This is a genomic window from Massilia sp. Root351, assembly GCF_001425045.1.
GTDB lineage: Bacteria > Pseudomonadota > Gammaproteobacteria > Burkholderiales > Burkholderiaceae_D > Rugamonas.
On sequence record NZ_LMDJ01000001.1, the window covers coordinates 1,021,270 to 1,078,940 of the forward strand.

The following is a 57,671-nucleotide window of genomic DNA, read 5'->3' on the forward strand; positions in this document are numbered from 1 at the left end:
CGCCGTACAGGGCGGCCGAATTCAGGCCGGCGTTCTCGCCGATGCGCCAGTAGCTGCCGGCCGGCAGCGCGGCGTAGGCGGCACTGCGGGCGCGCGCGGCAGCCACATTGGCCGCGCTCGGGTCGAGCAGGGCGAAGGCCACGTCGCGCTGCAGGTAGCCGGTGCGGGTGTTGCCCACCTCGTTTTGCGAGAACAGCCAGGCCGCGTCGATGTCCCACTGCTGCCAGCTGCCCTTGGCGCCGGCCACGAAGCGGGTGAAGTCGGACTTCACATGGCTCACGCGCGGGCCGGCGTCGGCGGCCAGGTAGCGCAGCCGCGCAGCGCGGCCGAAGTAGGGATTGTCCGGATGGCCTGCGCCCAGCTGCACGGCGGCGTTGCTGACCGGGCCGCCGGGGTAGCCGACCGAGGCGCTCACGGTGGACGGCGTGGTGGCGGCGGTGGAGGTGCTGTGATAGAAGTTCAGCTCGCTGTACGCGACCCAGGCCGGGCTGATCTGGTAGCTCAGGCGTGCAAAGGCGTTGGCGGTTTCCTGTTCCGGCTGGATCTCGCTGTAGCGCTGCTGGGCGTCGATCAGGCAGCCGCCGCCGGGATCGCCCTGCGGGTGGCTGGTGAAGTTGGCGCAGGCGGCGCCGGGGAAGAAGCGCGTGAAGCCGGCGCCGGCCGGGTTGCCGCGATTGTAGTAGTCGAGCGTGTCGGGGTTGCGCACGTTGCCGTTGATGGCGCTGCCGGCGTTGTTGTTGCTCAGGATGGCGCCGGTGCCGCCCAGCGTTTCCTGGGCCGAGAAGCCGTAGTCGCGCAAATCGCTGCGGCCGATGTAGCGCCGGCCGGCGCGCGCACTGTTGCCGATGGCGCCCTTGCGGCCGTACTCCAGGCTGCCCATGAAGTTGTAGCGCTCGGTGTCCAGGTTGCCGACGCCGTGCGTGATGGCCACGCGCGTGTCGTGGCCGTCATGCTCGTCGGAAATGCCCTGGCTGGCGCGCACCGTGGTGCCCTGGAAGTCGCGCCGCAGGATCACGTTGACGACGCCGGCGATGGCGTCCGAACCGTAGATGGCCGAGGCGCCGTCCTTCAGGATTTCGACCCGCTCGATGGCTTCGGACGGGATCACGTTCAGGTCGGCAAACACCTTCTGGCCGTCGTCGGCCAGGCCGTAGGGCGCCACGCGGCGGCCGTTGATCAGCACCAGGGTGGAGGCGGCGCCCAGGCCGCGCAGCGAAATGCCGGAGGCGCCGGAGGCAAAGCCGCCGCCGAAGGTCATCGGCACCGAGCCCTGGTTGTCCACCGCCAGCGTCTGCATCAGTTCGGCGACCGTGGTCTTGCCCGATTTCTCGATGTCGGCGCGGTTCAGCGTTTGCACCGGCGAGGCGGTTTCGGCCTGCGCGCGGCGGATATTGGAGCCGGTGATTTCCACCCGCTGCATGGGCTGCTGGACGGCTTCCTGCGCATAGGCCTGGCCCAGCACGCTAAGCAGGCCGGGCAAGATCAGTTTCTTCATCATGTCACTCCATTAGGTAAGCAGGATTGTGCAGTCTTGCTTCCTTCGCGTGAGGGGATGCTGATCTGGATCAAGGTGCGGCGCGGATCGTGCCCAATTGTGGTGCGTGCGCCACGCATACGGCTGACGGGCCTGCTTGACAAAGTGCTTGCCAAAACTTGTAACTTGTTGCTATAGTCGTTGCAACCTTTTAGGATTTCTTCCATGCACTTCTGCGTTTTCTTTACCGGCCACTTTTACTTTAGCAATTCCAACCCAAAGGCGGTGGAGTAGCGGCCGGTTCACGTAGCAGCAAAAACGAGATCCCAGCAGACCCAGACAAACCGCCAGCGATGGCGGTTTTTTTTTAGCCCTCGATTTTTCAGCCTTAGACTTCAGGAGATACCATGCAACGCACCGACGACCTGCGCATCCGCGAAATGAAGGAACTGGTCCCGCCCTCCCACCTGATCCGCGAGTACGCCGTCAGCGAGGCTGCCAGCACCACCGCCGCCAACGCGCGCGTGGCGCTGCACCGCATTCTGCACGGCCAGGACGACCGCCTGATGGTGGTGATCGGCCCGTGCTCGATCCACGACCCGAAGGCGGCCATGGAATACGCGCGCCGCCTGGCGCCGCTGCGCGCCAAGCTGGGCGCGGACCTGGAAATCGTGATGCGGGTGTACTTCGAGAAGCCGCGCACCACGGTGGGCTGGAAGGGCATGATCAACGACCCCTACATGGACAACAGCTTCCGCATCAACGACGGCCTGCGCATGGCGCGCGAACTGCTGCGCGACATCAATGAACTGGGCCTGCCGGCCGGCACCGAATACCTGGACGTGATCAGCCCGCAGTACATCGCCGACCTGATCAGCTGGGGCGCGATCGGTGCCCGCACCACCGAGTCGCAGGTGCACCGCGAGCTGGCCTCCGGCCTGTCCTGCCCGGTGGGCTTCAAGAACGGCACCGACGGCAACGTCAAGATCGCCGTGGAAGCCATCAAGGCCGCCTCGCAGCCGCACCATTTCCTGTCGGTGACCAAGGGCGGCCACTCGGCCATCGTGTCAACCAACGGCAATGAGGACTGCCACATCATCCTGCGCGGCGGCAAGGCGCCGAACTACGATGCGGCCAGCGTGGACGAGGCCTGCAAGGCCATCGCCGCGCAAGGCCTGGCGGCGCGCCTGATGATCGACGCCTCGCACGCCAACAGCTCGAAAAAGCCGGAGAACCAGATCCCGGTGTGCGCCGACATCGCCGCCCAGGTGGCCGGCGGCGATGCCCGCATCGTCGGCGTGATGGTGGAATCGCACCTGGTGGCCGGGCGCCAGGACCTGGTGCCGGGCAAGGAACTGACCTACGGCCAGTCCATCACCGACGGCTGCATCGACTGGGACAGCAGCGTGCAGGTGCTGGAAGGCCTGGCGGCCGCCGTGCGCCAGCGCCGCCTGCGCAGCGAGGACTGACAGGGCAGCGGGGGGGGGGGGGGGTGACTTGATTATCGAACGGTCACTCGTTGTGCGCGGCGGCTTCTCAGGGTAAGCTGTCGGCCATGAACAAGACCCCCACTGCAAGCGGCCAGCCCCGGGGCCCGGCCGAGCACGAAGTGCGCAGCCAGATCGTGGCCGCCGCCACCGCGCACTTCCGCCTGTACGGCTATGAAAAGACCACCGTTTCCGACCTGGCCAAGGCCATCGGTTTCTCCAAGGCCTACATCTACAAATTCTTCGAGTCCAAGCAGGCGATCGGCGAGCTGATCTGCGCCAATTGCCTGCGCGAGATCGAGGCCGACGTCCGCGCCGCCGTGGACGGCGCCGGCCGTCCTCCGGAAAAGCTGCGGCGCATGTTCAAGGCCGTCGTCGAATCCAGCCTGCGCCTGTTCTTCGAGGACCGCAAGCTGTACGACATCGCCGCGTCGGCCGCCACCGGACGCTGGGAAGCGGTGCGCGCGTTCGAGGAACGCATCCAGGCCTTGCTGCAGGACATACTGCGGCAGGGCCGCGACAGCGAGGAATTCGAACGCAAGACGCCGCTCGACGAGGCCGCCGCCGCCATCTATCTGGTGATGCGCCCCTATCTCAATCCGCTGCTGCTGCAGCACAGTTTCGACTACACGGAAGACGCGCCGGCCCAGCTGTCGAGCCTGGTGTTGCGCAGCTTGTCGCCGTAACGCGCCGCTGCACAGTCGCTGCCGGCTTCGCGCGCCCGGCTTGTGACTGTTGACAAATTTGGTCACTAGTTCCAAAATGAGTCCCTGTTTAGCTCATTTACGGGATTCCCATGCTCCGCCGCCCCTCCGCTTTCCCCGCCGTCCCGCGCGTGTTGCCGCCCGGACTGCCGCTGCCGCTGTCCCTTTCCCTGTTGCTGGCTTTGGCCGCCTGCGGTGAAACCGCCCCGTCCGACCCGCGCACCGTGGCGCCGCTGGTGCGCGCGGCCACCGTCCAAGGCGCCCAGGCGGCGCCGCGCGCCTTCACCGGCACGGTGGCGGCCCGCGTGCAAAGCGACCTCGGCTTCCGAGTTCCCGGCAAGGTGCTGGAACGGCTGGTCGACGCCGGCCAGGCCGTCAAGCGCGGGCAAGTGCTGCTGCGCATCGACCCGGCCGACCTGAAGCTGGCCGTGCACGCGCAGCAGGAAGCGGTGGCCGCAGCCCGGGCGCGCGCGCAGCAGACCGCGCAGGAACTGGTGCGCTACCAGGGCTTGCGCGGCACCGGCGCGGTTTCGGTGTCGGCCTACGACCAGGCCAAGGCGGCGGCCGACGCCGCCAAGGCCGAGCTCAACGCGGCCGAAGCCCAGGCCGAGCTGGCAGGCAACGCGCGCCGCTACGCTGAACTGGCGGCGGACGCCGATGGCGTGGTGATGGAAACCCTGGCCGAGCCCGGCCAGGTGGTCAGCGCCGGGCAGATCGTGGCGCGGGTGGCCCACGCGGGGCGCCGCGAGGCCGTCATCCAGCTGCCGGAAACCCTGCGCCCCGCCGTGGGCTCGGCGGCCGCGGCCACGCTGTACGGGCGGGAGGCGCTGACCGTGCCTGCCAGGCTCCGGCAGCTGTCGGACGCGGCCGACCGGCAAACCCGCACCTTCGAGGCACGCTACGTGCTCGAGGGCGAACTGGCCGAGGCCGCGCTGGGCGCCACCGTCACGATACGGATACCGCAGGCGCAGCCCGCCGCGCAGGGCGGTGTGCGGGTGCCGATCGGTTCCCTGTTCGACGCCGGCAAAGGCCCCGGCGTGTGGCTGATCGGCGGCCAGCCGGCCAGGGTGTCCTGGCGTGCGGTGGCCGTGCAGGGCCTGGACGATGACGGCGCGCGCGTTTCCGGCCAGCTGCGGCAGGGCGACCGCATCGTCGCGCTGGGCGCCCACCTGTTGCGCGAGGGCGCGCTAGTGAGGGTGGCTGGCCAGCACGCCGAGGCCGCGGCAGGGGGCCAGCCATGAGCGCAGGCCGCTTCAACCTGTCGGCGCTGGCGGTGCGCGAGCGCTCCGTCACCTTGTTCCTGATCTGCCTGATTTCCCTGGCCGGACTGCTGTCCTTCTTCAAGCTGGGGCGCGCCGAAGACCCCGCCTTCACTGTCAAGGTGATGACGGTGGTCAGCGCCTGGCCCGGCGCCACTGCGCAGGAAATGCAGGACCAGGTGGCCGAGAAAATCGAGAAGCGCCTGCAGGAGCTGCGCTGGTACGACCGCGCGGAAACCTATACCCGGCCGGGCCTGGCGTTCACCACCCTGACCTTGCTGGACAGCACGCCGCCGGCCGAAGTGCCGGAGCAGTTCTACCAGGCCCGCAAGAAGGTGGGCGACGAGGCCGCCCAGCTGCCGGCCGGCGTCATCGGGCCCATGGTCAACGACGAGTATTCCGACGTCACCTTCGCGCTGTACGCACTGAAGGCCAGGGGCGAAGCGCAGCGCACGCTGGTGCGCGACGCGGAGGCGCTGCGCCAGCGGCTGCTGCACGTGCCGGGCGTGAAGAAGGTCAACATCGTCGGCGAGCAGTCCGAGCGCATCTTTGTCGAGTTCTCGCACGAGCGCCTGGCCACGCTGGGCGTGAGCCCGCAGGAAGTGTTCGCCGCGCTCAACAGCCAGAATGCGCTCACGCCGGCAGGTTCGGTGGAAACCCGGGGGCCGCAGGTATTCATCCGCCTGGACGGCGCGTTCGATGAATTGCAGAAGATCCGCGACACGCCGGTAGTGGCGCAGGGCCGCAGCCTGAAGCTGGCGGACATCGCCAGCGTCAGGCGCGGCTATGAAGACCCGGCCACTTTTATGATACGCAACGGCGGCGAGCCCGCGCTGCTGCTGGGCGTTGTCATGCGCGAGGGCTGGAACGGGCTGGACCTGGGCCGGGCGCTGGAGCGGGAAGTGGGCGCCATCAACGCCGCCATGCCGCTGGGCATGGGCCTGAGCAAGGTGACGGACCAGGCCGTCAATATCAGTTCGGCGGTCGACGAATTCATGGTCAAGTTTTTTGTCGCGCTGCTGGTGGTCATGCTGGTGAGTTTCCTGAGCATGGGCTGGCGCGTGGGCATTGTGGTGGCGGCGGCCGTGCCGCTGACGCTGGCGGCCGTCTTCGTGGTGATGGCCGCCACCGGCAAGAACTTCGACCGCATCACGCTGGGCTCGCTGATCCTGGGACTGGGCCTGCTGGTCGACGATGCCATCATCGCCATTGAAATGATGGTGGTGAAGATGGAAGAGGGCTACAGCCGCCTGGCCGCGTCGGCCTATGCCTGGAGCCACACGGCCGCGCCCATGCTGTCGGGCACGCTGGTCACGGCGGTCGGCTTCATGCCGAACGGCTTCGCCCGTTCCACGGCCGGGGAGTACACCAGCAATATGTTCTGGATCGTCGGCATCGCGCTGATCGCATCCTGGGTGGTGGCCGTGGTCTTTACGCCCTACCTTGGCGTGCAGCTGCTGCCCGAGCTCAAGCAGGTCGAGGGCGGCCATGACGCGCTGTACAACACGCCGCGCTACAACCGCTTCCGCCGGCTGCTCGCGCGCGTCATCACGCGCAAGTGGCTGGTGGCCGGCGCGGTGGTCGGCCTGTTCGTTGCAGCCGTGCTGGGCATGGCGGCCGTCAAGAAGCAGTTCTTCCCCATCTCGGACCGCCCCGAAGTGCTGGTCGAGGTGCAAATGCCGTACGGCACCGCGATTGCCCAGACCAGCGCGGCAGCCGCCAAGGTGGAGGCCTGGCTGGCCAGGCAGGCCGAAGCGAAGATCGTCACCGCCTACGTGGGCCAGGGCGCGCCGCGCTTTTACATGGCCATGGGGCCGGAACTGCCGGACCCGTCGTTTGCCAAGATCGTGGTCCGCACGGATAACCAGGAGCAACGCGAGGCTTTGAAGATGCGGCTGCGCCAGGCGATTGCCGACGGCCTCGCCAACGAGGCGCGGGTGCGCGTCACCCAACTGGTGTTCGGGCCGTACTCGCCGTTCCCGGTCGCCTACCGGGTCACCGGACCGGATCCGGACCGGCTGCGCGGCATCGCGGCCGAGGTGCAGCAACTGATGGAGGCCAGCCCGATGATGCGGACTGTCAACAGCGACTGGGGCACGCGCACGCCGGCGCTGCACTTCACTTTGCAGCAGGAGCGCCTGCAAGCGGTGGGGCTGACGTCCAGCGCCGTGGCGCAGCAGCTGCAGTTCCTGCTCAGCGGCGTGCCGCTGACCACGGTGCGCGAAGACATCCGCACCGTGCAGGTGGTGGCCCGCTCGGCCGGCGCCAGCCGGCTCGATCCCGCGCGGATGGCGGACTTCACGCTGACCGGTGCCGGCGGGCAGCGCATCCCGCTGTCGCAGGTGGGGACGGTCGAAGTACGCGCGGAGGAGCCGGTCATGCGCCGGCGCGACCGCATGCCGACCATCACCGTGCGCGGCGATATCGCCGACGGCCTGCAGCCGCCGGACGTGTCCAGCGCCATCACGCGACAGCTGCAGCCCATCATGGATAGGCTGCCGGCCGGCTACCGCATCGAGCAGGCCGGCTCCATCGAGGAATCGGGCAAGGCGACCGCCGCCATGCTGCCGCTGTTCCCCATCATGCTGGCGGTCACCCTGCTCATCATCATCTTCCAGGTGCGTTCGATCTCGGCGATGGTGATGGTGTTCCTCACCAGCCCGCTGGGACTGATCGGCGTGGTGCCCACGCTGATCCTGTTCCAGCAGCCGTTCGGCATCAATGCACTGGTGGGCCTGATTGCCCTGTCCGGCATCCTGATGCGCAACACCTTGATCCTGATCGGACAGATCCACCACAACAAGCAGGCCGGGCTGGACCCGTTCCAGGCGGTGGTGGAGGCCACCGTGCAGCGCTCCCGTCCCGTGATCCTGACCGCCCTGGCGGCCATCCTGGCGTTCATCCCGCTGACCCATTCGGTGTTCTGGGGAACGCTGGCCTACACGCTGATCGGCGGCACCTTCGCCGGGACGGTGCTGACGCTGGTGTTCCTGCCGGCCATGTATTCGATCTGGTTCAAGATCCGCCCGGCCCAATAAAAAACCCCGCCGTATCGCTACGGCGGGGTTTTTTTCAGCGGCTACGGATTACTTGAAGGTGTAGCCTGCCGACACGTACACAAAGCGGCCGCGCGGGTCGTATTGGTTGATGTCGTAGCCGGCCTGGAACTGGTTCGACACTGGCACGAACACGCCAGGCTGCTTGTCGAACAGGTTGCGTACGCCTGCGCTCAGCACCAGCGATTTCCAGCCTTTCCACGTCACGTTGGTGTCGTAGGTGGTCATGGCGCCGATGAAGTTGCGCTGGCCGTCGCCTTGGCGGAAGCCGGTTTCATAGCCGGAAGCGAAGTTCTGGGTCAGCGAGATGGCCAGAGGGCCCTGGGTCCAGGTGCCGCTCAGGGCATGACGCCAGCGCAGTACCACGCCGCCGTCCTGCGCGCCCAGTACCGGGTCGCCGTTCTTGTCTACCAGGGTGCCAACTTTGTGCGACAGGGTGCCGCCCGGGCTGGTCTGGTCGAACTTGTCCATGTAGGTACCGTTCAACGTGGTGTCGAAGCGGCCGAACGCGGTGTTCTGGCGGAACTGGGCGAACACGTCGAAGCCTTCGACGGTGGCGTTGCCGGTGTTGGCCAGGGTGGTGTAGATCAGGTCAACATCGTTGCCCTGCAGTTTCACCAGGTTGGCGTAAGCCGAGTCGCCGCGGCGGAAGCCGGACACCACTTCCTGTGCCGACGGGGTGGCCAGGATGTCGGATACCTTGATCTTGAACCAGTCCACGCCGAAGGTGAAGCTGTCGGCTGGCGACAGGACGATACCGATCGAACGCTGCTGCGATTCTTCCGGCTTCAGGTTAGGGTTGCCGCCGGATACGGCGTTAACTTGCAGCTGGGACTGGCCGGTTGCCGGATCGTTGAAGGTCTCCGACGAGCCGGTGGTCTGTGGTTGCCACAGGTCGCTCAGGGTAGGGGCGCGGAAGCCCGAACCTGCCGACGCGCGTACCAGCACCGACTTCAGTGGCTGCCAGCGGCCGTTCACTTTGTAGTTGTTGGTGCTGCCGACGTCGTTGTAGTCGTCGCGGCGCAGGGCGACGCCCAGGTCCAGGGTCTTGGTCAGCGGCAGGTTGCCTTCGGCGAACACCGAGTTGATGGTGCGCGACTTGTTCACAGGAGGTACGCTGCCGCCCAGGCCGGCGATGTCGCCGGTTTCCAGCGCAGGGCTAGGGGTGGTGTGGAACTTGTCCTTGCGCGACTGGATGCCGGCCGCGTATTGCGGGGTCAGGCCCATGAATTGCGGCAGTTCGCCGGCGATCTTGGCGTCGAAGGTGTTGCTGGTCGACTTGCCGGTCAGCGTGTCGCCCGAGTACTGGGCGGTTTTCAGCTTGTCAGCCAGCGCGCCGGTCTGCACCGCGCCTGGCGCCCATGGGTTCCAGTTGTTGGCAGGATCGTTGATGATCTTGGCGTACGCCACTTGCGAGAAGTAGCCGGCCGGCACGGTGCCGTGGATCTTGCTCTCGTTGGTAGCCAACGCCACTTCGTAGTCCTGGCCCCATACGGTGCCTTTCGAACCCAGTACCAGGCGCGACTGCTTGGCTTCGTCGACGCTGGTGCGGTTGCCGAAGTCGAATACGCGGCTGGTGATGGCCAGCGGCTTGCCGATCAGGCTGGTGAAGCCGTATTTGTTCAGGTAAGGCACGGCGATCGACTGGTATACCGGGTTGCTTGGGTACAGCAGCAGCGCTGGGTGCACGCCTTGCTTGGCGAACTCGCCGTCGGTTTCCAGGAAGGAGCGGCGTACCGGGCTGCCCTGGAAGCTCTGGGTCACGGTGGACTCGGAGTACAGTGCGTCGGCGAACAGTTCGTGGTTGGCGTTGATCTTGAACGCGCCGTTGGCGGTCAGGTTTTTCAGTTCGCGCTGAGGAATCAGGCCCACGAAGGCGGCGCTGTCGAAGGCGCAGTATGGCGTGTTCTTCGAGGTGTTGGTCGCGTTCTTGTACATCAGGATGGAATCGCACTTGCCCTGGTCGGCCAGCGGGTTGCCGTAGCCGGTGCCTGGCGCATTGCCGAAACCTGGCAGACGGTCGTTCGGATAGGTGCCCGGTACGATGCCGCCCTCGATGTTGCCCTGGCCGGTTGCGCCGGAAGCGTAATAAGGCAGGTTGTTGCCGGTGGCCGCGTAAGCGCGGTCGGCCGCTTTCAGCAGTTTTTCTTTTTCGTACGAAGCCGACACCACGACGGAGAAGCCGTCGGTGCTCATGTCGCCCAGGCCGCCGGTGATCGACGCCTTGGTGTTCTGGCCGCCGCCGCTTTCGCTAGGCGAACCGTAGCCAGCGGTGACTTCCACGCCTTTGAAGGATTTGGAGAGGATGAAGTTGACCACGCCGGCCACTGCGTCCGAACCGTACACGCCCGATGCGCCGTCTTTCAGCACTTCGACGCGCTCGATGGCTGCCAGCGGAATGACGTTGACGTTGACCGCTGCGCCGCCACCGCCGGCGAAGGCGGCCAGGCGGCGGCCGTTCACCAGTACCAGGGTGCGCTCGTCGCCCAGGCCGCGCAGGGAGATCGAGGACATGCCGTAGGTGGAGCTGCCGGCGCCGGTCGAGTTCTGGGTCGAACCGGACGAGGACAGGGCCGAGATCGAGGTCAGCAGTTCTTGCGTACTGGTGGCGCCGGTGCGGGAGATTTCTGCCTTGGTCATTACCTGCACTGGCAGGGCGGTTTCGGCGTCCACACGCTTTAGCGAGGAACCGGTGATTTCAACGCGCTGGATGGTTTCCGGTGCGGATTGGGCCTGGGCGGCATGCATGCCCAGCACCAGACCACCGGCGCAGATCAGGCGTACCGAACGGGACAAAACAGTTTCCTTCATCATTTAACTACTCCCAAGATGTACTACTTAGTGAAACGGCGTCTACGGCCGAGTTGAAAGATTTCTTATCTTTTCGACAATGCAGGCGGCTCGCCATTGATAAATGGCAAAGGTTAGCCAGTGGCTCATGTAATCATCTAGACAACGTGGTGTCAACGTGAAAAATTTGTGGTTTTTGGTGATTTTCCAGTTTTCCGCACGGTACGATAGTCCACGGCGATCCCGGCGGAACAGCGATGTTGGCGGCAAATATGGCTAAAAATCGCGGAACTTGCTGCCAAGATTGGGAACTATGTAAAAAATGGTAAAGAAGCGGAAAGCCGGTGTTTCATTGTTTACGACGAATAGTAAATAATGTAACCAGGCAAAGAAATGTCACCTTTTTGCTACAAAACGATACGTTGCGCTACAAAGCGATACCGCCGGCGTGAGCCGGCGGTGGAGCAGATGCAACAGATGGAACAGGCTGGGCGGTTAGAAGGTGTAGCTGCCGCGCAGGTAGATGGCGCGGCCGACCGCGTCGGTGTAGCGTGGGTCGTAGCCCTTCTGGAACAGCGTGCCCTGGTTGGAGAACGGCGGGTCTTTGTCGAGCAGGTTTTTCACGCCGGCCGTCAGGACCAGGCCCTTGATGCCGCTGTAGCTGGCGGTCAGGTTCCACAGGCTATAGGACGGCACTTCGTTCCGGAACTGGGGTTCCATGTCCAGGTTCTGGTCGGTGTAGCCGCTCTTGAACGATTGCGCCAGCGTGGCGCTCCACACGCCCATGCGCCAGTTCAGCGACGCGTTGTGCTTCCAGCGGAACACCGGATTGTTGGCGGCATAGCGGCCCACGTTCTGGGTGTACGGGCCTTCGCGCTCGTCCTGGTATTCGTACTTGTGGACATAGGTCCCATCCAGCGCGAAGGTGAAGTTGCCGTAGGCGGTGCCGCCCGAGCGCAGCGTCAGCGACAGGTCGATACCGTCGGTGTTGACCTTGCCCAGGTTTTCCTTCAGGTCCAGGATGGCGAACGGCGAGCCGTCCGGGTTGCGCAGGAAGCGGTCCTTGTACTTGGTGTAGTTGCCGTAGATAACTTCCTCGGGCAGCGCATTGATCTTGTCCTTCAGCTTGATGTTCCAGTAATCCAGCGCCAGGGTCGCTTGCGGGATCGGTTCGATAACGATGCCGGCGGCGAAGGTGCGCGATTCTTCCGGGCTCAGGTCCGGATTGCCGCCCTGCAGCTTGAACTGTTGCAGATCGCAGTCGCGCAGCGGGTTGGTGATCGGGTTGGACGACGGTACGCCGCCCGGGCACAGGATAGGATCGTTGTAGGAGTTGTTGGTGTCGTTCTTCGAGCGCGGCGCGTTCTTCTCGAACAGCGTCGGCGCGCGGAAGCCGGTCGAGGCTGAGCCGCGCAGCAGCACCTCCTTGGTGGGCTGGTAGCGCAGGCCCAGTTTCGGGTTGGTGGTGTTGCCGGCGTCGCTGTAGTCGTCGAAGCGGGTGGCCAGCTGCACTTCCAGGTCCTTGATCAGTGGCAAGCTCAATTCGCCGAACACGGCCTTGATGGTGCGCGAACCCGAGGTCGACTGCGAACCGGACAGGCCGGAGCTGGCGGCCTGGCCGGCGATGTCGCGGTTCACGAAGAAGTCCGCCTCTTCGCGGCGCAGTTCACCGCCGAAAGCCACGGCCGCCTTGCCGCCTGCCAGGTCCCACAGCTCGCGGCTGGCTTTGAAGTCGATGCCGGTGTTGCGGGTTTTGCCGTCCTGTACCTTGCCGCGCAGCGCCACGCTGTCCAGGTAGGCCTTGCCTGCCGCGTCCTGCTTGCCGAACGGGTTCAGGATGCCGTTGGTGACGCCGGCTGCGAACGATTCGTCGCGCACATAGCCGCCGGTGAACCATTCCTCCGAGCGGCTCTCCGACAGGGTGAAGCCGGTTTTGTATTCCCAGCCGCGCAGCACGCCTTCCACGCCGATGCTGAGGCGGTCGGCCGCGCCCAGCGAATTGATTTCGCGCTGGCCCGCCTCGGTCGGCCGCCAGTTGACCGACAGGGGCTGGCCGGACAGGCCGGCCATGGCCGGTACGCCGCCACCCGGGTTGCCCGGGTAATATTTGCTGGTTTTCGGCAAGATCAGGCCGGTCTGCGGCGGCGGCGCGGTGTGCGACAGCACGTCGTTCTCGGCGTGCAGGTATTCGATGGTGGCCTGGTGGTCGTTGTTGATCTTGAAGGTGGCCTTGCCGAAGAAGGCGGTCTGCTTCTGGGCCGGCAAGTTGTCGATCAGGCGCGTGTAGTCCTGGCGGCAGGTGCCGCCGCCGCCGATCGGCAGCGAGTAGGGCTGGTCGCAGCCGCCGGCGCGGCCAGGGTTGCCGGTGATGTTGGAGCCCGGGTCGAAGAAGTTGCCGGGGAAGGTGGTGCCGGAAGTCAGGTTCAGGCCGCGCTCGGGGATCACGCCGGTCTTGGAGAATTCGCGCTGCTGCGAGGTCAGGATGTCGAGCTTGTGGTAGTCGAACACGCCGAAGACGTTGTAGCCGTCCTGGTCCAGGTTGCCGAAGCCGGACGAGATGTTGACGCGCTTTTCGTCGGCGCCGGGGGCGCGCGGCAGCAGGGCCTCGGCGGTGATGGTGGTGGTTTGCACCGAGCGTTTGGTGATGAAGTTGATCACGCCGCCGATGGCGTCGGTGCCGTAGATGGCCGAGGCGCCGTCGCGCAGCACTTCGACGCGCTCGAGCGCGCTGACCGGGATGATGTTCAGGTCGACGCTGGCGCCGTCGTACGGGTGGTTGGCGATGCGGCGCCCGTTCAGCAGCACCAGCGTCTTGTCGCTGCCCAGGCCGCGCAGGTCGGCGCTGGACTGGCCGCCGGTGGGCAGGCCGGAGCTGTTGCCGCCGACCACGTTGCCGGCGCCGAAGCTGGAACTGTTGGAGGGGATCCGGTCCAGCACTTCCTGGGCCGTGGTCAAGCCTTGCTTGGCGAAGTCTTCGGCCTTGAACACCGTCAGCGGATTGGCCGTTTCCGATACCAGCCGCTTGATCGACGAGCCGGTCACTTCCACGCGCTGCATCGGCTGGCTGCTGTCCTGCGCCGAGGCGGCCTGGTTGGCCAGGCCCAGGCTCAGGCCCAGTCCGGCGGCGCACAGCAGGCGCACCGAGCGCGCGATTGTCGTTTCTTTCATCATTGCCCAAAACTCCCAAAAGAACATCGTTGTACATGTTATGGGCCGGTCCGCGCCGGATAGGCGCGTGGCCCTCGTATGGCAATTCTCTGAAGAAATGTTAATCTTCAAGCACAGAGATGTAACCACCGCCGGTTACCCATGTCAATAATGAAAGATTGTGTGTCAGCTTATTACAACGTGTCACGAATCACGCTGGGCAAGCGCGCGGTTTTGTGCAGGCGAACAAAAAGGGCGATGATCGCTCATCGCCCTTAGTCGGGAGTTAGGTGGAGTTTGCCGTCAGAAGACGGCCGATCCGCTTAAAACTTGTAAGTACCGCTGACGTAGAACTGGCGTCCCAAGGCGCTCGAATAGGACGGGTTGTAGCCGACCTGGTGCGAACCGGTGTTGCGCAAAGTGAACGGCGGCTTGCGGTCGAACAGGTTGATGATGCCCGCGGTCAGCTCCACATGCTTCAGCGGACGGTAGGCCGACTGCAGGTCGAAGGTGGTGTAGCTCGGCACGTCCAGCGTGATGCCGTAGCACTGGCCCGGCGCACCGGCCACGATGACGGCGCAATCGTCTTCCGTTTGCGGCTTGTCGGTGTAGCCGTTGCGGTAGTTCGCTGCCAGCGTGTGGGTAAAGCGGCTGGTTTCGAACGAGGTGGTGGCGCGGATCACATGGCGGAAGCTGACCTTGTCGTTCGAGCCGTAACGGTTCAAGCTGGTTTCCCACTGGTCGTCGGTGCCCGGCGTGGTGTAGCGCGACTTGATCAGGTAGGTACCGGCCAGGCGGCTGGTCAGGCGGCCGTCGAACAGCTTCATCTTGTGGGTGAAGTCGTAGTCGACGCCCTGGTTTTCCACCTTGCCGATGTTAATCGGCAGCAGCTTGATGGCCAGCACGTCCTTGCCCGTCGACCCGATGTGCTTGGTGGTAAACAGCGCGGCGTATTTGGCCGGGTTGGCGAAGATCAGGCCTTCGGAAACCGAGGTCACCTGGTCGCGGATTTCCACGTTCCACAGGTCGATTGCCATCGACAGGCTGTCGACGGGCTCGAACACCATGCCCACGCTCCATTGCCTGGACTTCTCCGGCTTCAGGTCCGGATTGCCGCCCTGGAAGGCTTCGAACTGCTGGCGCTGCACGCCGTTGCAGTAGGACGCCAGCGGGTGGCCGCCCATGCCGGTGGCGGCCGTCAGCGGGCACTGGTAGTTGCCGCCGGTGACGCCCCAGTCTTCCAGCGGACCGGCGATTTCCGTCATGCTGGCGGCGCGGAAGCCGGTGCCTGCCGCCGCGCGCAGCATCAGGTTCTTGGCGGCCGAGTACTTGGTGCTCACTTTCCAGGTGGCGGCGTTTTCCTTGCTGCCCACTTCCTTGCCGGTCAGGTTGTTGTCGATGGCGCCGATCTGGTCGTAGCGCACCGAGGCGGTCGCTTCCAGTTTCCTGGTGAACGGCATCACCAGCTCGGCGTAGGCGCCGGCGTTGTTGCGCTCGTAGTTGCTGTCCACCTGGGCGTTGTCGAACAGGATCTGCGCCTGCTTGGCGACGTCGGCCTGGTCGATGCGGAAGGCGGTGTTGCGGAAGTCCGCGCCAACGCCCAGCTGGGCGGCGCCGCCGGCCAGCTTGAACACTTCGCGCGAGGCGCGCGCGTCGATGCCCTTCATTTCCACGGTCTGCGTGTTGTAGGTGCCGCTGAAGCCGGTGTCCAGCAGGGCGCTGCGCATGGTCGCCGGCATCTCGCCCTGGGCGTAGCCGAACGGGTCGATGGTGCCGGCGTCCAGCGCGGCCTGGAACTTGTCGGCCAGCGGGAAGCCGCCCACGTATTTCTGGGTCTGCTTGTTCTTCGAGTAGGTCACCGCCGAGTTGATGTCCCAGCCGAACGCCTGGCCATCGACGCCGGCCACCAGGTGGGTGGCCTTGGTGCCGTAGTCGTAGGTGCGGTTGCCCATTTCATACAGGCGGTACTTGGCCACCACCGAGGTGGCGCCGGCTTGCTGTTCCGGCGTCAGGTAAGGCTGGATGTACTTGTTGTACAGCGCCGAGCCCTTGGTGATGCTGAAGTCGGCCGGGTAGGGCGCGATGCTGGCGACGATTTTCGCTTCGGTGTAGGCGAAGTCGAAGAAGCCCTTGAAGCCGGTGTTGCCCAGCTTCAGGCTGCCCGAACTGAAGACCGAGTCGCGCTGCGATTCCGGGTTGATCTCGATGGTGGACGGCGAGTCGTAGAAGCAGTTGCCGTCGCCGTAGAAGTCCAGGTTGCTGGCCGCGCATTTGCCGCCGTGCGACAGCGCGTACGGGTTCAGGTTGACGTTCTGCTCCACCGGCTTGCCGGTTTTCGGGTCGATGGTGTCGTAGCTGACGGTGGCGTTGGCCGGCAGCGAACGGGAGGAACCGTTGATGAACTGCAGCGCCTGGCCGGTTTTCGGATCGGTGAAGTTGACGATGCCGGTGCGCGCGAAGTCGCGCTGCGACGCTTTGAGCTGCTTTTGCTGGTCGTGGCTGGCCGAGACGAACACGCTGTAGCCGTCGTCCTCGTAGTCGCCGAAGCCCTTGCTGACGCTGATGGAATTGCTCTGGCCGCCGGATTTCTGAGGGCTGTTGAGCTTGGCGTTCACTTCCCATGGGGAAGCGCCTTTCTTCAGGATGAAGTTGACCACGCCGGCGATGGCGTCGGCGCCGTACAGGGCCGAGGCGCCGTCGGTCAGCACTTCCACGCGCTCGATGGCCGACAGCGGAATCGAGTTCAGGTCGATGGTGGTGCCGGAGTTGGCCGGCGCCACGCGGCGCCCGTTCAGCAGCACCAGCGTGTAGGCCGCGCCGATATCGTGGATGGAGGCGGTGGTGACGCCGCCGCCGCCGCCGCCGACCGAGTCGCCGGCCACGGAGAAGCCCTGCATGGCGGGCAGCTGCTGGATGAAGTCGGTAACCGTGCTGACGCCGGTCTTCTTGATGTCCTTCTGGCTGAAGCTCTGTACCGGCAGCGACGCTTCGGAAGCGATGCGCTTGATGCTGGAGCCGGTGATTTCCACGCGCTGCATGGTCTCGGTTGCCGCTTCCTGGGCTGCAGCGGCGTGCATGCCCAGTGCCAGGCCACCCGCGAACATCACGCGCAGGGAGCGGGACAGTACTGTTTCTTTGATCATTACTTTGAAGCTTTCTTTTGATGCGATGGGAGGAATCAACTTGCTGCTTAACTTGCCGTTTTTGCAGGTCCCTGTAATTCTCACGAAAAATCACAGGGGCGTTATAAGACCACTGATTGCGCAATCTTGTCAATTTTTGTTCGGGTTTTTTGCGGAAACAGGAGTATTTCTGCTAACTAGATACTGTTTTAACAAAACTATCTGTATAGACTTATCAAAAGAAAAAAGCAGGGCGGCGCTTGCGCAGCCTGCGGAGGCCGACGTATCAAAAGAAAAAAGGGCGGTGCTTGCGCACCGCCCTTCAGGCGTTCCGGCTAAAAGCTAAGCGATTAGAAGAACTTGTAGTTCACGCCCACTTTGACGTAGCGGCCGATGGCGCCGGTGGCGTCCATCGGGTTGTAGCTCAGGCCGCCATAGGTCAGCGGATCCAGCGGCGCAATCTTGTCCAGCACGTTGTTCATCGACGCGAACAGGGTCAGCTGCTTGCTGAAGTTGTAGCGGGTCGACAGGTCCAGGGTGGTGAACGAAGCGATTTCGCAGTTGGTGGTGCCTGGCTGGCCGTTGGCCAGGTTGGAGGCGCAGGTGTTGCCTTCGAACAGGATGTTCTTCATCTTGGCGCGATAGTTCACGATGCCGTTGAAGTTCCAGTCGCCGATGTCCCAGGTGCCGGTCAGGTTGATCTTGTCCTTAGGCGTACCGGCGCAGTTCGAGGTGTCGCAGTTGCCATGGGTACCGGCGAACTGGTACACCGTGGTGGCGGACTCGTGGCGCTTCCAGGATGCCACGTGGGTCCAGGTCAGGCCGACTTGCGCCTTGCCCCAGGAACCCAGGCGCAGGCGCTGCTTGATGTCCAGGTCCACGCCGCTGATTTCGGTGAAGCTCGAATTGCGGTACGGGGCTTGGGTCAGCACCAGGGTGCCCGAGTTCGGGATCACCACGCCATTCTGGACCAGGTTGTTGTCGTTGCGGATAGCGGTCGGCAGGGCGGCAGCTTCGTTGTACGGCAGCGGATTGATCTCGTCGGAGCGCTTGATCTTCCAGCCGTCCACGGTGATGGCGGTATCGGCCAGCACGTCCCACACCAGGCCCACGGTCATGCCCTTGGAGGTTTCAGGACGCAGGTTGGCGTCGCCCACCTTCACGGCTGCCACAGGAATGGCGCAGTCGGTCGACGTGGCGCCGCCTGCTGCTGGTTTGCCGCCAGGGCAGCGGATTGGATCGGACACGGTCGAGGTGCCGGTCGATTGCGACGAGGCGCTGCCTTCGGCAGGACCCGGGGCGCGGAAGCCTTCGGTGTAGGTGCCGCGCAGCGCGAAGCTCTTCAGCGGGGTCCACTTGATGCCGGCTTTCGGCGTGGTCGAGTTGAAGTTGTCGTATTTGTCGTAACGCACGGCGGCGCTCAGTTCGACGTTCTTGATCACCGGGGCCAGGATCTCGGCGTAGATAGCCGATACCTTGGTGTCGCCGAAGGCGGCCACGTAGCTCGAGTTGATGGAACCGTCTTCCGAACCCTTCAGCGAAGGATTGGACAGTTTTTCCTGGCGGTGCTCGGCGCCGATCGCCAGGCCCATGTTGCCGCCCGGCAGAGCCCACAGCTCACGCGAAGCCTTGAAGTCGATCACGTCCAGCTTGGTGGTCGAATCGGAGGTGGCGTTGGTCACCATGGCTGCGTACAGCGAAGCGGGGTTCTTGTTGGCCTGCGCGCCGATGTAGTACGGGAAGAAGGGCGACTTCGGATCGCCCAGTGCGGCCGCCACCACCTTCATGTTCAGCATGTTGCTGTAGTCGAGGTGCAGCTTGGACTCGGAATGGGTGTAGCCGGTGTCGTACTCCCAGCCCATGGCCGAGCCCTTCACACCCACCACGAAGCGGGTGAATTCGTTGTTGGCCGAGCGGGTGCTTGGGCCGACGTCGAAGGCGCTGTAGCGGATGCGGACCGGTGCGCCGTACGGGTTCTGAGGATGGCTGGCGGCCATGATGTTCAGGTTGCCGTAGTTGATGAAGCCCAGCGGGTTGGTGGCGTTCGGCGGGAAGGCCACGGTCGGGGTCACCGACGGCGGGATCATCGTGAACGCGGTGTCGCGCTTGGAGTAGCCGGCTTCGACATAGGCTTGCATGTCGTCGTTGACTTGCCAGGTGCCGCGGCCGTACAGGTTGACCGATTCAATCTCCGGCTGCATGTCGCGGAACTGGTCGTTGTGCCACAGGCAGCCGCCGTTGGCGCCGGTCTGGTCGACCGTCTTGCTCAGGCTGGAGCAGCCTGGCAGGCTGGTGTAGGCGGTGGTGACCGGATTGCGGATCAGGCCGGTTGGGCTTGGCTGGGCGCTGTTTACGCCGGCGATGTAGCCGCTGGCGAACTGGGTGCCGACCGGGAAGCCGTATGGACGCAGGTCGCCGTGGCCGATGTGGCCGCGGTCGGCGCGGTCGCTGTTTTTCAGGCGGTCGGACTGGTTGTATTCGGCGTTCAGGACGATGTTGTACTTGTCGTTGTCCAGGTTGCCCTTGCCGAACGAGACCGAAGCCTTGTTTTGCTTGGCGTCGCTGTAGCGCGACGTGCCGACGTCGCCCTTCACTTGCAGGCCCTCGAAGTCCTTGCGCAGGATGATGTTGACCACGCCGGCGATAGCGTCGGCGCCGTAGGTCGACGAAGCGCCGTCCTTCAGGATCTCGATGCGCTCGACGATCTGCATCGGCACGGTGGACAGGTCGGTGAAGCTCTTCTGGCCGTCATCGGCGCGGGCGAACGGCGCCATGCGGCGGCCGTTCAGCAGCACCAGGGTGGAGGTCGCGCCCAGGCCGCGCAGCGAGATGGCGGTGGAACCAGCGGCGAAGCCGTTGCCGAAACCGGTCGGCAGCGAACCGGCGCCGTCCACGGTCAGCGTCTGCAGGTATTCGGCCACGGTGGCCTTGCCCGACTTGAGCAGCTCTTCGCGGCCGATCAGCTGGATCGGCGAGGCGGTTTCGGCGGTGGCGCGCTTGATGCTCGAACCGGTAATCTCAACACGCTGGACATTCGCGCCGGCATCTTGTGCCATCGCCGGTGCTGCCAGCAGACCTGCTGCAACCACGCTGCCCGAGAATATCAGGCGCACGGAACGTGCCATAACTGTTTCCATCATCATGCTAAAAACCTCCAACTAGTGTATTGATAAACGAAGCGACTGCACTGACTTTTTGTTACCCGCGTATTCGGCAAAGTCGGCCCGTTCCCAGTTGAGCAAACGTCTAGGCATTTGCTCAAGTCTTCGATGGAACCACCGCGCGGCGCGCACTGTCAAGGCGGACACGGCAGCGGCGGCATAACCAAAAGTTGTTTTCCGGCCTACAAAGCCAGCGATCTTGACGCTAAATTGCGGCAAATTCAGCCTACGCGGTGCAACGGGGCGAAATCGAAGTGTGAAAATGGCGCGGCGGCAACTTCACGCTTCGGTGGGGTTTTGTTAGTTTTTGGCCACAGCAAGCGTAAAAAAGGGCGGTGATTGCTCACCGCCCTTTTTGGGGATACGACCTTCAGATTGTTACATTAGTTGAAGGTGTAGGTCGCGCCGACTTTGAAGTAGCGGCCGATGGCGCCGGAGGCGTCCATTGGGTTGAAGCTCATGCCGCCGTAGGTCAGCGGGTCCAGCGGAGCGATCTTGTCGAACACGTTGGCCACCGACGCGGTCAGCTGCAGGTTCTTGCTGAAGTTGTAGCGGGTCGACAGGTCCATGGTGGTGAACGAAGCCAGCTTGCAGCCGTTGGGCGCGGCGCTGCCGTCAGCAAACTTGGAGGCGCAGATGTCGCCTTCGTATTTGATGTTCTTCATGCTGTCGCGGTAGTTCACGTTGGACGCGAAGTTCCAGGCGCCGATGTCCCACGAAGCGGACAGGGTAGCCTTGTTCTTCGGCGTGCCGGCGCAGTTCGAGGTGTCGCAGTTGCCGTGGGTGCCAGCGAACTGGTACTGCACGGTGTCGGACTCGGCGCGCAGCCAGGACGAGATGTGGGTCAGGTTCAGGCCGATGACGGCCTTGCCCCAGGCGCCCAGGCGCAGGCGCTGCTTGACATCCAGGTCCACGCCGGTCACTTCGGTGTAGCTCGAGTTGCGGTAGGCGCCCGACACCACCAGCAGCGAGCCGGAGTTCGGAATCACCTGGCCGGCGGCGTTCTTCAGGTTGTTGTCGTTACGCACGGCGGTTGGCGATTGCGCCGCTTCGGCGTAGGACACCGGGTTGATCTCGTTGGAACGCTTGATCTTGAACGCGTCGATGGCGATGCTGTTGCCTTCGAACGGATCCCATACCATGCCCAGGGTGTAGCCCTTGGATTCTTCAGGCTGCAGCTTAGGGTTGCCGACCTTGATCGAGCTGACGGTGATCGAGCAGTCGGTCAGGGAAGCGCCGGCCGCTGGCGTGCCGCCCGGGCAACGGATCGGGTCGCGCACCGGAGCGCTGCCGACTGCCTGGCTCAGCACGTTGGACTCGGCCGCGCTAGGAGCGCGGAAGCCTTCGGTGTAGGTGCCGCGTACCGCGAAGTTCTTGGCCGGGGTCCATTTCGCGCCCACTTTCGGGGTGGTCGAGTTGAACTGGTCGTAGTGGTCGTAACGCAGGGCAGCGGTCAGTTCCACGGTTTTCAGCACCGGCGCCAGCACTTCGGCGTAGACGGCCGACACGTTGTTCTTGCCGAACGCGGCGGTGTAGCTGGAGTTGATGGAGCCGTCGGCGGTGCCCGACAGGGACGGGTTGCTCAGCGTTTCGCGGCGGTGTTCGCCGCCGATGGCCAGGCCCATGTTGCCGCCTGGCAGAGCCCACAGTTCACGGCTGGCCTTGAAGTCGGCGATCATCAGCTTGGTGCTGGAATCGGAGGTGGCGTTGGTCACCAGGGCAGCGTACAGCGAAGCCGGGTTCTTGCCGGCTTGCGCGCCGATGTAGTACGGGAACAGCGGCGACTTCGGATCGCCCAGCGCCGACTGCAGTGCCTTCATGTTGAACAGGTTGCTCCAGTCCAGGTTCAGCTTGGACTGCGAGAAGGTGAAGCCGGTCTCGTAGTCCCAGCCCTTGACGGTGCCTTTCAGGCCAGCCACGAAGCGGGTGAACTCGTTGGTGTTCTTGCGGGTGCTTGGGCCCACGTCGAAGGCCGAGTAGCGCACGCGCACCGGTACGCCGTACGGGTTCTGCGGGTGGTTGGCAGCCATCAGGATGGTGTTGCCGTAGTTGATCAGCTGGTTGGGACCGCCGTTCGCGCCCGGAAACACCACGGTCGACGAGGTGGCCGACGGGGTCAGCGTGAAGGCCGTGTCGCGCTCCGAGTAGCCCGCTTCGAAGAAGGCCTGGTGGTCGGCGTTGATCTGGAAGGTGCCGCGCGAGTACAGATTGATCGATTCGATCTCCGGGTTCATCGAGCGGAACTTGTCCTGGTGCCACAGGCAGCCGCCGTTCGGGTCTTGCGGCGCCGAGGTCGAGAACTGGCTGCAGCCCGGCAGCGAGACGTACTGGCCCGTTTTCGGGTTCAGCAGGGCGCCGGTAGGCGATGGCGAGGCCGCGCCGTTGGTGATGTAGCCGCCGGCGTACTGGGTGCCGATGCCGTAGCCCCATGGGCGGATGTCGCCGTGGCCGATCCAGGCGCGGTTGCCGCGGTCGGAAGCCTGCAGGCCGTCGGTCTTGCTGTATTCGGCGTTGAAGACGATGTTGTACTTGTCGTCGTCCAGGTTGCCCTTGCCGGCGGTCACGGAGACCTTGTTCTGCTTGGCGTCGGAGTAGCGCGATGCGCCGGTGTCGCCCTTGATCTGCAGGCCTTCGAAGTCCTTTTTCAGGATGATGTTGACCACGCCGGCGATGGCGTCGGCGCCGTACAGCGAGGACGCGCCGTCTTTCAGCACTTCGATGCGCTCGACGATCTGCATCGGGATGGTGGACAGGTCGGTGAAGCTCTTCTGGCCGTCGTCGGCACGGGCGAACGGCGCCATGCGGCGGCCGTTCAGCAGTACCAGGGTGGAGGTCGCGCCCAGGCCGCGCAGCGAGATGCCGGTGGCGCCAGCGGCGAAGCCGGAACCGAAGCCGGTCGGCAGCGAACCTGCGCCGTCTGCGGACAGGGTCTGCAGGTATTCGGCGACAGTGGCCTTGCCGGACTTCATCATGTCGTCGCTGGTCAGGACCTGGATCGGCGACGCGGTTTCCGCGGTCGCGCGTTTGATGCTCGAGCCCGTGATTTCCACGCGCTGGATGTTAGCGTCTTGTGCAAAAGCCTGTTGGGCCATCAAGCCCGCCGCCACCACGCTGCCCGAGAAGATCAGGCGCACCGAGCGGGATAAAACCGTTTCCATCATCATTACAAACAACTCCCAAGAAAAGTATCGTCTGGCGGCATCCAAAGGCGTAGCCAAGCCGGGCCGCTTTCGGCACAGCTTGCTAACTGGATTAGTTGCACACCAACAATTCTCTCCAAAAATCACATATTGTTTTCGGAGAGGGATCGCATCAGAACACTGGGGGCTAAGAATTGTCAATGAAAAGCGCGTCCTGTGATGCGAGAAAACAACAATCGTTTTGTTTGCTGATATGTAAGATGTTGCGCTGCGTTCTACTGTTGAACATGTACGATAACGCCGTTTTTCAATCATGAAATATTGCAATGCAGCATAACTTTTTCTTGCGCGCCGGGCCGGGGTAAGGATGATGGTGGGGGAGCGGGTGCTCCTATAACTCTGAGGAATACCTGATTAATGCTTGCCTATATTCTGCGCCGCCTGTGGCAGATGCTGCCCACCATGCTGGGCGTGGTACTGCTGGTGTTTATCCTGTTCAACTGGGTGGGCGGCGATCCGGCCTATATCCTGGCGGGCAAGATGTCCAGCGCCGAGAGCATCGCCAATATCCGCCGCCAGCTGGGCGTGGACCAGCCTTACTACGTCCAGCTCGGCATCTTCCTGAAGCAGATCGTCACCTTCGACTTCGGCCAGAGCTGGGCCACCGGCGAAGCCGTGTCCAGCATCATCACCACGCGGTTGGGGCCGTCGCTGACGGTGCTGGTGCCGCTGACCATCCTGGAAACGCTGATCGGCATCGCGCTGGCGCTGGTGGTCGCCTTCGTGCGCGGCTCGCTGCTGGACCGCGCGGTGATGATCGCCTGCACCGTCGGCATGTCGATCTCCATCCTGGTCTACATCATCGTGTTCCAGTACGGCTTGGCCTACCGCTTGGGCCTGTTCCCGGTGCAGGGCTGGGGCGATAGTTTCTGGGGCAACCTGCTGCGCTACGCCACGCTGCCCATCCTGATCGGGCTGGCGGTGACCATCGCGCCCACGCTGCGGCTGTACCGCACCTTCGTGCTGGACGAGGTCAACCAGGACTATGTGCGCACGGCGCGCGCCAAGGGTTTGGGCGAGGGACGCGTGATGTGGGTGCATGTGCTGCGCAACGCCGCCATTCCCATCATCACCCATGTCATGGCCAACCTGCCGGCGTTGCTGATCGGCGCGTTTCTGCTGGAGCGCTTCTTCGGCATTCCGGGCATCGGGCGCGAAGTGATCCTGGCGGTGGAGCGCAGCGATTTCCCCGTCATCAAAGCCATTACCGTGTACGTGGCCGCCGCCACCATGGTGTTCAACCTGCTGACCGACCTGCTGTACCAGGCAGTCGATCCGCGCGTGCAATTGAGGTAGGCAAGTGAGCAAAGAAGTGCAGATGCAGAATCCCCACGCCGCGCCCGGATTATGGACGCTCGCCTGGCGCCGCTTGCGCGCCGACCGCGTGGCCATGGTTGCCCTTGCCGTGGTCGGCGCCTTCATGCTGCTGCTGGCCTTGTCGGCCAGCGGGCTGGTCGTCTCCGACTGGGAGGAGGAGGTGGGAATCAATTACGCGCCGCCGTCCTTCCTGGCAGGCCCATCGTCCCGCGCTGCGGACCCCGCCGGCGCCGCAGGACGGGCGAGTGCGGAGCACGTGACCCAAGCGCCGCCGCAAAACGAATTCGACCCCCTCGCCGACGATCTGCGTGCGCTGCGCGCCGGACTGCCCGCCGCCGCCCTGGCGCCCCCCGAGCGCCAGCCCTCGCTGCCCTTCGGCGCCGACAAATGGGGGCACGACGTCATCAAGAAAACCATCAAGGGCGGCGAAACCTCCATCGTGGTCGGCCTGGTGGCGGCGCTGGTGGCAGTGGCGCTGGGCACGCTGTTCGGCGCCGTGTCCGGCTTTTATGGCGGCCTGGTGGACGACTTCTTCAACTGGTTCTACAGCATCTTCACCTCCATCCCGTCGATCCTGATGATACTCACCGTGGCCGCCGTGCTGCAGCAGAAGGGCGTGATGACCATCGTGCTGATCCTCGGCCTGACCGGCTGGACCGGCCCCTACCGCCTGATCCGCGCCGAATACATCAAGCACAAGGCGCGCGAGTACGTGATGGCGGCCGACGCCATTGGCGCCTCCAGCTGGCGCAAGATGTTCTCGCACATCTTCCCCAACGTCAGCCATGTGGCGCTGGTGCAGGTGTCCATCCTGGTGGTCGGTTTCATCAAAGCCGAAGTCATCCTCAGCTTTCTCGGCTTCGGTGTGCCGGTGGGCGTGGTCAGCTGGGGTTCCATGCTGAACGAGGCGCAGAACGAACTGATACTCGGCAAGTGGTGGCAGCTGGCGGCGGCCGCCTCCGCGATGGCCTTGCTGGTCACCGCCTTCTCCCTGTTCACCGACGCGCTGCGCGACGCCCTCGACCCGAAAGTGAAGTGATGGATAACACCAATTTGCTCGAAGTGCGCGACCTGCGTGTCCGCTTCCGCACCGGCAAGACCAGTACGTTCGAGGCCGTGAAGGGCATCAGCTTCGCCGTGCCGCGCAACAGCACGGTGGCGCTGGTGGGCGAGTCCGGCAGCGGCAAGTCGGTCAGCTCGCTGGCGGTGATGGGGCTGCTGCCGCCGGACACCACGCTGATCGACCCGGCCGGCAGCATCCTGTTCCGCGGCCGGGACGTGCTCAAGCTGAGCGTCGCCGAGCGGCGCCGCATGTGCGGCAAGGACATCTCGATGATCTTCCAGGAGCCGATGTCCTCGCTGAACCCGGTGTTTACGGTGGGCTACCAGATCGGCGAAGTGCTGCGCCAGCACATGGGCATGGGCAAGAAGCAGGCGCGGCTGCGCACGCTGGCGCTGCTGGACGAAGTGGGCATTCCCGACCCGGCGCAGAAGATCGACGCCTACCCCAGCCAGATGTCGGGCGGGCAGCAGCAGCGCGTGATGATCGCCATGGCCATCGCCTGCGAACCGGAGCTGCTGATCGCCGACGAGCCCACCACCGCGCTGGACGTCACCATCCAGAAGCAGATCATGGAGCTGATCGCCAGCCTGCAGCGAAAGCGCCAGATGTCGGTGCTGTTCATCACGCACGACCTGGGCCTGGTGGGCGAGATTGCCGGCCAGGTGATCGTGATGCGCCACGGCGAGGTGCGCGAGGCCGGCGCCACGCGCCAGATTTTCGGCGACCCGCAGGACAGCTACACCAAGGCGCTGCTGCACTGCCGCCCGTCGCTCGATACGCGCCCGTGGCGCCTGCCGGTCATCAATGACTACATGGAGGGCAAGGCCGGCGCCGGGGTCGCGCTGAAGCAGCGCGCGCGCGGCACCGCGCCGGACGACGAACACGTGCTGGTGGTGGACAAGCTGAGCAAGAGTTTCTACGTGCGCGAAGGCTTGTTCGGCCAGCGCGAGTTCAAGGCCGTCAAGGACGTGTCGTTCAAGCTGGCGCGCGGCAAGACACTGGGCGTGGTGGGCGAATCCGGTTCCGGCAAGACCACGGTCGGGCTGACCCTGCTGCGCCTGCACCAGGCCACCGGCGGTACCGCCATGTTCGAAGGCAAGGATCTGATCTCCATGCCGGCCAGGGAATACATGGCCTACAAGCGCCGCATCCAGATCATTTTCCAGAATCCATACGCATCGCTGAACCCGCGCTACACGGTGGGGCAGATCCTGCTTGAGCCGATGAAACTGCACAACATCGGCGCCAGCGAACGCGAGCGTGTGGAAAACGCCTGCCAGCTGCTGGAGAAAGTGGGCCTGCCGGCGCACGCCTTCCATCGCTACCCGCACGAGTTTTCCGGCGGCCAGCGGCAGCGCATCGCCATCGCGCGCTGCCTGACGATGAAGCCGGAAATCCTGGTGTGCGACGAATCGGTGTCGGCGCTGGACGTGTCGGTGCAGGCGCAGGTGCTGAACCTGCTGCAGGACTTGCAGGACGAGTTCGGCCTGTCCTACATCTTCATTTCGCACGACCTGTCGGTGGTCAAATACATTGCCGACCAGGTCATGGTGATGCACCAGGGCGCAGTGGTGGAGCTGGCCGACTCGGACCAGCTGTACCGCAATCCGTCGCATCCCTACACCCGCTCGCTGCTGGCGGCGATCCCGCGCCACGATTTCGGATAAGATAGCGGCATCATGGCGAACTTACTCTCATTGCTGCAGGAATACGGTGTGTTCATCGTGTTCGCGATCGTGCTGATCGAACAGATGGGTTTGCCCATCCCCGCGTTTCCGCTGCTCATCGTCTCCGGCGCGCTGGCCGCGAACGGCGAACTGCACTGGGGCGGGGTGCTGGCCGCCGCGCTGCTGGCCTGCTCGGTGAGCGATTTCTTCTGGTTCCGCGCCGGGCGGCGCTACGGCAAGCGCATCCTGAAGCTGCTGTGCCGCATTTCCCTGTCGCCGGATTACTGCGTCAGCCAGACGGAGGATAATTTCCGCCGCTGGGGACCGAAGTCGCTGCTGGTCGCCAAGTTCATTCCAGGTTTCAACACCATCGCGCCGCCGATGTCGGGCGCCATGGGCACCTCCTATCCGCGCTTCCTCGGCTTCAGCGTGCCTGGCGGGCTGATCTGGTGCGGCACCGGCATCGGCATCGGCGCCTATTTCCACCAGAGCATAGACGACGTGCTGGACATCCTGTCCACCATGGGCGGCACCGCGCTAAGCGTGCTGGGCGCCTTGCTGGTGCTGTTCATCCTGTACAAATATGTCGAGCGCAAGCGCTTCCAGCAGGCCGTGCAGATGGAGCGCATCACGGTCGACGAGCTCAAGCAGCTGCTGCAGGACGGCCACGCCCCGGTAATGGTCGATGCCCGCAGCGCCACGGCGCAGATGCTGGAGCCGGCCGTGCCGGGTGCGCTGCTGGTCAACGGCGATCCGCTGGGCGTGATTGCCGCGTTGCCCAAGGACCGCCACATCATCGTCTACTGCAGTTGCCCGAACGACGTCACCGCCGCCCACGTGGCCAAGCAGATGCATGCACGCGGCTACAGCTACGCGCGGCCGCTGCATGGCGGGCTGGATGCGTGGAACACGGCATTCGCGCATGAACTGCGCCGCCCGCGCGACGAGGCCGATTCGGCGGTCACCGCGTCCCACGGCTGAACCGGCGGGCTGCGGCCCCTGCGGACGCGCAAAAACCCTGGCTTCGGCCGGGGTTTTTTGCTTTGGCGGGGTAGTCATACTACGGTTGATTTATTGCGAAGCGTTAGTTTTTGTACCAAGTGCGTCTGAAAATGTACCAAAACTACAAAGAGGGCTTGCGCGGGAGTTGAGATTTCCATTAAGCTAAGGCCTCAACTATTTTTTCGCCATCATGACTGTCCAGCCTACCTCCCCTCAACATTCCGGCTTCCCCGGCGGCCCGCGTTTATTGGCGGACGTGGGCGGCACCAATGCCCGTTTTGCGCTGGAAGTGGCTGCTGGCAGCGTCGCCCACATCAACGTGCTGGCCTGTGCGGACTATCCGTCCCTGGCCGATGCGCTGCGCGCCTACCTGGCGCTACCCGGTGTGGCTGAGGCGGTGGCGGCGGCTGGCGGCGGCATCCGCCATGGCGCCATCGCCATCGCCAACCCGGTGACCGGCGACTTCGTGCGCATGACCAATCACCATTGGGAATTTTCCATTGAAGCGCTGCGCAGCGGCTGCGGTTTCGACGTGCTGGCGGTAGTGAATGACTTCACGGCCCTGGCCAGCTCGCTGCCCTTCCTGTCGGATGAGCAGAAGCGCCAGGTGGGCGGCGGCGCGGCGCAAGCCGGCGCGCCGCTGGGGCTGATAGGCGCCGGCACCGGCCTGGGCGTGTCCGGGCTGATCCCTGGCAAGGACGGCGGCTGGACCGCGCTGCTGAGCGAGGGCGGCCATGTCAGCTTCTCGCCGGCCAATCCGACCGAAGTCGCCATCCTGCAGTATGCGTGGACCGAGTTCGAGCATGTCTCGGCCGAGCGCCTGATGTCCGGCGTGGGCATCGAACTGATCTACCGCGCGCTGCGCCACCATCGCGGCCTGGCGGCCGAAGCGCTGGCAGTGCCGGAAATCGTGCGCCGCGCGCTGGACGGCGAATGCGCGCTGTGCGACGAGGCGGTGGAAACGTTTTGCTGCATGCTGGGCACCGTGGCCGGCAATCTCGGCGTCACCTTGGGCGCGCAGGGCGGCATCTATATAGGGGGCGGCATCGTGCCGCGCCTGGGCGCGCGCTTCGACCGCTCCGGTTTCCGCGCCCGCTACGAGCAGAAGGGCCGCTTCGGGCAGTACCTGGCGCGCATCCCGACTTTCGTCATCACGGCCGAGTATCCGGCCTTCGTTGGGGTGTCTGCCATTTTGAACGAGCGGCTTGCCTCGGCGTAATTCTTATTCCGCTTGACTGGACAAATTATCCGTTTCGTAGTTTTATCAGGTACAATTGCCGCAGTTGGACCTGACACCTCCATCCCCATCGGTAGTGCCCCTGCCCAGCGCGCATAGGCCCGGGCGCACATCTTTGCATTTATTTGCAAACACAAGATAGCTATGAATACAGTTGAGGCGAAAAAAGTCCTCGAAACCGCTTTGCTATGCGCGCATGAGCCTCTGTCGATTCACAGCTTGAAAAAGCTGTTTGTTGAACTGGACGATCAGGGCCGGCCGCGCAATGACGGCCTGGGCACCGAGACGATCAAGGAAATACTGGAACAACTGAGGCTGGACTGGGACGGCCGTGGCATCGAGGTCGTGAGCCTGGCCAGCGGCTGGCGTTTTCAGAGCCGGCCCGAGATGAAGCACTATCTCGACCGCCTGAGCCCGGAAAAGCCGCAGAAATACTCGCGCGCGACGCTGGAAACCCTGGCCATCATCGCCTACCGCCAGCCGGTGACGCGCGGCGATATCGAGGAAATTCGCGGCGTGGCCGTGAACTCGCAGACGATCAAGATGCTGGAAGACCGCGGTTGGGTTGACGTGGTCGGCTACCGCGATGTGCTGGGACGGCCGGCCCTGCTGGGCACCACCAAGCACTTTTTGGATGATTTGGGACTCAATTCGCTGTCCCAGCTGCCGCCTTTGCAGCAAATCAGCGATATGCGAGGTGGCGCGCCCGACATGGAAGCGCTGGAAGCAGCCCTGCAGGAGAACTTTGACAAAGCGGCGCAACACGCCGCGCCGCCCATCAATGAGGCACCGGCTCACGCCCTTGCGCCAGAAACGACGGTTGACGCTGAGCCCAACCAAGAAATGAATAATGAACAACACTGATACCCCAGAGACTGTCGCCGGCGCACCCGCCGCCGACCCGGCTGCCAAGCCTAAGCGCCGCACTAAAGCCCAGATCGAAGCCGACAATGCTGCGCAAGCCGCCGGCGAGACTGCGAAACCGAAACGCAAAACCAAGGCCGACGCCGCAGCAGGCGATGCCGCCGCCGCGCCTGCCGACGGCGCCGCCGCCGCGCCCGTGAAGAAACCGCGCGCCAAGCCGGTCAAGGCCGCCGCTGAAGGCGCCGACGCCGGCGCTGCCGCCGCTGCGCCCGCCGCCGCAGGCGAGGCCACCCCGGCCAAGGCGCCGCGCGCCAAAAAGCCAAAAGCCGACGTGCCTGCCGCTGTAGGCGCCGCCGCTTCCGCTGACGCCGCCGCGCCAGCCGCGCCAGCCGCGCCAGCCGCATCCGGCGAGGCCCCGGCCGCCGACGCCGTCCAAGGCAAGCACGACAAGGCCGAGCGCCGCCCGCGTGGCCCGCGCCAGATGCGCGAACTGCGCGCCGTGCGCGAAGCGACCCGTCCGGCGCCGGTGGTAGCCGGTGCCGACGGCGCCGAGGGTGCCGCAGCCGCGGCCCCGCAGGCAGGTGCCGCTGAAGGCGAGGGCGCCGCCGCCCAGGGGCAAGGCCAGCGCCACGAGCGCGGTCCGCGCAACGAAGGCCGCAACAAGAACAAGAAGAAGGGCAAGCAGCGCGGCCAGGGTGGCCAGGGCGCGCAAGCCGGCCAGGCCGGCGCCAAGCTGAGCGACGCCGACGCCGCCTTTGCCTACGCCACCTCCGACGCCTTCGACCGCGAAGACGGCAAGGGCCGCGCGCCGGCCAAGGTCGTGCGCCGCGACCTGACCGCCGACGACGACGCGCCCAAGCTGCACAAGGTGCTGGCCGAAGCCGGCCTGGGCTCGCGCCGCGACATGGAAGACCTGATCGTTGCCGGCCGCGTGTCGGTGAACGGCGAGCCGGCCCACATCGGCCAGCGCATCCTGCCGACCGACGCGGTGCGCATCAACGGCAAGCTGATCCAGCGCAAGGTGAGCAAGAAGCCGCCGCGCGTGCTGGTTTACCACAAGCCGGCCGGTGAAATCGTGTCGCACGACGACCCGGACGGCCGTCCATCGGTGTTTGACCGCCTGCCGACCATGAAGGCCGGCAAATGGCTGGCCATCGGCCGCCTGGACTTCAACACCGAAGGCCTGCTGCTGTTTACCACCTCCGGCGACCTGGCTAACCGCCTGATGCATCCGCGCTACAACATCGACCGCGAATACGCGGTGCGTACGCTGGGCACGCTGGAAGAAGGCATGCGCCAGAAGCTGCTGGCCGGCGTCGAGCTGGAAGACGGCATGGCCAACTTTTCCAAGATCGCCGACGGCGGCGGCGAGGGCATCAACCGCTGGTACCGCGTGGTCATCAGCGAAGGCCGCAACCGCGAGGTGCGCCGCATGTTCGAGGCCATCGGCTTGACCGTGTCGCGCCTGATCCGTACCCGCTACGGCGCGATGACGCTGCCAAGCGACCTGAAGCGCGGCCGCTGGGAAGAAATGGAAGAAAACACCGTGCGCGACCTGCTGGCCGCGTATGGCGTGGAGAAAAAGCAGCCGGGCGACAGTGCCCAGGGCGCGCCAGGCGGCCAGGGCGGACAAAAACGTCCGCAGGGCGTGCATGGCGGCCAAGGCGGCCGTGGCCAGGGCGCAGCCCAGGGTCAGCGCGGCAGCCAGAAGCCGCGCCGCGACCGCGACGAACATGATGACGGCGAGCCGAACGGCAACCGCATGGACGTCAGCAACAAGAATGCCGACCCGTTCCCGCAAGCACCGCGCGGCCAGGGCCGTGGCCAGGGCGCCTATTTCGGCGCCGGCCAGGGCGGCGGCTTCGGCCGTCCGGGTGGTGGTTCGGGCCGCCCAGGCGGCTCCGGCCGTCCGGGCGGCGCGGGCGGCGGCCAGGGTGGCCTGGGCCGTGGCCAGGGCGGCCAGGGCGCCGGCGCCGGCAAGGGGCCGAAAGGCCCGCGCCAGCCGGATCCGCTGCAAACCACGTTCGGCTTCGGCAATGCCGGCGGCCCGCGCCGCGGCAACCAGCAGCCGCGCGGCGGCGCCTCCGACCACGGCATGCCGCGCCGCCGCAAGGGCTGATCGCATAGCGGGCTGAGCCGCATTGGCGCCAAATCGGGGTCTGACCCCGAAGTGTGCTGAATGCGGCTCAGCTTGGCTGGTTTCGCGCGGCTTGCCGTTTTTTGGCGGATTTGATTGTTGTTTGCGTGTCTACTGTGGTATGTGGCATTGCAGCGAAGTCAATTGGCGGTTATAATGACCAGCCTAGAAAAGTGATACGCAGGTTTTAACGCTGAGTGTGCTTTCATCTGGATTGGAATACAAGAAGATGGGCAATTGCCCATTTTTTTTTTGGTGAACCGTTTTTAGCGGAGAATTTTTTTGCAACTGCCGGAACTAATTGAAAAGACCGTCGCCGGTCTGGGCTACGAGCTGGTTGATGTCGAACGGGCCGAGCGCGGACTGCTGCGCGTCTATATCGATTTCAGCGCGGCGGATGCGGCCGAAAAAGGCCCGATCACGGTTGAAGACTGCGCCACGGTCAGCCACCAGCTGAGCCATGTGCTGACGGTCGAAAACGTCAACTACGAGCGGCTGGAAATTTCGTCGCCCGGCCTGGATCGGCCGCTGCGCAAATTGGAAGATTTCACGCGTTTCGCAGGTTGCGAAGCCATCGTCAAGCTGAAGGTCGCCATGCCAGGCACCTCCAACCGCAAGTCCTTCGAGGGCGTGCTGCAGGAGCCGCAGGGCGATCAGCTGGCGTTGGAGTTTGAAGGTAAAGATGGTCCGGCGCTGTTGGAGTTTACGCTCGCCGATATGGATAAGGCACGCTTGGTGCCGCAGGTGGATTTTAAGGGACGCAAAGCATGAGTCGCGAAGTTTTGTTATTGGTGGACGCGCTGGCGCGTGAGAAAAACGTCGACAAGGACGTGGTCTTTGGAGCGCTCGAGTTCGCGCTGGCGCAAGCCACGAAGAAGCGCTACGAAGGCGAGGTCGACATCCGCGTTTCGATCGACCGCGATTCGGGCGAGTTCGAATCCTTCCGCCGCTGGCACGTGGTGCCCGACGAAGCGGGCCTGCAGCTGCCTGACCAGGAAGTGCTGCTGTTCGAAGCAAAAGAGCAGATCCCCGACATCGAAGTGGACGACCACATCGAAGAGCCGATCGAATCGGTCGAGTTCGGCCGCCGTTTCGCCCAGGACACCAAACAGGTAGTGCTGCAGCGCGTGCGCGATGCCGAACGCGAACAGATCCTGGCCGACTTCCTGGAGCGCGGCGACTCGCTCGTGACCGGCACCATCAAGCGCATGGAGCGCGGCGATGCCATCGTGGAATCGGGCAAGATCGAAGCGCGCCTGCCGCGCGACCAGATGATCCCGAAGGAGAATCTGCGTATCGGCGACCGCGTGCGTGCCTTCATCCTGCGCGTGGACCGCAATATGCGCGGCCCGCAGGTGATCCTGTCGCGTACCGCTCCCGACTTCATCATGAAGCTGTTCGAGCTGGAAGTGCCGGAGATCGAACAGGGCATGCTGGAAATTAAATCCGCAGCCCGCGACGCCGGCGTGCGCGCCAAGATCGCCGTCTACACGGCCGACAAGCGCATCGACCCGATCGGTACCTGCGTCGGCATGCGCGGTTCGCGTGTGCAAGCCGTGACCGGCGAGCTGGGCGGCGAGCGCGTGGACATCGTGCTGTGGTCGGAAGATCCGGCCCAGTTCGTCATCGGCGCGCTGGCTCCGGCCAATGTCTCGTCGATCATGGTCGATGAAGAGAAGCACGCCATGGACGTGGTGGTGGACGAAGAGAACCTGGCCATCGCCATCGGCCGCTCGGGCCAGAACGTGCGCCTGGCCGCCGAGCTGACCGGCTGGAAGATCAACATCATGACGGCCGAAGAATCGGCCGACAAGGCAGCCCAGGAAACGGCCGCGATCCGCGCGCTGTTCATGGAAAAACTGGATGTCGACCAGGAAGTGGCCGACATCCTGGTGGAAGAGGGCTTTGCCAGCCTGGAAGAAATTGCTTACGTGCCGATCTCCGAAATGCTGGAAATCGATGCGTTTGACGAAGATACCGTCAATGAATTGCGGACCCGCGCACGCGATGCGCTGGTGACCGAGGCGATCGCCTCGGAAGAAGGTCTGGAAGGCATGGACGAGGCATTGGTCGGTCTGGAAGGCATGGACCGCATCACCGCCGGCAAGCTGGGTCTGGCTGGTATCAAGACCGTAGAAGCTTTTGCCGCACTGGCTTACGACGAATTTGGCGCCATCCTGGCCCTGTCCGCCGACCGTGCCCGTGCACTGATTGCAAGTGAATTTGAAGATGTGACCGACGATGAGATGAAGTTGGTTGACTCGAAGTACGACGACCGCGCCAAGGCCCTGCAAGCCAAAGCCTGGTCGGCGGCCGAATCCGCAAAGGCATAATTTGAGTATCTTTATCATCTCCGCGACACATAGAAAAGAGGACTGAATGGCGAGTAACAACGTAGCCCAATTTGCCACCGAACTGAAGATGCCTGCAGATTTGCTGCTGACGCAGCTGCGTTCTGCTGGCGTCGAAAAGAGTTCGACGTCAGATCCATTGTCGAAAGATGATAAGGATAAGTTGCTGGAACATCTGCGCCGTACCCACGGTGCAGCTGCGGACACTGAAAAGAAAAAGATCACGCTGACCCGCAAGGAAACCACCGAGATCAAGCAGGCTGACGCCACGGGCAAATCCCGCACCATCCAGGTCGCGGTCAAGAAAGTACGCACCTTCGTCCAGCGCGACGAGCCGGCGCCTGTCGCCGCCCCTGCCGCGCCGGTGGTGGACGCCGCCGAAGTGGCGCGCCGCGAGGAAGACGCACGCAAGCAGGCCGAGCTGATCGCCCGCCAGGAAGCGGAACTGCGTGAAAAGCAGGAGCGCCTGGCCAAGCTGGAATCGGAGAAGGAAGCCCAGGCCCAGGCCGCCGCTGCCGCCGAAGCCGAAGCGAAGAAAGCGGCCGACGCCGAAGCCAAGAAAGCCGCCGCTGCCGCCAAGGCCGCCGCCGACAAGCCAGCCGCTGCAGCCGCAGCGCCGGTGGTAGTCGACGCCGCCGCCGAAGCGAAGAAGGCCGCCGCCGCTGAAGAAGCGAAGAAAGCCGCCGAGCTGGCCAACAAGGAAGCCGCCGAGCGCGCAGCCGCCACCGAGCGCGCACGCAAGGCCGTGGCCGACGAAGTGGCCCAGATCAAGGCCATGATGAACGCGCCGCGCCGCGCCATCAAAGCCCCTGAACCAACCCCGGCACCGGTCGCCGTCAAGGCCAAGACCGCCGAAGGCACGCTGCACAAGCCTGCCGACAAGAAGCCGGCCACCGACAAGCCGGGCGATAAAAAGCCTGCCGTCGGCGACAAGAAATCCATCAAGTCGGCCAATGTCTCGTCGACCTGGCAGGACGACGCCAAGAAGCGCGGCGCCCCTGGCGGCGGCGCAGGCAAAGGCCGTGGCGGCAACACCGGTTCGACCGGCGGCCGCGACGGCTGGCGCAGCGGTGGCCGCGGCGGCCGCCGTGGCGGTTCGCACGCGGACGACCGCGAGACCAACTTCCAGGCCCCGACCGAAGCCATCGTCAAAGATGTGCACGTGCCGGAAACCATCACCGTGGCCGAACTGGCGCACAAGATGTCCGTCAAGGCATCCGAGGTTATAAAACAGCTGATGAAGCTGGGCCAGATGTGCACCATCAACCAGGTGCTGGACCAGGAAACCGCGATGATCCTGGTGGAAGAGATGGGCCACAAAGCCCACCCTGCCGCCGAGGACGATCCGGAAGCGCTGCTGGCCGACCAGGGTGAGCACGCTCACTTCGAGTCCACCTCGCGCGCACCGGTGGTGACCGTCATGGGTCACGTCGACCACGGCAAGACCTCGCTGCTGGACTACATCCGCCGCGCCAAGGTGGCGTCGGGCGAAGCCGGCGGCATCACGCAGCACATCGGCGCATACCACGTCGAAACGCCGCGCGGCATCATCACCTTCCTGGACACCCCGGGCCACGAAGCCTTTACGGCCATGCGTGCCCGTGGCGCCAAGGCCACCGACATCGTCATCCTGGTGGTGGCGGCGGACGACGGCGTGATGCCGCAAACGAAGGAAGCGATCGCCCACGCGAAAGCTGCAGGCGTACCGCTGGTGGTGGCGATCAACAAGATCGACAAACCGGGCGGCAACCTGGAGCGCGTGACGCAGGAACTGATCTCCGAACAAGTGGTGCCGGAAGAATACGGCGGCGACTCGCCGTTCGTGCCGGTGTCGGCCAAAACCGGCCAGGGCATCGACGACCTGCTCGAGCAAGTGCTGCTGCAAGCCGAAGTGCTGGAACTGAAGGCACCGGTCGACGCGCCAGCGCGCGGCCTGGTGGTGGAAGCCCGCCTGGACAAGGGTAAGGGTCCTGTGGCCACCATCCTGGTGCAGTCCGGTACGCTGAAGCGCGGCGACGTCGTGCTGGCGGGTTCCTCGTATGGCCGCGTGCGCGCCATGCTGGACGAGAACGGCAAGGCAGTGGCCGAAGCCGGTCCATCGATCCCGGTCGAAATCCAGGGCCTGACCGAAGTGCCGGCCGCCGGTGAAGAAGTCATGGTCATGGCCGACGAACGCAAGGCCCGCGAGATCGGCCTGTTCCGTCAAGGTAAGTTCCGCGACGTGAAACTGGCCAAGCAGCAGGCCGCCAAGCTGGAAAACATGTTCGAACAGATGGCCGAAGGCGAAGTGAAGAACCTGCCGCTGATCGTCAAGACCGACGTGCAGGGTTCGCAAGAGGCGCTGGTATCCTCGCTGCAGAAGCTGTCGACCTCCGAAGTGCGCGTACAGGTTGTACACGCTGCGGTGGGCGGCATCACGGAATCGGACGTCAACCTGGCTGTGGCCTCGAAAGCGGTCATCATCGGCTTCAACGCCCGTGCCGATGCACAGGCGCGCAAGCTGGCCGAGTCGAACGGCGTGGACATCCGCTACTACAACATCATCTACGACGCGATCGAAGAGGTGAAGGCAGCCCTGTCCGGCATGCTGGCGCCAGAGCGCCGCGAGCAGGTTACCGGCCAGGTCGAAGTACGCCAGGTCATCCTGGTCTCCAAGGTCGGCGCGATTGCCGGCTGCCTGGTTACCGACGGTGTGGTCAAGCGTGTTTCCTCGGTTCGTCTGCTGCGCAACAACATCGTGGTGTGGACCGGCGAGATCGATTCGCTCAAGCGCTTCAAGGACGATGCGAAAGAAGTACGCGCCGGTCTGGAATGCGGCTTGTCGCTGAAGAACTACAACGACATCCAGGTTGGCGACACCCTGGAAGTGTTCGAAGTGCAGGAAATCGCCCGTACGCTGTAATAGCGGTCGGCGCACTGGCGGGTCAGTGGAACCGGGGCGAGCCCCCGGTTTCATTGGCCCGCCAATTTTTTTAGGTAAGACATCATGGCAAAACATAGCAAAACCATCCCCGCGCGCGGCCTGCGCGTGGCCGACCAGATCCAGAAGGACCTGTCGGTACTGATCGCCTACGAACTGAAGGACCCGCGCGTGGGCATGATCACGCTGTCCGAAGTCCAGCTCACGCCGGACTACGCGCACGCCAAGATCTATTTCACCATGCTGAAGGACGATCCGGAAACCGTGAAGAACACGCTGGCCGGCCTGAACGCGGCCTCCGGCTACCTGCGCAATATGCTGGGCAAGCGCCTGCACATCCACACGCTGCCGGCGCTGCACTTCCACCACGACATGTCCGCCTCGCGCGGCATGGAGCTGTCCGCGCTGATCGACCAGGCCAACGCCACCCGCGCGCTCGATGACGACGGCGACGCCGGCGGCGACAAGGGCAACGGCGAAGCCTGATGAACCAGCCGAAAGTCAAACGCGTCCGCGACCTCGTGGACGGCGTGCTGCTGCTCGACAAGCCGGTCGGCCTGTCCTCCAACGACGCGCTGATCAAGGCCAAGCGCATGCTGAACGCGAAGAAGGCGGGCCACACCGGCACGCTGGACCCGTTCGCCACCGGCCTGTTGCCGCTGTGCTTCGGCGAAGCCACCAAGTTCTCGCAGGACTTGCTGGAAGCCGACAAGACCTACCTGACCACGGTGCACCTGGGCCAGCGTACCGACACCGGCGACACCGAAGGCCAGGTCATCGAAACGCACGCGGTGAACGTCACGCGCGAGCAGATCGAGGCCGTGCTGCAACGCTTCCGCGGCCCCATCGAGCAAGTGCCGCCGATGTACTCGGCCCTCAAGCGCGACGGCAAGCCGCTGTATGAATACGCCCGCGCCGGCGTGACCCTGGAGCGCGAGGCGCGCCCGGTCACCATCCACAGGCTGGAATTTGTCAGCTACGAGGCGCCGTTCCTGAAGCTGGAAGTCAAGTGCAGCAAGGGCACTTACATCCGGGTGCTGGGCGAAGACATCGGCGCCGCGCTGGGCTGCGGCGCGCATTTGAACGCGTTGCGCCGCATCCAGGTCGGCGACCTGGTGATGACGGACGTGGTGACCTTGGAACAGGTGGCTGCCCACCCGGCCCCGCTGGAACTGCTGGCGCCGGTGGACGCGCTGCTGTCGTCCTTTCCGGCGGTGCAGCTGACCGAGGAACTGGCCAGGCGCTTCCTGAACGGGCAACGCCTGCCGCTGGGCAAGGAGCCTGCCGTCACGCCGCCCATGCTGGCGCAGGTGCCGGGCCGCGTGCGCGTCTACCTGGGCGAGAAGCTGCTCGGCACCGCCCAGCTGGGCGAGTACGATATCCTGGCGCCGGAACGCCTGATCGCGGTCGGCGCCTGACCCTGCCAATCATCCGCTGGCCAGTGTCGGTTTTCCTTACATAATTGTGGAAGAAAACCGAGACCGCCTGATGTTGTCTGTATGGCACATTTTCTGCTTTCGTCTGGGAACCCTCAATCATAAGGATTTCCCGATGAAAACAGTTTTCGCCAAACTGGCCTGCGCACTGCTGCTGGCCGCGCACGCTTGCGCCGGCACCGCCCATGCCGCCGTGATCGGCGCCGGCGGCTTCAGCGCTCCCACCCTGATTAATTTCAATGACGCGACAGCCGGCCAGATCGGTTCCCAGTATGCTGCGCTGGGCGCCACTTTTCTCAATTTCAACCTGGATGTCTACCAGACCTCGCCGGCGCCCGCCAGCAAGGTGGCGCTGAAATTCGACGGCAACAATCCCGCCCTGAACGGCGAAGTGCTGTTCAATTCCGTCATCACCCGCCTCGGCTTCGACGCCACCACCAACCCGGAGGATGACACCACCGTGTTCGCCTACCTGGGCAACACCCTGGTGGGGAGCGCCTTCTTTGACACTGTCGGCGACGGCGCGGGCGGCAGTTTCATCGGCATTGAATTCCTGTCCGGTTTCGACCGCGTGGTGATCCACACCGACCCGGTGGTCAACGGGGCCATCGCGATCGATAACCTGCGCTTTGAAAACGCGGCGGCGGCAGTGCCGGAACCGGGCACGGCGGCGCTGATGGGCATCAGCCTGCTCGCGCTGGCCGCAGCGCGCCGGCGGCGCCGGGAAGGGCGGCCAGGGGGCGCTATGGCGCCGCACCTGGGCGCCGCGCCACAGCGGGACGGGGCGGTCGCGTAAAGTTTTTATTGCGGTGCAGTACGTGCTATACTAGTGGGTTCCAGTGGCCGCTATTTCGGTTTGCGCCACTCCCGTGCCCCTCGTACGCGCCGTATGCGCCTTGTACGCCCTGTACGCACCCGCAGTTTTTCTGTACTTATAACGACTATGTCTAATACTAAACGCGCAATTCGCAATATCGCCATCATCGCCCACGTTGACCACGGCAAAACCACCCTCGTGGACCAGCTGCTGAAGCAGTCCGGCACCTTCCGTGAAAACCAGGCCGTCGACACCCGCGTGATGGACTCGAACGACCTCGAAAAAGAGCGCGGCATTACGATTCTGTCGAAAAACTGCGCCGTCGAATACGAAGGCACCCACATCAACATCGTCGACACCCCAGGCCACGCCGACTTCGGCGGCGAAGTGGAGCGCGTGCTGTCGATGGTTGATTCGGTTCTGCTGCTGATCGATGCGCAGGAAGGCCCGATGCCACAGACCCGCTTCGTGACCCGCAAGGCGCTGGCCCTGGGCCTGAAGCCTATCGTCGTGGTCAACAAGATCGACCGTCCGGGCGCGCGCGCCGACTGGGCCATCAACCAGACCTTCGAACTGTTCGACAAGCTGGGCGCCACCGACGAGCAGCTGGACTTCCCTATCGTGTACGCATCGGGCCTGAACGGCTATGCCGGCCTGACCGAAGACGTGCGCGGCGGCGACATGAAGCCGCTGTTCGACGCCATTTTGAAGTTCGTCCCGGTGCGCGACGACAATCCGGACGGCCCGCTGCAGATGCAAATCACCTCGCTGGACTATTCGTCCTACGTGGGCAAGATCGGCATCGGCCGCGTGTCCCGTGGCCGCGTCAAAGCCGGCCAGGACGTCGTGTTCATGAACGGTCCAGGCACCACCCCGCAAAAAGGCCGCATCAACCAGGTGCTGAACTTCAAGGGCCTGGAGCGCGTGCTGGTTGACGAAGCCGTCGCCGGCGACATCATCCTGATCAACGGTATCGAAGAAATCGGCATCGGCTCGACCGTGTGCGCACCGGACACCCCGGAAGCGCTGCCGATGCTGACCGTCGACGAACCTACCCTGACCATGAACTTCATGGTCAACAACTCGCCGCTGGCCGGCCGCGAAGGCAAGTTCGTTACTTCGCGCCAGCTGCGCGACCGCCTGGACAAGGAACTGAAAGCCAACGTGGCGCTGCGCGTCGCCCCGACCGACGACGACACCACCTTCGAAGTATCGGGCCGCGGCGAACTGCACCTGACCATCCTGATCGAAAACATGCGCCGCGAAGGTTTCGAGCTGGCCGTGTCCCGTCCACGCGTGGTGTTCAAGATGGTCGATGGCGTGCGCCACGAGCCGTTTGAGCAGCTGAGTGTCGACGTGGAAGAAGTCAACCAGGGCGGCGTGATGGAAGAGCTGGGCCGCCGCCGCGGCGACCTGCAGAACATGGAATCGGACGGCAAAGGCCGCGTGCGCCTGGAGTACCGCATCCCTGCGCGTGGCCTGATCGGCTTCCAGGGCGAATTCATGACCCTGACCCGCGGCACCGGCCTGATGAGCCACGTGTTCGACGCTTACGGTCCGGTCGACAACACCAAGGGTGAACTGGGCGGCCGCCGCAACGGCGTGCTGATCTCGCAGGACGACGGCGCCGCCGTGGCCTACGCCATCTGGAAACTGCAGGATCGCGGCCGCATGTTCGTGGTCCACAACGACCCGGTGTACGAGGGCATGATCATCGGTATCCACTCGCGTGACAACGACCTGGTGGTCAACCCGATCAAGGGCAAGCAGCTGACCAACGTGCGTTCGTCGGGTACCGACGAAGCGGTGCGCCTGGTGCCGCCTATCCAGATGTCGCTGGAATACGCAGTCGAATTCATCGACGACGACGAACTGGTGGAGATCACCCCGAAATCGATCCGCCTGCGCAAGCGCTTCCTGAAAGAGCACGAGCGTAAAAAAGCTTCCCGCGAAGCGTAATCGCCTCGCTGCCATGAAAACCGCCGCACCCGCAAGGGGCGGCGGTTTTTTTTGTCTGTCCGCGTCGTTTTGCAGCGCACCATAGCGTGCTAAACTAATTGTCACTTTTCCATTGCTGCTATACTGAATGCCAGTCCGGAAGCTCAATTGTGCAGCGCACACAGCAAAAGGGGATTCAGCGTGAACGACAGAACCAATGTATTCCAGCCGGCCTGGCCCGGTACGCCCTTCGACATCGCCAGGCAGGCCGGCGAGTACTGGATCGACGCCTGGCAGCGCTCGGTGCTGTTCATGGATGTGCTGCGCCAGCGCGGCGACGACCATGCGGAAAGCGTGGCGCAGGCCGCGCCCCATGTACTGAACTTTGAATTCGACGTGGTGCTGGACGGCCGCGACCTGGAACGCCCGGTCAACTACGGCCTGCTGAAGATCCGCCCGCCCGAGGGCGTGGCAGTGGACGCGAGCCGCCGGCCCTTCATCGTGTTCGACCCGCGCGCCGGGCACGGCCCCGGCATCGGCGGCATGAAGCACGACAGCGAAATCGGCGTGGTGCTGCGCGCCGGCCATCCCTGCTACTTCGTCGGCTTCCTGCCGCAGCCGGTGCACGGCCAGACCATCGAGGATGTATGCCGCGCCGAGGCGCGCTTCATCGCCAGGGTGGCCGAGCTGCATCCGGATGCGGACGGCAAGCCGGCCCTGATCGGCAATTGCCAGGCCGGCTGGCAAATCATGATGACCGCCGCGCTGAATCCGGACCTGCCCGGGCCGCTGGTGCTGGCCGGGGCGCCGCTGTCCTACTGGAACGGCGTGCACGGCAAGAACCCCTTGCGCTACCTGGGCGGCCTGCTCGGCGGCACCTGGCTGACCGCGTTTTCCGGGGACCTGGGCAACGGCGTGTTTGACGGCGCCCACCTGGTCAGCAACTTCGAGAGCATGAACCCGGCCAACACCTGGTGGAAGAAGGAGTACAAGGTGTACGCGCAGGTGGACAGCGAGGCGCAGCGCTTCCTGGAATTTGAAAAGTGGTGGGGCAACCCGGTGCTGCTGAACGCGCCCGAGATGCAGTACATCGCCGACAACCTGTTCGTCGGCAACCGCCTCAGTTCCGGCTCGATCCACGACTCCACCGGCCGCCGCATCGACCTGCGCAACGTGAAGTCGCCCATCGTGGTGTTCTGTTCCTGGGGCGACGACATCACGCCGCCCCACCAGGCGCTGGGCTGGGTGCTGGACATGTATCAGGACGACGAGGCGCTGGCCATGAGCGGCCAGACCATCATCTACGCCATGCACGAAACCATCGGCCACCTCGGCATCTTCGTCTCGGCCACGGTGGCCAACAAGGAGCACGAGGAATTCACCTCCGCCATGGACTTGATCGACGTGCTGCCGCCCGGCCTGTACGAAGCGGTGTTCCTGGAAAAGACGCCGGAGACGCTGAACGCGGCGCTGGCTACCGGTAATTACGTGATGCGCTTCGAGCGCCGCTTCCTGGACGACCTGCGCGCGCTGGGCGGCAACGACGCCGAGGACGAGCGCCGCTTCGCCGCCGTGGCGCGCGTGTCGGACGTAAACGTGGGCCTGTACCGCACCTTCGTCAGCCCGCTGCTGCGTTCGGCCATGAACGACCAGAGTGCCGAGGCGCTGCGCCAGCTGCATCCTTACCGGCTGCGCTACCGCGTCTACTCCAGCAAGAATCCGCTGCTGCACGGCATAGACAAGCTGGCCGAGCGGGTCCGCGCCCAGCGCCGCCCGGCGGCGCCGGACAACATCTTCATCGCCCTGCAGGAAGCCTTTTCGCGCCAGATCGTGGCGCTGCTGGACCAGTACCGCGACGTGCGCGACGCCGCCGTCGAGCGCTATTTCATGAACCTGTACGGCTCGCCGGTGCTGCAGGCGCTGGTCGGCCTGCGCGCGGACGACCAGCGCGTGCGCCAGCTGGGGCGCGACATCGCCCGCGAGACCGTGGCCGCGTCGGCGCGCGCCAAGCTGGTGGAGCAGGCCGCCGTCGGCGGCACGGTGGAAGCCATCGTGCGCGCGCTGCTGTACGTGTTCCGCGCGCCCGAGCTGCGCGCGGCGGATGAGCGGGCCTATGCCACGCTGCGCGAATTGCGCGCCCACTCGCGCGCCGGCCAGCTGATGACGCTGACCCATTTCAAGGAACTGGTGCAGCAGCAGGCGCAGATCCTGTCGTGGGACGAGGCGGCCGGTTTCGCCGCGCTGCCGGCCTTGCTTCCCCCCGAGCCGGAAGAGCGCGCGCGCGCGCTGGACGTGGTGCGCCAGGTGGCCGGCGCGGCCGGTGCGCTGAGCGGCGAGGCGGCCGAGCGCATGGAGCGCGTGGCATCGGTATTCAACAGCCACGCCGGCGCGGCGCTGAACCTGGCCGCTGCTGTCGCCGTCGACCCGCCTTCGGCCAAGCCCCCGGCCAAGCTGACGCACAAGGAGCAGGCATGAGCGCTGCGGCGGCCGCTGGCCGCGCACACGCCCATTACGACCGTTTGATTGCCGCCGCGCAGGCGGTGGACGCGCCGGTGGTGGCGGTGGCGCACCCCTGCGACCGCAACGCGCTGGAGTCTGCGCTGGACGCGGCGCGGCTGGGCCTGATGACGCCCGTCCTGGTCGGCCCGGAAGCGCGCATCCGCGCCGCCGCCGCCGAAGCGGACCTGGACATCTCCAGCCTGGCCATCGTGGCCACCGAGCACAGCCACGCCTCCGCGCAGCGCGCCGTGCAGCTGGTGCGCGAAGGCCACGCGGCCGCCCTGATGAAGGGCAGCCTGCACACCGATGAACTGATGGGCGCGGTGGTGCAGGCCGAAGGCGGGCTGCGCACCGCGCGCCGCCTCAGCCACTGTTTCATCATGGACGTGCCGGGCTTTCCCGAACCGCTGATCGTCACCGACGCCGCCGTCAATATCGCGCCCACGCTGGCCGACAAGGTGGACATCGCGCAAAACGCCATCGACCTGGCGCACATCCTGGCGTTCGACGAGGTGCGCGTGGCCATCCTGTCGGCGGTGGAAACGGTCAATCCGAAAATCCCGTCCACCATCGAAGCGGCGGCGCTGTGCAAGATGGCGGACCGGGGCCAGATCACCGGCGCGTTGCTGGACGGCCCGCTGGCGCTGGACAATGCGGTCAGCCTGGCCGCGGCGCAGGTCAAGCAGCTGCACTCGCCGGTGGCGGGCCGCGCCAACGTGCTGCTGGTGCCGGACCTGGAAACCGGCAACGTGCTGGCCAAGAGCCTGACCTTCATGGCCGGTGCGGATGCGGCCGGCATCGTGCTGGGCGCGCGGGTGCCGGTGATCCTGACCAGCCGCGCGGACTCGGTGCAGGCGCGCCTGGCTTCGTGCGCGGTGGCCGCGCTGATCGCGCACAGCAAGCTGGCCGGCGCCAAGCTGCTGGGGAGCTAGCCGATGGCGGCCATGCGCGCGGACGATGCGGTCATCGTCATCAACGCCGGGTCGTCCAGCATCAAGTTCTCGATGTATGCGGGCGGGGACTTGCAGCTGCGGGCCAAGGGCAAGATAGAAAACCTGTACGCGGGCCAGACCCGCTTTACGGCGCAGGACGGGGCAGGGCGGCCGTCCGCCGAGCATGTATGGCCCGGCGCGCCGCTGGCGCATGACGAAGCCATGCGCTATCTGGTGGGCTACGCGCAGGGCCACCTGCAAGGGCACCGCGTGGTGGCGATAGGCCACCGCATCGTTCACGGCGGCACAGGTTTCAGCGGTCCGGTGAAGCTGGACGCGGACGTGCTGGCGCAGTTGGACAAGCTGGTGCCGCTGGCGCCGCTGCACCAGCCGCACAACCTGGCGCCGGTGCGCAGCATCCTGGCGCTGGCGCCGCAGGTGCTGCAGGTGGGCTGCTTCGACACCGCCTTTCACAGCACCCAGCCGCCGCTGGCGCAAGCATTCGCGCTGCCGCCGGAAATCACCGGGCGCGGGGTGCGGCGCTACGGTTTCCACGGGCTGTCCTACGAATACATCGCCAGCGTGCTGCCTGCGCTGGACCAGGCGCCTGCGGCACGGGCCGCGCCGGCCGAGCCGCAGGCGGGCGCGCTGCCGGTGCTGCTGGGCGGCGCGCCGTCCGCCGCCGCGCGCCTGGCCGCGCAGCTGGCCGGCGGGCGCGTGGTGGCGGCGCACCTGGGCAACGGCGCCAGCATGTGCGCCCTGCGCGCCGGGCGCAGCGTGGCCAGCACCATGGGCTTCACCGCCATCGACGGCCTGCCCATGGGCACGCGCTGCGGCAGCGTCGACCCGGGCGTGGTGCTGTACCTGATGGAGGAACTGAAAATGGGGCAGAGCGATATCCAGCGCCTGTTGTACCAGCAGTCCGGCCTGCTCGGGGTGTCCGGCATTTCGTCGGACATGCGCACGCTGGAGCAGAGCGGCGACCCGCGCGCCAGGCTGGCCATCGACCTGATGGTGTACCGCATCGGCCGCGAACTCGGTTCGCTGGCGGCCGCGCTTGGCGGGCTGGACGGCATCGTGTTTTCCGGCGGCATAGGCGAGAACAGCGTCGCGCTGCGCAGCGCCGTTTGCCGCGACGCCGCCTGGCTCGGCGTGCAGCTGGACCCGGCCGCGAACGAAGCCGGCGCCGGTCCGCACGCCACTGCCGCCGGCGCCTTCCGCATCAGCGCGGCGGGCAGTGCGGTGCCGGTCTGGGTGGTCCCCGCCAACGAAGAATTGATGATCGCGCGCCACGCGCAATCCCTGCTGGAGGCCTAGCATGAGTGTCGATACCGTTTATCCCATCCTGGCCGGACGCCGCGCCCTGGTGGTCGGCGTGGCCAACGAGCATTCCATCGCCTACGGCTGCGCCAAGGTGTTCCGCGAACTGGGCGCGGAGCTCGCGCTGACCTATCTGAACAACAAGGCCAAGCCCTACGTCGACCCGATCGCCGAGGAACTGGATGCGGCGTTGCTGCTGCCGCTGGACGTGGCGCAGCCCGGCCAGCTGGAGGCCGTGTTCGCCGCCATCGCCGAGCGCTGGGGCAGCCTGGACATCCTGGTGCACTCCATCGCCTACGCCCCCAAGGCCGACCTGCAGGGCGGCCTGCTGGACTGTTCGCTGGACGGTTTCCTGCAGGCGATGGACGTGTCCTGCCATTCCTTCGTGCGCATGGCCAGGCTGGCCGCGCCGCTGATGAGCGAAGGCGGCGCCATGTTTGCCATGAGCTACCACGGCGCCGACAAGGTGGTCCCGAACTACAACGTGATGGGGCCGGTGAAGGCGGCGCTGGAAGCATCCTGCCGCTACCTTGCGCACGAACTGGGGCCGCAAGGCATCCGCGTGCATGCCGTCTCGCCCGGCCCGCTGCAAACCCGCGCCGCGTCCGGGCTGAAGGACTTCGACCTGCTGCTGAGCGACGCGGTGGCGCGCGCCCCGATCGGTGAACTGGTGGACATCTTCGACGTCGGCAACACCTGCGCCTACCTGGCCTCGCCGTACGCCAAGCGCCTGACCGGCAGCACCGTCTACGTGGACGGCGGCCTGAACATCATCGCCTGAGGAGGGCGCATGCAAATCATCCTGACCGGCTTGCACGGCGATGCAAGCGAACAAAGCGTGGAGCTGGGCCTGGCCCGGTTTTTCGAGGTGCGCAGCGTGCGCCTGGTGCGGGACGGCGAGCCCGACAGTCCGTGGGCGGTGGTGGCGGTGGCCGACCATTACGGCAAGGTATGGGATACCTGCAACCGCCTGCGCGGCATTTTCCACCGTGGCAGGCGCCTGGGGTTCTATATCCCGCTGCACCAGGACCTGGGCCCGGAAGACTTGCTGCCGCACGAGCAGCTGCATCTGGACTGAAGGGGGGCGCGGCCGGCGCCGGCCGCGCCCGGTTCAATGCTGGCGCCAGGCCTTAGGCCTTACCGCCGCGCTGCCTGCGGCGCGCGATGAAGCCCAGCAGGCCCATGCCGCCCAGCAGCATGCCGTAGGTGGACGGCTCCGGCACGGCCGTGATGCTGACGTTGTCGATGGCCACGTCGAAGTTGGTGTAGCCGTAGGCGTAGCCGGGTTTCAGCGTGGTGAAGACGATCTCGTCCACGCTGGACAGCACACTGGCAAAGCTGCGCCCGCCCGGCAGCGTGGGCGCGCCGCTGCCGTCCTCCGCGCCGTAGCCGCCCCAGCCGGAAGGCAGCAGTGACGAGGACGTGTCGGCGATGGTCACCGAGAAATGCTTCCAGTCGCTATTGCTGGCGTCCAGCGTGCCCAGGTCGAACCACACGCTGGTGTAGGGCAGGTTGGCCGGCTTGTTGTCGTAGTCGCGCAGCTCCACCACCAGGCTGCGCGTCACTTCCTGCCCGAAGTACTGGATCGACATGGCCGACACATCCAGCCCCAGGGTGACGCTGCGCGACTTGGTGTAGTCGCCCAGGAAGGCCCCGTTGGTGCTGTTGCGCCAGTCGATGCCGAAGTTCTCCATGGTGGTGCGGTAGGCGGGCGCGCCGTTGCCCAGGCCGGTGTCGATGCCCGAGCCGCCGTTGCCGTCGGCCGGCTGCATGCCGAACCAGCCCTCGTCGCCTTTGGAAAAATCCACCGTGGCGCTGGCCGGCGCCGCGCTGGCAGTCGCCGCCGTTGCGCTTGCCATGGCCAGCAGTACTGCGAGCAGTGCTTTCTTCTGTGTCATAACCATTCCTTTGTTAGTTGATGATAAGACTGACAGTTACACCCGGCCGGGGTTGCCGAAGCATCAAACTTAAGAAATGCTTAACCGGGTGTGAGCCGACTTTAGGGAGGGCGGATGAGCGTGTCAAAGCCTGCACGAGTAACAATTGTAAGGAATTTGTAACCAAGTTTCTGCCAGATCAGGGCATCTTCCTGCTGGAAACTTGTAACACATGGTGGCCGGAATCGGCCGAAATGTGAAATCCGCTATGAGGCGGGCGCCGCAGGGCCGTGAAAATTTGACCGCCCGGCAAGTTGCGGCGCAGTGACTTGCATGCATCAGATTTTTTGTAACCGTGCACAGCCGATGTTTTATTTGTGAGACAAATTGCCGCCGGGCGCGGCCCTTGCTTCCGCTGTATAATGACGGCCCCCTCCCGATTCCCCGACAGTTGCCGACATGACCACCATCACCGCTCCGACCGCCGACACCACCGCCGCCCGCAAGTTGCCGAGCCGCCGCCTGTCCGTCGCGCCGATGATGGACTGGACCGACCGCCACTGCCGCGTGTTCCACCGCGAAATCACGAAGCACACTTGGCTGTACACGGAAATGGTGACCACCGGCGCGCTGGTGTACGGCGACGTGGAGCGCCACCTGCGCTTCAACGAGGAAGAGCATCCGGTCGCCCTGCAGCTGGGCGGCAGCGATCCGGCCGACCTGGCCACCAGCGCCAGGCTGGGCGAGAAGTGGGGTTACGACGAGATCAACCTGAATTGCGGCTGCCCGTCCGAGCGGGTGCAGAAGGGCGCGTTCGGCGCCTGCCTGATGGCCGAGCCGCAGCTGGTGGCCGACTGCGTCAAGGCCATGCGCGACGCGGTGTCGATCGACGTGACGGTCAAGCACCGCATCGGCATCGACGACAGCGAAAGCTACGAGTTCGTGCGCGACTTCGTCGGCACCGTGGCCGAGGCTGGCTGCAGCACCTTCATCGTGCATGCGCGCAACGCCATCCTGAAGGGCTTGTCGCCCAAGGAAAACCGCGAGATCCCGCCGCTCAAGTACGAATACGCCTACCGCCTGAAGCGCGAATTTCCGCAGTTCGAAATCCTGATCAATGGCGGCATCAAGACCGAGGCCGAGATCGACCAGCACCTGCTGCACGTGGACGGCGTGATGCTGGGCCGCGAGGCCTACCACAATCCCTTCCTGATGGCGTGCTTCGACCAGCGCTACTATGGCGACCCGGCCGCGCCCAAGACCCGCGAGCAGGTGCTGGCGGCCATGGTGCCCTACATCCAGGCCCAGTTGGCGAAAGAGGGCGGCCGCGGCCTCAAGCTCAACAGCATCACACGCCACATGCTGGGCCTGATGCAGGGCTTGCCAGGCGCGCGCCTGTTCCGCCAAACATTATCCGACTCCAAAAAACTCGCCCTCGGCGATGCCAATCTCTTGCTGGAAGCCGCTTCCCGCCTGACTTTGCCGGCCTGATCCCGGACTTTTGCCCAAAGCAAAATCTGCTTTTTGCCTATTTCTCCGCAGAAAGTTAGGTTGCGTAAAATGCAGGCAGTTTCTGCTTGCTTTGAGGCAAAATTTGCACCTATAATTTCAGAATATACACACATAGTCACAGCGTCCATCCGGCCTCCGCAGGACTTCCTGCGCTGAAAAACGGCTGAAAAACCACACATTGTAACGATCCGTAGAGCAATTTTTGCATTCGCAGTCATTGTTTGCTACTGTCATTACTTGCGCAGCGGCAAGAGAAGTTTTACGTGGTTGGGCGTGGCAGCGGGTGCATACCTGGGTTCCTCTTATCAATAGTGTCACTTACAAAGAAGCCGAAATGAATTTAGCAAAAATGAAAGTGGGGACGCGCCTGGGCCTCGGGTTTGCGTTGGTGCTGCTCTTCCTGATCGCCGTGACTGCCGTCGGCATTGTGCGCATGGCCCAGATCCAGGACCGCCTGGACCACGTCGTCAGCTTCAACAATGTGGTGACGCGCCTGGTGATCGACATGCGCAACAACGTCAACGAGCGCGTCAGCTCGCTGCGCACGCTGACCCTGATGAGCGACCCGGCCGACATGGAACCGGAAATGAAGCGCATCAAGGAACTGTCCGACAAGTACGCCGCGCACCAGAAGAAACTGGAAGCCCAGTTCGCGCTGGAAGCGACGGCCGAAGAGAAAACCCTGATGGCCGCCATCAAGGAACACGAAGCGGCCACCATGCCGGCGATTGCCAAGGCTTCCGAGCTGTGGCTGTCGAACCAGGCCGAGGCGGCCACCAAGGTCATGATCAAGGAAATCCGTCCGCCGCAGAAGAAGTGGATGGAATCGCTGGACCAACTCGGTGCGCTGGAAGACAAGCTGAACGCGCAAGTGCAGGTGGACGCGGCCGAAGGCTTCAACAGCGCCCGCAGCTTCATGATCTTCATGGGCGTGCTGGCCGTGGTCATCAGCGTGGGCGCGGCCATCGTTATCACCCGCGGCCTGCTCAAGCAGCTGGGCGGCGAGCCTGACTACACCGCGTCGATCGCCGGCAGCATTGCCAACGGCGACCTGTCGATTTCGATCAACACCAGCTCCACCGACAAGGACAGCCTGCTGGTGGAAATGAAGGAAATGCGCAACAGCCTGGTTGGCATCGTGGGCCAGGTCCGCACCGGCACCGAGACCATCGGCACCGCCTCGCGCGAAATCGCCGCCGGCAATATCGACCTGTCGTCGCGTACCGAAATGCAGGCCTCGTCGCTGGAGAAAACCGCGTCGGCCATGGAAGAGCTGACTTCCACCGTGAAGCAGAACGCCGACAACGCCCGCCAGGCCAACCAGCTGGCAGCCAACGCGTCCGACGTGGCGCGCAAGGGCGGCGAAGTGGTGTCGCAAGTGGTGGACACCATGAGCTCGATCAACGAATCGGCCAACAAGATCGTCGACATCATCGGCGTGATCGATGGCATCGCTTTCCAGACCAACATCCTGGCGCTGAACGCCGCGGTTGAAGCAGCCCGTGCCGGCGAGCAGGGCCGCGGTTTCGCCGTGGTGGCTTCCGAGGTGCGCAACCTGGCCCAGCGTTCGGCCGGCGCCGCGAAAGAAATCAAGACCCTGATCGGCGACTCCGTGGAGAAAGTCGAGCGCGGTTCGAAACTGGTCGGCCAGGCCGGCGTGACGATGGACGAAGTGGTCGATTCGGTGCGCCGCGTGACCGACATCATGGGTGAAATCGCTTCCGCCAGCCAGGAGCAAAGCGCCGGCATCGAGCAGGTCAACCAGTCCATCATCGAGATGGACAGCATGACCCAGCAGAACGCCGCGCTGGTGGAACAGGCCGCTGCCGCCGCGCAGAGCCTGCAGGACCAGGCTGGCGAACTGGCCCGCGTGGTATCGATCTTCAAGCTGTCCGAGCATGAAGAGCGCGTGCAGCACGCCGCCGCGCCGGTGCGTGCCGCCACCCCCGTGGTGGTGGCCAAGCCAGCCGCCCGTGCGCCGCTGAAGAAGGCCGTGGCCGCGCCTGCCGCCCCCAAGCCGAAGAAGATCGCAGCAGCAGCAGCAACTGCCGGCGACGAGTGGGAAGAATTCTAAGCAGGGTAGCCGGCTTTACCCGATGGCCGCGTCTGGAGCGGCCGTTGAACAGTTTTTTAAACTTTGTGGATTAAGAAAAATCATGACCAAGCATTCGATCAGTTTCATCGCCGCCGCTCTGCTGAGCAGCTCCGCCTTCGCCGCTGAAGTGCCAGCCGTGTTCGACGCCAAGAACTGCAAAGCCGAATACCCGAAAGCCTCGCTGCTGAACGAAGAGCAGGGCGCGGTATCGATGGCCTTCCTGGTTTCGCCAGGCGGCGAAGTAGTGGACTCGAAGGTTGAGAAGTCGAGCGGCTACAAAAACCTGGACAAGGCTGCTGTGAAAGCCATCAGCGCCTGCAAATTCAAGCCTGGCACCAAGGATGGCGCTGTGGCACAAACCTGGACCAAAGTCGATTACGTCTGGAAGCTGTAATTCCGGCCACGCCTTGATCCAGAAAATTTAAAAAAGCACTTGGGGAAATCAGATGTCTACTAAACAGCGTTGGTTCAGTGTTATCGCGGCAGTGCTCGTATCGGGCAGCGCCTTTGCAGCCGAAGTTCCGGCTAGCTTCGACGGCAAGAATTGCAAAGCCGAGTACCCGAAAGCGTCCCTGATGAACGAAGAGCAGGGCACCGTGTCGATGTCGTTCCAGGTGTCGGCCGGCGGCGACGTGCTCGACTCCAAGGTCGACAAGTCGAGCGGCTTCAAGAATCTGGACAAGGCGGCCATCAAGGCGCTGAGCGCCTGCAAATTCAAGCCGGGCACCAAGGACGGCAAGCCGGACACCACCTGGACCAAGGTGGACTACGCCTGGAAACTGGATTAAGCGGATTCGTGTTACTGCGCCGGCTTGCCTGAGCCGGCGCGTACTTGGACCGGCGCTTGCGCCGGTTTTTTTTCGCTTGGGCAAAGGCTTGTAACAGGCTGTAAAAGTGCGGCAGGAAATGCGGAATGTTCTTATAGTGGAAGCTTGGAACAGGAGCTCCCATGAAAACCGTTATCGCCCTGGCCGCTGTTGCGGCCCTGACCGGCTGCGCCACGCAGCCGTCTACCGTTTACTATCCGAAGCCGGCCAATCCGTATGAATGGCACACCGTGTCGGTGACACCGGTGCAGCGCGGCACGGCCGGCGACAGTGCGCGGGTGGAATACACGACGGAGCCGGTGGCCCAGCAGCCGCGCGTGGTGTACACCACCGAGCCGGTGTACGCGACGGCGCCGGTGTATGCGCCGCCACCCGTGTATTACGCACCGGCGCCGGCGTATTACTACCCGCCGGTAACGATAGGACTGGATTTTGTGTTCGGTAACTGGGGTCACCGCCATGGCTATCGCGGCCACGGCCGGCGGCGCTAGGCCGCCATCGCCCGGGATTGGGCTGCTGCATGGGTGCTAAGTATGGGCCTTAATGCACGAAGAAGAACGACGCTTCGTGCAGCACATCGGCGGACAGCAGCAGCCAGGTGGAGACACTGGCCAGCCCCATCAGCAGGGTACCGATGGTAAGAGGGCAGATGCGTGACATGGCGGACTCCCGGGTTGGTGTTTTCTATGTCACCATCTTATGCATTAATAATGCATCTCGGCATCAGCGGAGTGTCCATGCCCTTGTAGGACAATGGCTCGTCCTGATTTCCCGCCTTTATAGTCTTATTTCTTCCACTGCACCACGGCGCCCTCGGGCGCGGTGTCGAGCGCGTTCGACAGCGCCAGCCACTGCTGCAGCCGCTCGGGTTGCTTGATGCTGATGCCCATGCCGTCGATAATGCCCACTTGTTCCAGCATGCGCGCGTCGATCTTGGCCTTGGACACGGTGGGGGCCCGCATCACCATGCGGTCGTACGCCTTGCGCGCCTTGTTTTCCCACTTGTGCAAGCTGCTTTCGTCGAAACGGTTGGCTTCGAAGTAGACCGTCAGCGAGCCGTCCGGATTGCCGAAGCCGACGATGCCGGCGCCTTTGCGGATGGTGCTGGTGTTGGCCAGGTCGAAATCGTCGGTGGGCACGAAAACGCCCGCGCGGCCGTCGATGTCGGGATGGCCGACGGGAGTGTCCTTGCTGTAGGTCGAGACAGCGGACAGGGATTTTTCTTCGGACATGGTGAGCCAGGAAAGTGTTACAGGGTAGGCGACTATTGTAGCGTCAAACTAATGCCTTTGGGAAAGTCATCCGATGAGCGCGCGCAAAAAAATACCGCCAACTGGTGGCGGCATCCAAGGCCGGCGGATCCTCTCGGAGTGCGGCGGCGGAATTCCCGGAAGGGAACGTTATTCGGTGCTTAGTATTGGGTCAGATTGCGTAAAAGGTAAGCTAAGTTTCTTTTTACTATGGACTCAGCATAGCACCGGCTTCGGCGTGGCGGCAGCAAAATCTGCGCGCGCTGCATTTTTTTTGAGCGCCCGTTGTATTTCCGCCGCAGCCGGCGCCGCGCCGCGGCACGCATCCCGGCGGCAATGAATGCATGCTGCTTGTCAACTCCCGGCTCAACTGAGTGTATGATGCGGGTTGCATGTTGTTCTTGCAATGCCAAACTCCCAATGATAACCAACGTTTCCTCCTCCCCAGCCGTGCCGCGCCGTCCCGCTTTTCTGGACGGCGGCGGGGAATGCGGCGAGCGCCTGCGCAACTTCGACTGGGCCGGTTCACGCATGGGGCCGCCCGAACTGTGGCCGGCATGCCTGCAGACGGTGCTGCGCACCGTGCTCGGCTCGCGCTTTCCGATGGCGATCCACTGGGGCAGCGAGCTGCTGACTTTTTACAATGATGCTTTCGCGCAAGTGCTGGGCAGCAAGCATCCGGGCCACCTCGGCCGTCCCGCCAAGGAGTGGTGGCGCGAGATGTGGGACCAGATGGCGCCCATCGTCGAGCACGTGCTGACGGGCGAAACCTACTACGTGGAAAACGCCAGCTACGCGCCCGAGCGCGGCCATAGCCAGCGCGAAACCTACTTCACGCATTGCCATAGCCCGATCTGGAACGAAGACAACCAGGTCGAAGGCGTGCTGCTGGTGCTTACCGAATCCACCCGCGAAGTGCTGGCCGAGCGCGCCTTTGTGGCGCTGAACCGGCGCCAGGCGTTCCAGCTCGACGTGGCGGACCGGCTGCGCGGCCTGGGCGCGGCCACCGAGGTCACGGCAGCTGCCACCGAGCTGCTGGGCAACTACTTGCACGTATCGCGCGTGTATTACACCGAAATCAACGAGGGCAGCCGCACCGCCTTCGTGCAGGGCGCGTGGAGCGCCGCTGACCTGCCGCCGCTGCCCGGCAGTGCGCGGCTGGACGATTTCAGTCCGGAGATCATCGGCATCCTGAACGAGGGCAAGCCCTTCGTGGTGAACGACGTGCGCACCGACCCCCGCACCCAGGCCTACGCGGACGCCTACCTGGCGCTGGGCATGGGCGCCATCGTGGCGGTACCGCTGCTGCAGGCCGGCCGCGTCACCTGCGCGCTGAACCTGTCGCACCATGTGCCGCGCGCGTGGACGCGCGAAGACATCGCCATCACGCAGGACGTGGTGCAGCGCACCTGGGAGGCCGTGGAGCGCGCGCGCGCCGTGGCGGCGCTGCGTTCCGAGCACGAACACAGCAAGCGCGCCCAGGCCGCGCTGCGCGACGCAGACAAGCGCAAGGACGAATTCCTGGCCATGCTGGCGCACGAGCTGCGCAACCCGCTGGCGCCGATCGGCACGGCGGCGGAGCTGCTGCGCCACTTCCAGTTCGACGAGGCCACCGTCAAGCGCACCAGCGAAGTCATTTCGCGCCAGGTCAAGCACATGACCGGGCTGATCGACGACCTGCTGGACGTGTCGCGGGTGACGCGCGGCATGGTCACCTTGCAGAAGGAAACGCTGGACCTGCGCGACGTGCTGGGCTACGCCGCAGAGCAGGCCCGTCCGTTGATGGAGGCGCGCCGCCACCGCTTTGCCGTGCAGCTGCCGCCCGAGCCCATCCACGTGCTGGGCGACAAGAAACGCCTGGTGCAGGTGATCGCCAACCTGCTCAACAACGCTGCCAAGTACACGCCGGAAGACGGCTTTGTCGAACTGCGCCTGAGCCTGCGCGGCGACAGCGCCACCGTGACGGTGCGCGACAACGGCGTCGGCATGCTGCCGGAACTGCTGGCGCGCGCCTTCGAACTGTTTGCGCAGGACGAGCGCACGCTGGACCGCTCGCAGGGCGGCATGGGCCTGGGGCTGGCGCTGGTGCAGCGCCTGGCCGAGGCGCACCAGGGCAGCGTGGCCGCGCACAGCGACGGCATTGGCAAGGGCAGCACCTTCATCCTGCGCCTGCCGGTGGCGCAGCAGCAGGCCCAGGCCGGCCAGGACGCGCCGGGCGCCGCGGCGGCGCCGGCGGTGCGCAGCCTGCGCCTGCTGGTGGTGGACGACAACGTGGACGCGGCCGAAACGCTGGGCATGCTGATGGCGGAGGCCGGCCACCAGGTGACGGTGGAGCACAGTTCGCGCGTGGCGCTGGACCGGGCGCGCGAACTGCGGCCGGACATCTGCCTGCTGGACATCGGCCTGCCCGACATCGACGGCAACGAGCTGGCGCGGCGGCTGCGGCTGCAGCCCGAGACGGCCGGGACCGTGCTGATAGCCGTAACCGGTTACGGCCAGGAGCGCGACCGCAACGAGTCTTATGCGGCCGGCTTCGACTACCACTTCGTCAAGCCGGTCGACATGCCGCGCCTGCAAGCGCTGATGGCCCGCATCGCCGGATAAAAAAATGCTGCACCGGCATGGCCGCCGGTGCAGCGAATAGTCCCCTCAACTGTACCGGCGCATGCCGGCAAGTTCAATTTAGCCTATTGCAGAGCTAACGCGGCCTTTATCGCACGCCGATCTCGATTGCCTCAAACAATGTCCATTTAAGCCATACAAGCCCTAGGCAGGGCCGCATACGTGTGCTTGCGGGGCTGATGGAAGGTGCGGTCGCCCGGCAGCGTGCCGGCCATGAGCGGAAGCAGTGCCAACTGCCGCCAGTACCCGCAAGCGCATCCTTGGCAGGCCGCGCGCGGGCCCGCTCTGTCCTGCCGCCGAACGCGCCGGCATTCCCCGCGAACGCCGGCATCGCGCGCGTTCGCCAAACGGATATCCGACGTTGAAGACCTTGGTTGCCGGCTTGCAGGCGGCAGGCCTGAAACCAAGCGTTTCCCGCGCTGCCGCATAAAGCACCGCGGAAAAGAAAAAAGCCCAGTCGATGACTGGGCTTTTTTCCGTAATTCTGTGGGGTGACTGATGGGGCTCGAACCCACGACAACAGGAATCACAATCCTGGACTCTACCAACTGAGCTACAGCCACCACTGATTTACTTCGCCTGAAGCAC

At 64.7% G+C, this 57,671-nt stretch carries 37 protein-coding genes and 1 tRNA gene (1 of these 38 running past the window's edge); 29 read left to right on the plus strand and 9 right to left on the minus strand.

The window, feature by feature from the left end; all coding sequences use genetic code 11:
• Nucleotides 1–1,498 carry the 5' portion of a TonB-dependent receptor gene (locus ASD15_RS04550; protein ID WP_057153509.1) on the minus strand. 1,313 nt of this gene lie to the left of the window's left edge, so the window shows 1,498 of its 2,811 coding nt (coding positions 1–1,498); the start codon lies at nt 1,496–1,498; its stop codon lies off the left edge, out of view.
• A gap of 383 nt (nt 1,499–1,881) precedes the next feature.
• On the opposite strand from ASD15_RS04550, the gene aroG reads away from it, so the two are divergent.
• The 4 genes from aroG (at nt 1,882) to ASD15_RS04570 (ending at nt 7,962) form a co-directional block, all read left to right on the plus strand.
• On the plus strand, nt 1,882–2,943 hold the full coding sequence (gene aroG / locus ASD15_RS04555; protein ID WP_057153510.1) for a 3-deoxy-7-phosphoheptulonate synthase AroG: 1,062 nt from the start codon (nt 1,882–1,884) through the stop codon (nt 2,941–2,943).
• A gap of 86 nt (nt 2,944–3,029) precedes the next feature.
• Nucleotides 3,030–3,647 (plus strand): TetR/AcrR family transcriptional regulator, encoded by a 618-nt coding sequence (locus ASD15_RS04560; protein ID WP_057153511.1) that lies wholly within the window; start codon nt 3,030–3,032, stop codon nt 3,645–3,647.
• A 110-nt stretch (nt 3,648–3,757) separates the two neighbouring features.
• Nucleotides 3,758–4,906: an efflux RND transporter periplasmic adaptor subunit gene (locus ASD15_RS04565; protein WP_082551532.1), complete on the plus strand. Its 1,149-nt coding sequence runs from the start codon at nt 3,758–3,760 to the stop codon at nt 4,904–4,906.
• A complete protein-coding gene (locus ASD15_RS04570; protein ID WP_057153512.1) occupies nt 4,903–7,962 on the plus strand; it encodes an efflux RND transporter permease subunit in 3,060 nt (1,019 codons plus the stop codon). The genes ASD15_RS04565 and ASD15_RS04570 overlap by 4 nt, the downstream gene beginning before the upstream one ends.
• A gap of 48 nt (nt 7,963–8,010) precedes the next feature.
• Here ASD15_RS04570 and ASD15_RS04575 read toward each other — a convergent pair whose 3' ends face one another.
• From ASD15_RS04575 to ASD15_RS04595, 5 genes are all read right to left on the minus strand, one after another.
• Complete coding sequence (locus tag ASD15_RS04575; RefSeq protein ID WP_057153513.1) at nt 8,011–10,794, minus strand: TonB-dependent receptor domain-containing protein; 2,784 nt, start codon at nt 10,792–10,794, stop codon at nt 8,011–8,013.
• Nucleotides 10,795–11,265: 471 nt separating this feature from the next.
• The gene (locus tag ASD15_RS04580; RefSeq protein ID WP_057153514.1) at nt 11,266–13,941 is read right to left on the minus strand and encodes a TonB-dependent receptor; all 2,676 of its coding nucleotides are present in this window, start codon (nt 13,939–13,941) and stop codon (nt 11,266–11,268) included.
• A 299-nt stretch (nt 13,942–14,240) separates the two neighbouring features.
• Complete coding sequence (locus ASD15_RS04585; RefSeq protein WP_057153515.1) at nt 14,241–17,060, minus strand: TonB-dependent receptor; 2,820 nt, start codon at nt 17,058–17,060, stop codon at nt 14,241–14,243.
• Nucleotides 17,061–17,389: 329 nt separating this feature from the next.
• Nucleotides 17,390–20,164 (minus strand): TonB-dependent receptor, encoded by a 2,775-nt coding sequence (locus ASD15_RS04590; RefSeq protein ID WP_057153516.1) that lies wholly within the window; start codon nt 20,162–20,164, stop codon nt 17,390–17,392.
• A gap of 419 nt (nt 20,165–20,583) precedes the next feature.
• Nucleotides 20,584–23,364: a TonB-dependent receptor gene (locus ASD15_RS04595; RefSeq protein ID WP_229418054.1), complete on the minus strand. Its 2,781-nt coding sequence runs from the start codon at nt 23,362–23,364 to the stop codon at nt 20,584–20,586.
• A gap of 393 nt (nt 23,365–23,757) precedes the next feature.
• On the opposite strand from ASD15_RS04595, the gene ASD15_RS04600 reads away from it, so the two are divergent.
• The 19 genes from ASD15_RS04600 to ASD15_RS04690 all read left to right on the plus strand — a co-directional run bounded on the left by ASD15_RS04600 (nt 23,758) and on the right by ASD15_RS04690 (nt 47,978).
• On the plus strand, nt 23,758–24,696 hold the full coding sequence (locus ASD15_RS04600; RefSeq protein WP_057153517.1) for an ABC transporter permease: 939 nt from the start codon (nt 23,758–23,760) through the stop codon (nt 24,694–24,696).
• 22 nt (nt 24,697–24,718) lie between these two features.
• Complete coding sequence (locus tag ASD15_RS04605) at nt 24,719–25,756, plus strand: ABC transporter permease (protein WP_057153728.1); 1,038 nt, start codon at nt 24,719–24,721, stop codon at nt 25,754–25,756.
• Complete coding sequence (locus ASD15_RS04610; RefSeq protein ID WP_057153518.1) at nt 25,756–27,447, plus strand: ABC transporter ATP-binding protein; 1,692 nt, start codon at nt 25,756–25,758, stop codon at nt 27,445–27,447. The genes ASD15_RS04605 and ASD15_RS04610 overlap by 1 nt, the downstream gene beginning before the upstream one ends.
• Nucleotides 27,448–27,459: 12 nt before the next feature.
• Nucleotides 27,460–28,428, plus strand: a complete 969-nt coding sequence (locus ASD15_RS04615) for a VTT domain-containing protein (RefSeq protein ID WP_057153519.1) — start codon at nt 27,460–27,462, stop codon at nt 28,426–28,428.
• A gap of 211 nt (nt 28,429–28,639) precedes the next feature.
• A complete protein-coding gene (locus tag ASD15_RS04620) occupies nt 28,640–29,668 on the plus strand; it encodes a glucokinase (RefSeq protein WP_057153520.1) in 1,029 nt (342 codons plus the stop codon).
• Between the two features lie 162 nt (nt 29,669–29,830).
• Nucleotides 29,831–30,550 (plus strand): SMC-Scp complex subunit ScpB, encoded by a 720-nt coding sequence (gene scpB / locus ASD15_RS04625; RefSeq protein ID WP_057153521.1) that lies wholly within the window; start codon nt 29,831–29,833, stop codon nt 30,548–30,550.
• The gene (locus ASD15_RS04630; protein WP_057153522.1) at nt 30,537–32,669 is read left to right on the plus strand and encodes a pseudouridine synthase; all 2,133 of its coding nucleotides are present in this window, start codon (nt 30,537–30,539) and stop codon (nt 32,667–32,669) included. The genes scpB and ASD15_RS04630 overlap by 14 nt, the downstream gene beginning before the upstream one ends.
• Nucleotides 32,670–32,969: 300 nt before the next feature.
• Nucleotides 32,970–33,458 (plus strand): ribosome maturation factor RimP, encoded by a 489-nt coding sequence (gene rimP, locus ASD15_RS04635; protein WP_056399542.1) that lies wholly within the window; start codon nt 32,970–32,972, stop codon nt 33,456–33,458.
• Nucleotides 33,455–35,020, plus strand: a complete 1,566-nt coding sequence (gene nusA, locus ASD15_RS04640) for a transcription termination factor NusA (protein ID WP_056399544.1) — start codon at nt 33,455–33,457, stop codon at nt 35,018–35,020. Before rimP ends, nusA begins: the two co-directional genes overlap by 4 nt.
• 46 nt (nt 35,021–35,066) lie before the next feature.
• Complete coding sequence (gene infB, locus ASD15_RS04645) at nt 35,067–37,940, plus strand: translation initiation factor IF-2 (protein WP_057153523.1); 2,874 nt, start codon at nt 35,067–35,069, stop codon at nt 37,938–37,940.
• 84 nt (nt 37,941–38,024) lie between these two features.
• Nucleotides 38,025–38,444: a 30S ribosome-binding factor RbfA gene (rbfA, locus tag ASD15_RS04650; RefSeq protein ID WP_057153524.1), complete on the plus strand. Its 420-nt coding sequence runs from the start codon at nt 38,025–38,027 to the stop codon at nt 38,442–38,444.
• Complete coding sequence (truB, locus tag ASD15_RS04655; RefSeq protein ID WP_057153525.1) at nt 38,444–39,376, plus strand: tRNA pseudouridine(55) synthase TruB; 933 nt, start codon at nt 38,444–38,446, stop codon at nt 39,374–39,376. The genes rbfA and truB overlap by 1 nt, the downstream gene beginning before the upstream one ends.
• Nucleotides 39,377–39,509: 133 nt before the next feature.
• On the plus strand, nt 39,510–40,190 hold the full coding sequence (locus tag ASD15_RS04660; RefSeq protein ID WP_057153526.1) for a PEP-CTERM sorting domain-containing protein: 681 nt from the start codon (nt 39,510–39,512) through the stop codon (nt 40,188–40,190).
• A gap of 147 nt (nt 40,191–40,337) precedes the next feature.
• Complete coding sequence (gene typA / locus ASD15_RS04665) at nt 40,338–42,170, plus strand: translational GTPase TypA (protein ID WP_057153527.1); 1,833 nt, start codon at nt 40,338–40,340, stop codon at nt 42,168–42,170.
• 180 nt (nt 42,171–42,350) lie between these two features.
• Nucleotides 42,351–44,624 (plus strand): DUF3141 domain-containing protein, encoded by a 2,274-nt coding sequence (locus tag ASD15_RS04670; RefSeq protein WP_082551534.1) that lies wholly within the window; start codon nt 42,351–42,353, stop codon nt 44,622–44,624.
• Nucleotides 44,621–45,580, plus strand: a complete 960-nt coding sequence (locus tag ASD15_RS04675; RefSeq protein WP_057153528.1) for a phosphate acetyltransferase — start codon at nt 44,621–44,623, stop codon at nt 45,578–45,580. Before ASD15_RS04670 ends, ASD15_RS04675 begins: the two co-directional genes overlap by 4 nt.
• Before the next feature lie 12 nt (nt 45,581–45,592).
• On the plus strand, nt 45,593–46,897 hold the full coding sequence (locus ASD15_RS04680) for an acetate/propionate family kinase (RefSeq protein ID WP_057153730.1): 1,305 nt from the start codon (nt 45,593–45,595) through the stop codon (nt 46,895–46,897).
• A gap of 1 nt (nt 46,898) precedes the next feature.
• Complete coding sequence (gene fabI / locus ASD15_RS04685) at nt 46,899–47,681, plus strand: enoyl-ACP reductase FabI (protein WP_057153529.1); 783 nt, start codon at nt 46,899–46,901, stop codon at nt 47,679–47,681.
• Between the two features lie 9 nt (nt 47,682–47,690).
• The gene (locus tag ASD15_RS04690) at nt 47,691–47,978 is read left to right on the plus strand and encodes a hypothetical protein (protein ID WP_057153530.1); all 288 of its coding nucleotides are present in this window, start codon (nt 47,691–47,693) and stop codon (nt 47,976–47,978) included.
• Between the two features lie 52 nt (nt 47,979–48,030).
• Here ASD15_RS04690 and ASD15_RS04695 read toward each other — a convergent pair whose 3' ends face one another.
• Complete coding sequence (locus ASD15_RS04695; RefSeq protein WP_057153531.1) at nt 48,031–48,798, minus strand: FxDxF family PEP-CTERM protein; 768 nt, start codon at nt 48,796–48,798, stop codon at nt 48,031–48,033.
• A gap of 438 nt (nt 48,799–49,236) precedes the next feature.
• On the opposite strand from ASD15_RS04695, the gene dusA reads away from it, so the two are divergent.
• From dusA to ASD15_RS04720, 5 genes are all read left to right on the plus strand, one after another.
• On the plus strand, nt 49,237–50,268 hold the full coding sequence (dusA, locus tag ASD15_RS04700) for a tRNA dihydrouridine(20/20a) synthase DusA (protein WP_057153532.1): 1,032 nt from the start codon (nt 49,237–49,239) through the stop codon (nt 50,266–50,268).
• 355 nt (nt 50,269–50,623) lie between these two features.
• Nucleotides 50,624–52,363 (plus strand): methyl-accepting chemotaxis protein, encoded by a 1,740-nt coding sequence (locus ASD15_RS04705; RefSeq protein ID WP_229418055.1) that lies wholly within the window; start codon nt 50,624–50,626, stop codon nt 52,361–52,363.
• An 82-nt stretch (nt 52,364–52,445) separates the two neighbouring features.
• Complete coding sequence (locus tag ASD15_RS04710; protein ID WP_057153534.1) at nt 52,446–52,778, plus strand: energy transducer TonB; 333 nt, start codon at nt 52,446–52,448, stop codon at nt 52,776–52,778.
• 52 nt (nt 52,779–52,830) lie between these two features.
• Nucleotides 52,831–53,172: an energy transducer TonB gene (locus ASD15_RS04715; RefSeq protein ID WP_057153535.1), complete on the plus strand. Its 342-nt coding sequence runs from the start codon at nt 52,831–52,833 to the stop codon at nt 53,170–53,172.
• A gap of 161 nt (nt 53,173–53,333) precedes the next feature.
• The gene (locus tag ASD15_RS04720; protein WP_057153536.1) at nt 53,334–53,702 is read left to right on the plus strand and encodes a hypothetical protein; all 369 of its coding nucleotides are present in this window, start codon (nt 53,334–53,336) and stop codon (nt 53,700–53,702) included.
• A gap of 294 nt (nt 53,703–53,996) precedes the next feature.
• Here ASD15_RS04720 and ASD15_RS04725 read toward each other — a convergent pair whose 3' ends face one another.
• The gene (locus ASD15_RS04725; RefSeq protein ID WP_057153537.1) at nt 53,997–54,443 is read right to left on the minus strand and encodes a hypothetical protein; all 447 of its coding nucleotides are present in this window, start codon (nt 54,441–54,443) and stop codon (nt 53,997–53,999) included.
• A 438-nt stretch (nt 54,444–54,881) separates the two neighbouring features.
• Between ASD15_RS04725 and ASD15_RS04730 the strand changes: the two genes are divergently transcribed.
• Nucleotides 54,882–57,065, plus strand: coding sequence for an ATP-binding protein (locus ASD15_RS04730; protein WP_082551535.1), 2,184 nt, complete (start codon nt 54,882–54,884; stop codon nt 57,063–57,065).
• A 505-nt stretch (nt 57,066–57,570) separates the two neighbouring features.
• On the opposite strand, the gene ASD15_RS04735 is transcribed toward ASD15_RS04730, so the two are convergent.
• Nucleotides 57,571–57,646 (minus strand) — tRNA-His (locus ASD15_RS04735).
• Nucleotides 57,647–57,671 lie beyond the last annotated feature (25 nt).

Excerpts from the sequence above, each read along its gene's own strand:
- aroG (WP_057153510.1), top strand. The coding sequence starts at position 1,882 with ATGCAACGCACCGACGACCTGCGCATCCGCGAAATGAAGGAACTGGTC.
- ASD15_RS04560 (WP_057153511.1), top strand. The coding sequence starts at position 3,030 with ATGAACAAGACCCCCACTGCAAGCGGCCAGCCCCGGGGCCCGGCCGAG.
- ASD15_RS04565 (WP_082551532.1), top strand. The coding sequence starts at position 3,758 with ATGCTCCGCCGCCCCTCCGCTTTCCCCGCCGTCCCGCGCGTGTTGCCG.
- ASD15_RS04570 (WP_057153512.1), top strand. The coding sequence starts at position 4,903 with ATGAGCGCAGGCCGCTTCAACCTGTCGGCGCTGGCGGTGCGCGAGCGC.
- ASD15_RS04575 (WP_057153513.1), bottom strand. The coding sequence starts at position 10,794 with ATGATGAAGGAAACTGTTTTGTCCCGTTCGGTACGCCTGATCTGCGCC.
- ASD15_RS04580 (WP_057153514.1), bottom strand. The coding sequence starts at position 13,941 with ATGATGAAAGAAACGACAATCGCGCGCTCGGTGCGCCTGCTGTGCGCC.
- ASD15_RS04585 (WP_057153515.1), bottom strand. The coding sequence starts at position 17,060 with ATGATCAAAGAAACAGTACTGTCCCGCTCCCTGCGCGTGATGTTCGCG.
- ASD15_RS04590 (WP_057153516.1), bottom strand. The coding sequence starts at position 20,164 with ATGGCACGTTCCGTGCGCCTGATATTCTCGGGCAGCGTGGTTGCAGCA.
- ASD15_RS04595 (WP_229418054.1), bottom strand. The coding sequence starts at position 23,364 with ATGATGATGGAAACGGTTTTATCCCGCTCGGTGCGCCTGATCTTCTCG.
- ASD15_RS04600 (WP_057153517.1), top strand. The coding sequence starts at position 23,758 with ATGCTTGCCTATATTCTGCGCCGCCTGTGGCAGATGCTGCCCACCATG.
- ASD15_RS04605 (WP_057153728.1), top strand. The coding sequence starts at position 24,719 with ATGCAGAATCCCCACGCCGCGCCCGGATTATGGACGCTCGCCTGGCGC.
- ASD15_RS04610 (WP_057153518.1), top strand. The coding sequence starts at position 25,756 with ATGGATAACACCAATTTGCTCGAAGTGCGCGACCTGCGTGTCCGCTTC.
- ASD15_RS04615 (WP_057153519.1), top strand. The coding sequence starts at position 27,460 with ATGGCGAACTTACTCTCATTGCTGCAGGAATACGGTGTGTTCATCGTG.
- ASD15_RS04620 (WP_057153520.1), top strand. The coding sequence starts at position 28,640 with ATGACTGTCCAGCCTACCTCCCCTCAACATTCCGGCTTCCCCGGCGGC.
- scpB (WP_057153521.1), top strand. The coding sequence starts at position 29,831 with ATGAATACAGTTGAGGCGAAAAAAGTCCTCGAAACCGCTTTGCTATGC.
- ASD15_RS04630 (WP_057153522.1), top strand. The coding sequence starts at position 30,537 with ATGAACAACACTGATACCCCAGAGACTGTCGCCGGCGCACCCGCCGCC.
- nusA (WP_056399544.1), top strand. The coding sequence starts at position 33,455 with ATGAGTCGCGAAGTTTTGTTATTGGTGGACGCGCTGGCGCGTGAGAAA.
- infB (WP_057153523.1), top strand. The coding sequence starts at position 35,067 with ATGGCGAGTAACAACGTAGCCCAATTTGCCACCGAACTGAAGATGCCT.
- rbfA (WP_057153524.1), top strand. The coding sequence starts at position 38,025 with ATGGCAAAACATAGCAAAACCATCCCCGCGCGCGGCCTGCGCGTGGCC.
- truB (WP_057153525.1), top strand. The coding sequence starts at position 38,444 with ATGAACCAGCCGAAAGTCAAACGCGTCCGCGACCTCGTGGACGGCGTG.
- ASD15_RS04660 (WP_057153526.1), top strand. The coding sequence starts at position 39,510 with ATGAAAACAGTTTTCGCCAAACTGGCCTGCGCACTGCTGCTGGCCGCG.
- typA (WP_057153527.1), top strand. The coding sequence starts at position 40,338 with ATGTCTAATACTAAACGCGCAATTCGCAATATCGCCATCATCGCCCAC.
- ASD15_RS04675 (WP_057153528.1), top strand. The coding sequence starts at position 44,621 with ATGAGCGCTGCGGCGGCCGCTGGCCGCGCACACGCCCATTACGACCGT.
- ASD15_RS04680 (WP_057153730.1), top strand. The coding sequence starts at position 45,593 with ATGCGCGCGGACGATGCGGTCATCGTCATCAACGCCGGGTCGTCCAGC.
- fabI (WP_057153529.1), top strand. The coding sequence starts at position 46,899 with ATGAGTGTCGATACCGTTTATCCCATCCTGGCCGGACGCCGCGCCCTG.
- ASD15_RS04690 (WP_057153530.1), top strand. The coding sequence starts at position 47,691 with ATGCAAATCATCCTGACCGGCTTGCACGGCGATGCAAGCGAACAAAGC.
- ASD15_RS04695 (WP_057153531.1), bottom strand. The coding sequence starts at position 48,798 with ATGACACAGAAGAAAGCACTGCTCGCAGTACTGCTGGCCATGGCAAGC.
- dusA (WP_057153532.1), top strand. The coding sequence starts at position 49,237 with ATGACCACCATCACCGCTCCGACCGCCGACACCACCGCCGCCCGCAAG.
- ASD15_RS04705 (WP_229418055.1), top strand. The coding sequence starts at position 50,624 with ATGAATTTAGCAAAAATGAAAGTGGGGACGCGCCTGGGCCTCGGGTTT.
- ASD15_RS04710 (WP_057153534.1), top strand. The coding sequence starts at position 52,446 with ATGACCAAGCATTCGATCAGTTTCATCGCCGCCGCTCTGCTGAGCAGC.
- ASD15_RS04715 (WP_057153535.1), top strand. The coding sequence starts at position 52,831 with ATGTCTACTAAACAGCGTTGGTTCAGTGTTATCGCGGCAGTGCTCGTA.
- ASD15_RS04720 (WP_057153536.1), top strand. The coding sequence starts at position 53,334 with ATGAAAACCGTTATCGCCCTGGCCGCTGTTGCGGCCCTGACCGGCTGC.
- ASD15_RS04725 (WP_057153537.1), bottom strand. The coding sequence starts at position 54,443 with ATGTCCGAAGAAAAATCCCTGTCCGCTGTCTCGACCTACAGCAAGGAC.
- ASD15_RS04730 (WP_082551535.1), top strand. The coding sequence starts at position 54,882 with ATGATAACCAACGTTTCCTCCTCCCCAGCCGTGCCGCGCCGTCCCGCT.